Here is a 57,054-nt window from a genome sequence, read left to right as displayed (position 1 = left end):
AGTCATCATATTCAGCTAAAAAGGATTTAGTAAAATTTATAAAAGAAAATGGGCCAGCCTCGTTAGCATTATTAGTTATCTTAAACGATACATTAACGACATCATCGTGGGAGGATTTTGCTTGTTTAAGCCTAGAGCATGCAAAAGTTATTTTCAATTCAGAAAACATAACAAATCAATTCCTCAAAAATCCAGATTCTTTGATTTCGCTTGCCCGAGCAGGAAAAGGGTTTCCAGCTCTCATACTAGAGAAAGTGGGAGATAGGCTTGAAGAACGTGATAAGAATGCATATGCAATGATTACTTATCTTCAAGAAACTCAACAACCTGAAGCAAGACGCCCTCGCTAAGAATCTTACAGAATTTTTATAGCATAAGGTAAAACTTACAATAGTAGTATTTATAAAATTAATACTTAGTACTTAGGTTTAAGCTTGGGCCTTGCTGGACTAAAGTTTAATTAAGGTTTATTTAACCTGTTCTTGCCTTACTAATAATTAAATGATTTTAAATGAAAGCCTTGATTAAATTGTATATCAAGGCCACGATTATTTATTAAGAAATACAAAACTTACGCTCGTCTTGTTTAATTAAAGAAAATAGATTGAACTCTATCACTTCAGCTCGTTTAACAAAGGTTTTCATATAATGCGCAATTAATTGCTGCGGATCTTGTTTAGAATAAGCAGGGTAGTTATTTTCTTTAAGGAGCTTATCTAAGCTATCGCGAATGGCTTCATACTCACCTGTTAAATGTATCATACTCAATTGATCGCGAATGAAATAAATAGCACCCGCCAATTCTGGCGCAGAAAGCGGCTGCTTGCTTAATTCGTTAAACCACTCAATTAAATCTTTATACTGTTGAGTTGGCTTTTTCTTAAATAAACCAAAACAACAAGCTCTTCCTTTATGACGCTCAATATATAACTCAGCTTCTGCAAGAAGATACTTTAACCTCATGCAAAAGCGTGCACGCTGTAGTTCTTCTAATCGTCTATCCGCTTGCAGCACATTGTTATAGGCAGTTGCAATAAGGGTTTGTTGATCCTGCAAAAGATTTTTTTGCTCTTTTCCTAAAATGAGCTCTAGAAGGTGAGCATATTTATCAATAACGGTTGCTGCTAATTGGATATTAATCGTTAATACTTTACGGCTGTTAGGGTCATCTTCATCCTTTGGATGAACTCTTAAGTAGAGTTCAGCATTTTTTAGTACTTCTTGGAGATAATCATTTCCTTTCCCTTGAAAAAGATCACCTAACAAATTGATAAGTTCGCCTATTTCACTTATAGACGGTATAGGCGACATAGACTTTGCTTGTTTATGTTGCAGAGTAGGTTCTAAATTGATTTTATTTTGGTTTAAGCCGCTTATTTTAAATTGACTTTTAACTTTATCACACGTTTCTATAAAACCATGAAAGCCATTAACCTCTTCAAGGGATTTTAAATTGAAATCTTTTAATAACGGATTTAACTTCCTTCGTATTATATTTAAATCATCTAACATAGATTGATTTTGTTCTACTTTAAGCTGCATAGTTAATTCCTTTTATTGTCTAGATATCAGTGTAAAGTACATTAGTAAATCCTAGCAATCTTACTCTTTGATAAGTTAAACCAAGTCACTTAAAAAGAAGCAAGTTAAGCAATTTGTTAATATTCTCATTCTAACTCAGCTCAGGCTTGTTAAAGATAAGTCTATTTCAAACCTAGCGTATTATGTAATTAACTCTTAAAAATTTAATTATGCAATTTTACTTGAAATGATAAGAATTCCCCCCTATATTTTTGATAAATTCATAAATTTAGAGGGAGCTAGTTTTATGAATAAAAAAGCAAAATCTTGGTTAGGCGCGATAACATTCAGCGCTTTGGCATCCTTGTCAATGAATGCAATGGCTGCGGAAGATCAAGTAGTTCGATATAAAATGGTTTTTGTTCCTACCTGGAACCTAGCGAGCCATCCTACAGAATATCCTGCTGCCCTGGAAAAATGGGACATTTTTCAGGATTGATTGGAGCAACTCATACAGCAGGATTTAAGCTATTTGCTAAAGGCCAAAAGCCAACACCAGGGCTAGAAAATCTGTCTGAGCATGGTGAGCATAGCCCTCTGGATAAAGAAATTGATGCGGCTATCAAAGCGGGAAAAGCTGGAACACTGATCGAAACTAAAGAAGGTATTAAAGGTCCGATTCATGAGCCGGTTACAACAATATTTACCACCACTCAGAAATTTCCAATGGTAACCATGGTAGCAATGATTGCACCAAGCCCAGATTGGTTTGCCGGGGCTGCCGATGTAAAATTATATTCCAATGGCAAATGGGTCCCCACCATTACAGTTGATGCTTATGCTTGGGACTCTGGGGGTGATGACGAGGAAACTTTTTTGGCGGATGATAAAGATACTAATCCTAAGAAAGCAACCAAAATGGCTGATACGAAACATTTTATGGAAAATGGCAAAAGAGTTCCTGTCGGTGTCTTTGTATTCACAAAACTACCTTCTGAAGAACAAGTGAATGAGTTAAAAAAATTGGAAACCCCTAGTTAATGGAACCTGTTTCTGCCAATGGTACACCCGCAAAAGGGCGTGCCATTATTTTTTTAGTTCTTGGCGCTATACTTTTTTCTCTGGGTCCTGTACTGATAAAATTAATGATGGAGCGGAACCAGTATTATAGTATCTTTAACCCGGGGTCAATTTCATTTTGTAATGTTCTTTTTGTGGGAAATCTTTGTGCGGGAATAATTATATTGGTTTTTCACAGTTTTACGGATATTCTCAAAGAAATCATCAGTCTGCCTCGTAAAACAAAATTTTACTTATTTGCCATTACCCTGACTAGCACGATATACCCAGCATTAATTTTTATTGCATTGGAATATACTACGGTCATTAATTTAATTCTTATCAGCCGTTTTAATGGCATCGTATACATGACACTGGCCTATTTCGTTCTGGGGCTTCGATTAAGAAAATTAGAGGTATTGGGTTATCTTATCATTGGAATTACCGTCATAACCCTATTGGTGTACACCAATAAAGGATTTCATTTCTCTTTAGGTGATTGGTTAATTTTAAGTGCAGCCATTTTCTTTGCTTTTAACGAATTATTAAGCAAAAAATTATTACCGGCTTGCTCTATCCCAACTTATGTATTTAGCCGAAATTTTATTTCCGCAATCATTTTTTTCTGCACAGCTATCATCCTTTTGGGACCTGGTCACTTTATGGATGCTTTTGGCCGTAATTTCTGGATTCTAATGCTGCTGTATGCCGGGGTTGCCATTGTATTGGCGCAAATTTTTTGGGTGAAAGCGATAAGTGTTCTTCCGCTTACTTATGTCGCTAATATTAATTTGTTAAATCCAATTTTTTCTATTGCTTTTGCTTTTTTACTACTGCAAGAATTTCCTCATCCTAGTGAATGGGTAGCCATTACCATTATTGCTTTTAGTATCATTTTACCGAAGCTAAGCCAAAAAACCCAAGCCCAAAGCGCGAGACCATTGTTCACGCTCTCTATTGATACTTCATTAGTAGGAAAATAATTTCGTATTTTTAATAGTAATCAATATTAACAATATTTCCCGTTTTGCATTTTGTTCATAGATTATTGAAATAATAAGAATGACTTTGTTAAATAAAAATAGTTATTGGGTTATGGCCCATTTTAAGTTTCATGTCCTTAGAGGCCAATTAAGTTATAAAATATAAATAATGCCAAGAATTTAAATAGCCTCTTCCAAGCATGGGATTACTTCATTGCGCCATTTTTTTAATAACTTAATATTATGCAAACTTTCTTGCAGCGTTACTTGTTCTTTTAATGAAGTATGTGGATGTCGAATGAGTGTATTTACCGTGTTGATTTGATAAGTATAAGCAGATAAATCGCTTGTTAATTTTATCTCCCTTGGATTTTCTTCATTATCTAGATAGACACGGAAAACCTGCTTACCCATTGTAGGAAACCAAGGATTGGTGAGTATTTCCAGGCGGCCTTTACTACCCCAAACCATAAATTGCCAACTCATTTCTAAATCATCTGAAACAGTAATTGTTGCTAAAGATTGATCATTAAATTCCAAAATAACAGAGGCGTGGGTATCATTGTGAGAGTGGTCTAAGCTTTTTATACCAAATGCTTTTAAATTAACAGGTTCAGCATTTGACAAGTATTGAATTAAAGATAAGGGATAACAACCAAGATTATAGATAGCACCTCCTGCAACTGGATTAGCCAGATGGGCTATTTTTGCTGTATAGACTGCTTGGAAGAGCGTGATTTTACCGATCAATTTTTGCTGTAAAAGTGTTTTAATTTCTTGGATAAGTGGATGGCAGCGATACATAATAGCTTCCATACATATTAACCCTCGCTTTTGGGCCGTGGTCATCATGGCAAAAACTTCCCTTTCATCGAGAGCTAAAGGTTTCTCACATAAAACATGTTTACCAGCTTCTAAGCTTTTTATCGTCCATTCCTTATGTAAATGGTTAGGCAAACCTATATAAATAACATCCAAAGTTGGATCATCGATTAAAGCGTTGTAATTACTATATATGCATGGAATGTAAAATTTTCTAGCAAAATCGTTTGCTTTAGAGGCATCCCTACTAGCAATCGCTGTAAGCTGTCCTCCTGTAGATTCTGCAATGGCAATTGCCATTTGTTGAGAAATAAAGCTTGTACCTAAAATTCCCCATTTAATGTTGTTTCGATCCATGCAGATTTTCTCTCACTTAGAATTAGAAAAAGATTTCTCTATTTCTCTAATGATAATTATTTTAAGGTCTATTTCCAATCACTACTTAAATTCCATTTTCGCGACTAATTATATTAGATAAACCCTAGCCTAATCACATAGTGAGTAATAGCACAGTGAGACTAATTTTAAAACTCATAAGGTCCTTTCACAGCTCGTATTATGAAAGGTGATTTAGGCCCTTATTTTCAAATTAACACTTACTACCTTTAATACAATTATAGAGGTGTCCATAAGTGCATAAATGATGTTGACGGTTGCAATAACGATATGATCCACCTGATTTCATACAAGGTTTGAATACATTTCGGCTACAATACTCATAGCTACGTATTCTCCCGCTTTTTATATAATCAGTGGCTATATTGATAGGCTTTTGCGCGCTCGTTATATTGGGCCTAGAAGCCTGTGATATATCATATATATTCGTTGCAGCGCTGGTGGCGCCAATTAATGAAAATGTCAGTACGCCAATTAGGCCTAATGGTTTCAATTTGTCCATTTGAATTCTCCATGAAATGATTTCTATCATTGAAACGAATTTGCCTTGTATATTATAGCATAAACTTGTTTATAAATTAACCATAAGATAAGGAAGAACTCAGCTATTCTTGCTAATTTTTTAACACGAGTAAAATTAAGAATTTAACGGTTGATCTGCTGCATGATTAGTAGATTAAGTTATTATAAAAAATTATTTTTCTCAAAAACTTAGAGTTAACAGGAAGGGCAGTAAAGTATTGAAATTCTGTTTTGCTATTATATTTGGGTATAACTATAATTCACTATGTATAAATATAATTCTTTTTTCAATAGGTGTATTAGTAATTAAAGAAATAGTTTCCTTGCTAAGGAGAGCAATTATGTTCAGGAAGAAGCTAGTAAAAACCTTATTTTCACCTATTATATTTGGATTCGTTATTTTTTCTACTTCAATAGAAGTTACAAGTGCTGATGAGCTTTGTAAGGGCGCATGTCAGACAAAATATTCTAAATGTCAACGAGTTTGTAAAGGTGATGACGAATGCTTGTCAGATTGCCAAAATGCTCATGCTCAATGCTTAGAAAAGTGCGGAGAAGGCGGTTATTCAGGTGAGGGATATCATGGCGATGGACATCACGGTGGATACCATGGTGAATAGGTTCCCTTTTGGATTATCTATATAATGTAAACTGGGCTTTGGCCCAGCAATTTTATTCTTGTGCCATAGCTCAGGCCCACGCTTTATTTCTCAATGATGATTAAAAAGCTTAGTTTAGGATAAAGATCCTACATCAAAGCCCGCCCTTAAACGTAATAATCGTATTGAATTGAGGACAAATTTTTATCTGCTCTCTTTCAAGGAAAGCCAAACCTAAGGCATAGGTACCCGAAATTTTTGTTACATCCGCAGAAGAGGTGTATCCAGAATTATCTAGAACTAAGTTTTTATAGTAATTACCTACATCTAATCGCAGCATTTTATGTGTTTTGATAAAAATAGTTTTCCCTGCCTTATCTTTTAATACTAAAAGGGTACGCTGAGGTAGTAGACTTTGCGCAGTTGATTGCGTTAACCATCCTGTTACCGTAAGTAGGTTTCTCACTACTGCAGGCTTATAGGTAATGTTCATTCCATTGATCAAATCAATGCTACCTTCACATTTGCTTGTCGTTGAAATATTATGGATTTCAGATGCATCTAATATCTTGTCAAATTTGAACAGGTTTGACATATTCCTCGGTGCGGCAAGAGTTACTTTTTTAAACTTAATATCGTAAACATCTTGCCAATGCTCTTTATGGTTGATAGGCGAAATAGAAAATGATGTCACTTTTTTATGTGATAGAGAGTAAATTCCTGTATAGAGTAAAGCAAATTCTTGTGTATTCTCAATAAGAGGAGATATAACAAAACCAGATTTTGCCATTTCAGAATTTATTCTGTAATTTACAATGTTGCCATTTTCAAGGCGTAATAATATCTGAAGTTGACTAGGTTTGAATAAGAATTTCATCAATTGTCCGAAAATACTTTTTTTGATTTCTATTTCAACAAAAATCAGACTTTCATCAACTGGAACAGCTACCTCATTGCCAAAAATATGTGATCCTCCACCTAAATTGATTAAAGATTTTTGCGATTGTTTAGCGGCCGATTTCTTATGAAGGTACAAAAAGTCATCTCTCATTTGCAATGGCTTATAATTATTAAGTAATATTGGCCAGCTTGCTCCATCTTCCAACGAAGGAAGCCTATTATCTATTGGCTCTATTTTGAAAATGATGTTATCAGGAGCACTTTTATTTAATAAGTGATCCATGTTGATTTGAATTAAGGATGGAGTAACCGTATTGTAACTTTGAAAACTAGGACGAGGATTCCAATGATTTCCAGAGGCAATTAAGCTGGATTGGTTGAATGAATAAATATCAGTGGTGCCTTCAAGTAATGAAAAATTATACCTTTCATGGATTTGGGCAAGCGTAGTTTTGAACTTTTTCTCTAGCCATTGATGATTCTCTAACCGATTGCTAATTCCTTCCCAGGCAGAAACATAAGTTGATTGTAATTGGTTAAATATGTTTTTTGACAGCATCTTCCAATCAGAATTATTAATATTCTGCCATACAAGAATAGATGACAGTAAAATAATTATTAACTGATTAGTTGGCTGAACGATCATAGTTAACAGTAAGGCAGACATAAGTATAGATATGTTCGCAGGGAAGGTATGAGCATAGTCATGTCGAACAAATCCCTCTTTAAAGTTTAAATACAAGAAAAGAAAAAATAGACAAAATAAAAAGATACGTTGTTTTATAGAAAAATCTTTGCCACGGTAAATATCTACTAATAAAATAATTGCTGCAAATACATAATAAGATATTTCTGAAACAGGGCCAGGCAGAGACATGGCTTCTGAATAACCAGATACAACTAGAAATAATGAGGAGAAGTATCCTGGCAGATTACTTAAGGATTGCCCTGATATTTTCCAGAAAAAGATAAGTGCCAAAAATGGTAAAATAAGAATTAAAATTGCAGGTATCCATTTTTGATGCACGCTAAATAAGAAAAAGATGAGTATCGCAGTAAGTCCACATGAAATTAGATAAGAGCATTTTATTAACGGCAATAAACCAAAAGGCAAGAACAAAATTGCTATTAAAAACAGTGCTAGAGGTCTATTAATATCAAGCTGTTTAACATTTATCAGGTTAAAACAGGCAATGCCTACAAGAACTGGGTATAAAAAAAATAATATATTTATGATGGAGGAACCGCAGCAGGCCAATATTAGCCCAAGGGCCGTAAGGCGCTTCCACTCAGCGTTTCGTATGGCAAAAAAAAGGGCAAGGCAAGATGAAAAAGCAAAATAAATCGCGACCACCATCATACGATGCTCTATAAGAGGGTGGTATATTTTTGTATAAATAAACGCGTAGGGTCCGTAAGCGGCAATAATATCTTTACCGAAAATCATGCCATGGACAATCGCTTGGCTCATCCCAAATTCTCTTGATGGATCAAGTCCATCTTTAGGCATCTCTGGTGAAAAAGGTACTAATACACAAAATACAGTGATAAAGAGTAATCCTTGTAATCCCCAACTGAAGTATTTTTTTGCAAGAATTGGAAGTCCATTTACTTTATTCATTCAATTTTTACCCGTACTTTTACATAGTCACCCGCTTCCAGAATTGGGATAAAAGCTTGGGATCACGTAATGATTCTACTACGGACCATTTTGGGTAAGCCTGCTTAAAATGCTCTGCATTCATGTGCGCATCTTTAGCAGGATATAACCTACCTCCTGCCATATGCACAATATTATCTAATTTTCTAAAAAGAGCTTGGTTGATTTCAGCTCGTTGTGGAAAATCCAATGATAAAGAAAATCCCGGGCGTGGAAATGACATGAGCCCGGGAGAAACGAGATCGCCACAGAGTTTTAAGATGGCAAAAAATGATGTGGTACTGCTTCTTGAAATTTCTTGTAGGATAGTTTTTATAATCTCCGGTGCCTGTTCTTTATCTATCACAAATTGAAATTGCTGAAAACCTCTTCTGCCACACAAATGATTCCATAGTTGTAAAGAGTCAAGTGGGTATAATATTGAATGATAAGGCGTCAAGCGACTGACAGTTTTTTTAAGTTGTCGATAATAGTAACTGTTATTGAAAGCTCTTAAACTAAAAGGATTTATTAATGAAAATGGCAAATTTTTAGGTAAGCTAAACTTAGTAGGTGGAGAGACTTCAAGAGGGCCGATTTTAGCATGATTTCCTAATACACAAATACCGCGCCCAGTTTTTTTTCCAGAGGCCAAACAATCAATCCACGCTACCATATATTCATATGCGCTATGATATTGCTCAGAAATAGTGAAAAACTCCTTTAGCGAACTAAATCGGATGCGGCGTTGCTCAAGAAGACTTGAAGTAATGGGACGCAATTGAAAAACGACACTGATAATAATTCCTGTGAGACCTAGACCTCCAATGGTGGCAAAAAAAAGTTCGGCTCTTTTTGTAGGAGAACACTCAATCATTCCCTCATCACTGCGATAGATAACTAAACTGCTGATATGTCGCCCAAAAGTACCCGTAACATGATGATTTTTGCCATGCACATCATTAGCAACTGCTCCGCCTAAAGTAAGAAATTGAGTGCCAGGTGTAACAGGAAAAAACCAACCGCGCGGGAGAATTAAAGCAATAAGTTCAGCGAAAGTTATGCCTGCTTGAGCACAAATAACCCCTGTTTCCCAATTTACATCTAATACCTTATTCATTTTTTTCATAGAGAGTACATGATTAGAGTCTGCTAAGCAGACATCACCATAACTTCGCCCTGAGCCATGCGCTAGAGTGGAATGACGTCCAAGTTCAGTAATAGTGGATATAGCATTGGGTATATTAGCTGGAGAATCAATTTGGTGTGCAGTCTGGGCATTATACGGATAAAGTGCCCAAGGAAGTATTCTGTCCATGATTTGTCTCTTTTTGTATATCTTAAAATATAATCAACAGCAAACATGAAATTACAATCGTATTGTCTGCCAATGAATAAGAGCTTTGCCTCTTTCCCTAGGAGAATGTTCATTTAAATATGGTGTTACCTAGCTATCATTTAAGTCTTAAATTTAATAGACCATCTAAATAAATTTGAAACTTAAAAATGATGCGAGCGCAATTATGCATTGGCTAATACCATTTTTCCAGTGTTTTTTGATAAGCGCAGTTGCTGCATTTGCTGACAGCTTAACGAATTAAAATTATTTCAGGTAGTTAGAGGCGGGGCCATTTTATTAGGCAGTTCTTTATTTTTTGTTATTGGCGCTTCTTTAGCGAAAAACCAGTTGAGGCTTAGCTCATTTAGGTAAAATCTATATCAAGAAGCTCAAGATTTGTTAGCGCTGCTAGGCGGGGAACTAAGGGATAACGCCTGCCTTTCGCACACAAAATTTCAAGATAAAAAAAGATATTAATAATAATTTCCTCTAAAAAATAGACTTAAATTTAATTAATAGCTATGAATTTTTAATAGCTTTATCTAAGTAATTTGATTAGAGAATAGTCACTTGTCATATTGACGAGATTATTTCGGTGACTGGGATGCCTCGAAATCTCTCTATGTAAAGGGGAATCAAGATGGCAACAGTCACCGGCACTTTAAAAAATGATATCCTTTTTGGTAAGGCAGGAAATGATATTCTTTTAGGTGGTGCAGGAGATGATACTTTAATAGGTGAGGATGGAAGTGATTATACTTAATTAAATTTTAAGTGATTGATTTAAAAGCATAATCAATGGCTTCCTGTAAAGAATGGAATTGAGAGATAGTTTTACTGATAATATTTTTTAACCGCGCCCATAGTTTTTCAATTGGATTAAGATCAGGTGAGTAAGGTGGAAGAAATAGAATTTTGCATTGAACTTTCTCCACGATTAAGCGTGTTTTTTCAGTTTTATGAAAAGCAGCATTATCCATAACAAGCGTATAACCTGGCTCTAAAGCAGGAAGAAGAAAGTGTTCTAGCCAAAAATTAACGAGCGTTTGGTCGCAAGTTCCTTTATAACAAAGAGGTGCAATGATTTTATTTTCAAGCAACCCTGCAATAAAATTTTCACGAGCATAGCGCTTGCCAGAGAGTGGAGCAAAAATTCTTTCTCCTCTTAAAGCTCTTGCGTAAGGACGAGTTATAAACTTTTCAATACCCGACTCATCAATGTAAACGATTTTCTTGGGATCTTGTTGCTGTATAAGCTTTAAATAAGTTTGTCTTTTTTCTTCGTCTCTTTCTGTAAAATACGACGTCTTTTTTTTCGCGTAATTTTAAAACGCTTTAGAGCGTATAGTATACCAGGAGATGACATACCAAAATGTGCGGCTATTTCATCAAGATAGGCACTAGGATGTGATAAAACATATTCCCGAAGCGCCGTTTCATCAATTTTATAACCCGAAACGATTCGCCTATTAGGTAGAACGTGGCCTTGTTCTAGTTGCCTAGTTCGCCAGCGTTGGATTGATGAACGACTAACTTTAAATAATTCACATGCGGTTTTAATAACTCCACCCTCTGAAAGGTAGGCTAACTCTCTTATTCTTAAATCTGGTGAATGTCCCATAAGTAAAATTTCTAATATAACTTATAAGTCATTTGAAATTTAATTAACTATATTACTCTGCATTTTTGCTTTGATAGAAATAAAATACCCAGAGAAGAGGTTGCTAAAATGTCGAAAAAGCTAGAATTTGTAAAACTAGCAGAGCAAGGAAAAATCCAATCGATTGCATCTTTCTTTTAACAAATGGAGATATTTTTCTTGCATTTCTTGAGACAAGAAACTAATAGTGATTAATTCTTGCCATTTAGGTATTGCTTGCAGAAATTCTTGGATAATTGCATCAATAATTTTTTGGTTTAATCCTAAGCGCTCAATGGCAAGGTAATCAAAAAAATCATGTTTTGTTAAATTGTTTTTCTTGCCTCTTATAAGTAAAGCTATTTCTTCTTTAGCATTTCTTTGCGCAATAGTTGAGTTAAGTAAATCATAAGCGGGCGACAGAGAAATTTTGTTATCTTTTGTAATAAGGGAAAAATTTTTTAAATGCATATCCTCATTACCAACCAGAAAGTTAAATAGTGTCAATTTAAAAAATTTAACGAATTCAATTTTTGGAAATGTACAAAACCTTTCTATGACTGTAATTACTCTTTCCATTGAGCTATTATATTTTGTATGACGATCTTCACCTGATAACTGTGCAAAGTCTTCTAAAGCTAATTTTTTATTACGTCCAATTCGATCAAATCGTTTAATGAAATACGTCATACTTTTATCTTTAGAATAAATTAATCCATGGATAGGTACCTCAAGGTTAATCGTTTTTGCTAATGACATAGTAATCGCTTCATTTTCTGGCAATTCAGGATAAAGGTCACTTTGAGGTTTTAAAATATAATGACCATTTTGATCCACTAGTTCAAAACATTCAGCTTTAACTCTTAACTGTGCACTTAATTTCTTTTGCACGCCTTGAATAGACATTTTACCTACGCGATCTAGCGCCTCTTTACGCTGTTCATCAGCACTTAATGCTAATGGACTAAGATTTTTTAATTTAGGGGAAAGGTGTCTTAATCCTCGTTCTGAATAGTTCTCTTGATCAGGTATAATTTCATATGTAATAGGGCAGCGTTTCATTCTAGTTCCTCGATAGTCACGGCGCCCACGACATCCTGGCCAACTTTTATCAATTGTCTAAAATAATCATTTTTATCTATCTTATATTTACGTAATAAGGCTTCAAGCATAATTCCTTCTGGTAATAGCCCCTCAAAGAAAGGAGGAAATATGTCAAACTCATAAATCTTCTTTGTTAAAGGTATTGTAAGAGAAACAGGCGCGCCTTGATATTCTGTATAGTAGGTAAATTTGTATTTTCCGCCTTTTAATTTTTCCAATTCTCCTGCTTCAATACCATTAACTAATACGCGTGCTTTGCTCATAAATTATTATCCGTTGGTGGTGCAAAAGGTGTTTCGAATTTCATTCGTATATTCAAAACATCTAATATTTTTAACAAGGTATTTAATTGCACTGTTTCTTTACCTTTTTCAATATCAAATACAACGGTTTTGCCAACCCCGGCTAATCTAGCTAGCTCTTGTTGTGATAGTCCGCTTTGCTTACGGTAGTAATGAACTATTTTTGCAATATCATCAGTGGCCATGTGAAACCATAAATTAGAGATTTATTACTGTTATAGCAGTAAAAAAGGTACTTTAAAAGGCCTATAGCATTATTTTTTATATAAAATAGTATTTTTTTACCGCTATAAAGGTAAATTTTAATGAATTAGATGGTAATTTATTGATGAATTCTATAAAAAAACTAAAAATTACTGCTATAGCAGCATAAAGTTATATTGGTTGACCTAATAAAAAGGTCATAATTCATACTTGTACAATTAAATTAAGCTATGCTTTTAACATGTAATCAAATTGCAACATTTTATCTGCCTAGGAGATATTTTCTAATGGCACATAAACATAAAATACTCGTTATCATTCTCATTCTATTAATCAGTATTGGTTTAATTATTTTGAATTAAATCTAAATATATTTTTTTTACTGTTATTAAAGTGCGCAATTTCACGCGTATATTCGATAAATTGATCCTTACTATAATTTTTAATAGTTGATCGCCAGAAACGATAAGCACCTTCGTTCCTTGGTATAATCATAACTTCCCAAACGCCAGGAAATTTTTTAAAGCATTGTTCGGCAATATATCGACCAATGCCTTTATGTTTAAATTTTCGCGCAACAAAAAATTGCGCCATATTAAAATCAATGCTGGGATCGCTTCCTTTTTTATCAACTATAGCAAAACCAATTAATTCATTTGCATAACGGATTATAAATGGAAAAGAGCTTTCATCTTTCCAATATTTTTCAAAATCAATACACTCATATAAGCCATCTTCAGGAATTTCCCAACCTTCTTCATTCCCAAGATATTCACTCATGTCATAAACATAAAATCTAGCTAAGTTTTGTATAGTAGGATGATCTGTTAAAGTAGCAGGAATAAGTTTTATTTTGTTGTAATCTATTAGATTTTTTTGAATTTCGTATAAGGCTACTTCGCTATTCCAGTGATGTGCACGCCCTACATAATTCATATTTACTTTTTCTAATACGCGACGTGAATGTTTATTATCAGGATTAATAACCGCAACTAATTTGCTAACAGTTAAATGTTGAAATCCCCAATTAATAAGCGCTTGTGCAAGTTCAACACCATAGCCTTTACCCCAGACAGCTTTAATGAGCGCATACCCTACTTCAATTTCAGGCTGAGTATCGTCATAAGCTAGATAAATTAATCCAGCTCGTCCAACAAAAAGGCCACTTTCTTTTTCAAATACACACCCAAGGCTAAACATATGCTTCTCTTGATGAGCTAGTGCTTTTTCTAAGCCACTCATGACTTCAGAATGAGTACGCACACCCTGGCCAATGTACCTCATGACCTCAGCATCTGTTTGTAACGCATATAAATTATCAAAATCCTCTAATTGTGGGGTCTTGATGATTAAATTTTTTGTTTCTAAGAATACGTTCATATTGTCAACTTATTATTCATAATACAAAGCCATGCTAATTTGATTTTAATACTGGGCTCCAATACATCTAGTATTTTAATAAAGATATTCTATCAAAAAACTATAAAGCAATTGCCTGTTTATTATTTTATCTCAATCAGCTCAATTTAAGTTAACACTGAATTTTTAATTTATTTCTTGCTATTTCACAAGTGGTTTATTACTTTACGCAAGTTTATAATAAATGGAATTTTTTTATGATAGAAACGCCTATATTAGAAGTCATTCAATCAAATATCTTTGCTAAACACCACTTACCACTCATAAAACAAAAACCGCTAAATAAAGATAAATATTGGGATTTTTTAACCCCACAACAATCTTATGGCGTATTATCTGCCTGTAGGCGAGCTGCATTGATTAATATTTTGTTTAATATTCTCAAAGAGACTCAGCCTGACGCTGCAAATCTAATTACTCCAGAAGATTTATTTTATTTGCAAATTGTGGCTTTATTTGCTCACTCCATTTGGGAAAATAAATTAAATGATGAAGGAATTTTAGCAATTAAAGTTAATTGTCAAAATTTTTTAAAAAGTATTGGTGTCACTCATGCGCTTGCTCATCAATTTGCTCAGTTGCTTGATCCCACCGAAGTAACCTCTCAAAACACAAAGCAAAATTGGCTAAAAATCATTCTTAACAGTGCTGATTCGCTGAATAATATGCGCAAAGCAAATTCAATGTATAGTATTCATAAAATACCTTTAGTCGTAGAACTAAAAAAAATTGATAAACAAAACTTAATAGAAGAACTGGCTAAAGAAGTATTAGATATGCTGGTTTTGCAGCATGATATTGGGGTTAATGGTGTCCAGGTTATGGACGAAAAATACGACCTAATTTATGAAAGACGCGGTATTCATCCCAAGTCAAAGTTCAAGCTTCATTACGAGTACTCTAACAATTGTTATGGGGACGTTATAAAAGATATAAAAAAATTTCCCATGTTATCTCAATACTATAAAAACGATACGTTACCTTTACGCAAGGTAAATTTATTAGAAGATATAAGGGTTAAGCAACGAGACGAAATAAGACATTCTGCTCCCACGATAAGGATTAACAATGATTTTCTCTTTAAATCATTACGCGGTGACAATGCAAATTATTTTTTACAATTTATAGATGGTGTCATATCGCCTTTCATTCATCATCCTTTGCGCTTTAAAAGTAAAAAGATATACACAGTGGATGGCAAAGGGGTGCATTTGCGCAGCGAAAAAACACCTATCTATAGTAAAGAACAGAAAAAATTATATTCGAAAAAACAGTCTACAACCTACGGCATGCCTGATTTACAACCTAATCCATTTAATTTTTCTGAAGAAAAAGTTAAAACAGTGGGGGTTATCTTTTTTGATATTATGAAGAACGCACTACTAGCTGATCATTTATTAACACGTGATGTCGGCTCTTCTATTCGTCCTAATGATTTTAATTTTTTGCCAGAAGCTGAGCAATATTTTAAACAGCGAGTTAATAAAGTTTTATTTGCAAAAGATAATATAGAAGCATTTAAGACTGCTTTGCGTAATGAAAAAAAATATAAATACCATAATGAAGTTTTTGCTCATTTGCGCTTTACTGCAGATGATAGCTGCCAAGTATTTATTAATGTCGATACTTTAGAAGCACGATTATTAGCGCAAATTTATGCCAGAATGATTTATGCGCGTTTAAGAAATGTCAATGAGTGCCCGCCCGATTATGAAGTTAAGATTTGCTATTATATGCCTACATCATCCTTGCACTTAAAACAGTATACCAAGCAAGAGCAAATGTTAGATATTGTTGAGGCGGAAGAAATCCTACAAAACAATGATTATTTGCTCGAAAAGATACTAGAAAATAATTTTGAAATGTTATTCTTTTTACCTTCTGGATTTCTTATTAATTATTTAAACAAGAATATAGATGGGCATGCTTTAATTATTAAGATACTAAGCCAGGGTTATTTCCATATTTTAGATTTTTTTGTGGAATTAAAATTACTGGACGCGCAAATTCTAGAAAAATTAATTGTTACGCATATTCAAGAATTACATGACACAAAAACACTAATCCAAATTGCCTATTTTGCAATTAAAAAAGATAGGCCATTTATTTTTCAGCAAGTTTTGGAAACACTGTCTAAGCAACCTGACTATGAAAATTACATTAATGAAGCGGTTAATGTGTCAGGTGCCAAAGTGAACTTATTACAATTGGCATTTAGTATACAGAAAGAGAATTATATTCATGCTTTATTAAACTTAAAATCGATTAATATTAATCAGGTAGATAGTGACGGTAATACTATTTTACATGATGCGGTTTTAACTGGTGATGAATATTATGTACGATTGACCCTTGATTTAGGCGTTGATAGTAACGCAGCAAATAGTAAGGGTTTTACTGGGCTACATTATGCAGTTGCATTTGGTCATTGTAATATTGTTCGCCTTTTATTATCGCAATCAACTTTTACACAATTTAATGCAGAAGTTGAAGTTTCAAATGGAATTTATAATCAAAAATTATCATTGCTTGAATTAGCTGCAGTACAAGATCAAGTTGAGGTGTTAAAAATACTGCATCAAGATGGCCGTTTTGATTTTAGTAAAGAATATGGTTTTAAAAGAACGCTGCTATCCGTGGCAGAGGATAACCCTTTAACCTTAGCTTATTTATTAACTTTGCCTGAAATCGATTTCAAAAAGAAAGATGTTAAGAACTACAATGGCGGAAAAAACGCGCTACACAAAGCTGCAGCGAACGGTTTCATTGATGTAGTAAAGATGCTGTTAGATAAAGGCATGCCCGTTAATGATACGAGTTGCGACAGTAAAGAAACAGCACTGCATTTGGCCATTGGTCCTGAAAAGAATGATGATGTCAGTATAGAAGATCGGATTGAAATTATTAGGTTGCTGCTTACTGCTGGTATCGATAAAAATGCGGTTAACTCATCAGGGGAAAGTGCACTAGGTTTAGCAATTATTAAAGATTGTGCACCCCTGATGAAATACTTAATAGAAAATGGCTGTAAAGTAAGAGGAATAGCAGTGCCTCTATTAGAAGCTACTTTAGAACGAAGCAATCATGCAATTCCAAAATTAATAAAATATGAAATCCAAGCGAAAGCTAAAATGTTTGGCCGTTTTTTTAAGCATGAACACCAAGAGAAGCAAGAAATAACCACTGCTCCAAGTGAATCTTTAGACAGTAAAACAACCCTAAACAATTAGCTGATTTTAACAAAAGTAGGTTGGGCTAAACGAAGTGCAGCCCAACAAATTATGAATTGGTTAGCCACTACTCTATGATTGAAGCTGTTGGGCTGCGCTATGGTTAGCCCAACCTACGCTTATTTACTTTCTTTAAGAGAAATTAAACCTTTTAGCAACACTGTCAATGATTTTATCTTTAGCTTTCTTAAAAAGGCCTAACCTTAAGTTTAGATGACTGGGAGAATCAGGATTAACTGTTCTTGCTTCGTTAACACGTTGCTGAACTTCTAACGGGTTTTGTTTAGCTTTTTCAATTTTTTTAGTTTTGATAGAAGGCAGAAATTGATTCATTAGCTTTGATAAATCTGCAAATGTTTCACCAACTTGTGTTACCGTCTTTTTCCTAAGTAACATGGGTGGTAGAAATTTATTATGAGTTCCATCGTGCTTATAATATGGCTGACCTGTCATGGCATTACTGGCTCGGGCAAAATCAAGTAAAATATCATTAAATTCTTTTACGTAATTACCCTGTAATAATCCTGACAAATTTTCAAGGTTATTTCTATTGATTCTATCAATATTACCCCAGCATCTAACCAAGTCACTATGATGACTTAAGTCAAGCACTCCTTTGACTAATCTTGATTTATTTATCTTTGTCGATTTATCCCCTTCATAACCTTGATGAGGGACTGATTTGCTAAATTCTTCATCTATGATGGGTACGTAATGACACATACTAAAGGCAATATTGTCAACAAGGGCTACATTAAATTCAACTGCCTTAGCAATTTCAGTAAAAATTAAAGCTGATCGCTCTGCATTACTGGGATCACTAATCCCACCTCGTTCATTAGTTCTGCCGGCTCTAAATAGAAAAGCTGCCAACATAACAGCTTCTCTTTCTTCATTGGTAAGATGCTGTAGTGCATTTTTGATTTCTGGTAAACCAACGATAGCAATAGTCTCTAATAAAAATTGAGTATTGGCTGCCTGTCTTATACTGTGTCCCACATCATGATTGGGGCGATAAATAATGACACCATCGATTTCCATAAAATTATGTTTCATATCTACATAAGGGATGTTAATGATGTTATCCGCAAGCACTTGATAAAACGGCGTACAGAAGTCTTTTTTTAACCAATATTTTTTCCAGTTTGTATCAATAGTAATGATTGCCTGATAAGGATTATGGTGCGATGAAGTAGACGTAATGACCAATGTATCCATAATGATTCTGAGCCTAACTGCTTAGTATGGGTTTAAAGGAGCGATATATTGCTAGTGCAGGTATTTTTTGTCAATTCATTTGTATAATGCAAGGCTTAAAAGTTAATTTCAGTAAAGTAGCCTTGATGCAGCGCAGCGTAATCAAGGTTTAAGAAATAGTGGATGTTCTAAATTGTTGGGCTAAGGCCCAATCTATGTTTGCAAGTTATTTAAATTAAATAAATGGCGAATAAAGACCTTGATTACGCTGCGCTGCATCACGGTTACGCTTACTAAAATTTTACATACCTTCGACTTCCAATTCAAAATCGATGTTACCACGTGTAGCATGACTGTAGGGACAGATTTTTTCGTGTGTTTCCTGTACTAATTCTTTTGCTTCATTAGTAGAAAGAGATGGAACTTTAACATTCATTTTAACTGCAATACCAAACCCGCCGCCTTCACGAGGGCCAACAGAGACATGACATGTTACTGTTGCACCATTGACTTTTTTCTTGTGTTGACTCGCCACAAATTCTAATGCGCCACCAAAGCAAGCTGCATAACCAGCAGCAAAAAGATGTTCCGGTGTGGTGGTATTGGGTAAGCCAGGACCCCCCATCTCTTTAGGAACGGAAAAATTTGCACTAACCGAATGATCAGTGGTTTCAGAATGGCCGTTGCGTCCTCCTGTATTAGTTGCTGTTGCTGTTACTAGCGGTTTTATGGTGTTTACTGACATGCTACTCTCCTTGTTCTTTAGGTGGTTTGGGTCTACTTACTCTGATTGTAAGGTTTCGTAGTTATATAAATATTGTTCTAGTTTCGAGAAAAAATTTCTAACTTAGTATAATTGAAACTGAGCATTAATTCTTCATAAATTGAATTCATAAAATCTCTAGATTATGCTGTCCTACAACTAAGATGTGCTACGTTATCTATGCTCATTTGAATCGCAGGAAAGCCAAAGTAGATTGGGCTAAACGAAGTGCAGCCCAACAAATCATGAATTGGTTATCTACTCTAAGATTGAAACTGTTGGGCCAAAGCTCAACATACATTTGCTCAGTGAGGTAGCTTTGATACAGCGAGGTAGCCTTGATGGAGCAACCGTAATCAAGGTTTAAGGCGTTATAATTATTACCCAAATGATTGGGCCAAGATCCGAATTACATTAATAAGATATGCACATTGAGGTTAGCCTTGATGCAGCGCAGCGTAATCAAGGTTTAAGGAATAATAATTATCTTAAATTATTGGGCCAAGGCCTGATCTACGTTTGCAAGACATGCACAGTAAATAAATTGCAAAAGTGATTTATTGAATGGAAACCTTGATTATGCTGCGCTGCATCAAGGCTACCCTGGCTTTTGCCCATGCTCAGGCAGTGTATTGATACTTAGTATCCTTATCTAGGTAAGGATTCAGATTTTCCCCAGATGCTGTAAGTAATATACTTAAATTAAATTCAAAAAGATTATTTCTTTCTATAATTTGAACATACTTTTTAACCTAAAGAATAAAATAAATGAAAAAAATTATTGAGGTACCAGAACTTCTTTCATATGAAAAATATGGGTTTACGCAATGTGTTCAATACGGTGACTTAATATTCGTTACAGGCCAATCCGGGCAAGATAAAGAGGGTCGGATTGTTGCCCCCGATATGGAATCTCAAACTAGACAAACATTTAAAAATATTGAGTATGCTTTAAAAGCAGCTCATTCAAGTTTGAACAACATCGTTTCCATGAATTCTTACATAGTAGACATTCATACAAACGGACAAAGTTATTTTCAAGCACGTAAAGCATGCATGCCTAATTCAGCATATACAAGTACATCTATTGGTATTGTGGCACTAGCTATACCTGGCTTACTCATTGAAGTAAATTGTATTGCTACAATTAATAAATAATGAATAGTATGATTTAAAACGGTACTTCACAATCCAAATGGTATAAAGCACAAGTAGAGAGGTAGCCTTGATGCAGCGCAGCGTAATCAAGGTTTAAAAAATAATAATTATCTCAAATTATTGAACCAAGGCCTGATCTACGTTTGCAAGATATGCCCAGTAAATAAATTGCAAAAGTAATTTAACGAATAAAAACCTTGATTACGCGTTGCATCAAGGCTACGCTGGCTGTTTAGTTTTCTGTAAGATGAAAAAGGACAAAAGTTAGCTTGGTTAGCCATATGGGTTACGATTTTGCTTTTTCAATCATCGCTGATAGAACGAATGACTCGAGCAGGATTTCCTCCAACAAGGGTGTTGGGGGGAACATGCTTGGTGACTACTGAGCCAGCAGCGACAACCGAGTTTTCACCTACAGTCACACCACCAACAATAATTGCACCAGCGGCTATCCAGACGTTTCTCTCAATCATGATAGGCTTTCCGATTGTGGTTGTACGGCGTTTAGATGGTTCAAGGGCATGGCTAGTAGTGATGATGCTAACATTTGGCCCAATCATCACATCGTCTGCGATATGGAGTCCACCAAGATCATAGAAGGTACAGTTCTGATTTATGAAAACATTACGTCCGATACGAATTTCATCTCCTCCTGCAGTATAAAAGGGGGGAATTAGTAAAAAGCTTTCGTCTACTTGTTTACCGATAAGTTCACTAAACAATGCACGGATTTCATGGGAATCATTATATGTTAAGCAATTAAGCTTGGCAGTGATTGTCATCGCTTTCTTGGTGTTGGCCGCCATGGCAGCTGATTCTGGGGTCTTACTGTGGATTACCTTAGTATTTTTCTCATTTGACATTTAGGATTTCCTTATAACCTTCATAAAGCCTATTAATCTGCCTACAGGAGAATTTCGAGTTTTTTGAAAATACCGTAACTACTTGATTTTGGTGGGCCCACTAGGACTTGAACCTAGGACCAACGGATTATGAGTCTGAAATATACCCTTTTTAGCTAGTTTTATCTCTTTTTAAATTTCATGAAAAACCTTTTAAAATCAATGGTTATAAGCCATAATCAGCTTTATTTGATTTTCTATCATTTTAAATAATCTGTCTACATTGCGTCTACATGAGAATTTTTTCTACATGAAATTTGAAGGAAAAACATGAGTGCTAATCCAACCAGTTTGCGGCTAACAAAATCCATTATTGATAAGCTCGAACCGATTCCAGGAAAAGACCAATCTTTTTATCGCGATGAAAACCTAAAAGGCTTTGCATTAAGAATTACGAGTAGCGGCATGAAAAGCTTCATTGTCGAAACACGTATCAATGGCAAAGTAAAACGAGTTACGATTGGTAAATACGGTAACATTACTGCTGAAGAAGCGAGAAAGCAGGCTAAGAGTCTTTTGGGTAGTGTGGCTAGAGGTGTTGATCCTATTGCTGAGAAGAAAACGAAAAAAGTACAGGCAATGACTTTGCAGCAGGTACTTAAGGATTATCTAAAAGCCCGTAAAGATTTAAAACCAAGAACGTTAACTGACTATCATTGTGTGCTGCATGAAGTTGTACCTGATTGGCTTGATAAACCCATTACTAAAATTACTCGCGAAATGATTGCTAAACGTCATGCAGAACATGGGAAAACCAATAGCAAAGCACGCGCTAATAACGCTATGCGAGTTTTAAGAGCACTATTTAACTTTGCCATGTATGAATATCAAACTGGCGATGGCCAGCCCATTATTGTAGTGAATCCAGTAAAATATCTCTCGCATACTCGTGGATGGTTTCGTGTCCATCGAAAGCAAACAGTCATTAAACCGCATCAGCTAGCTAATTGGTATAAAGGCTTAAAACAGTTAGTAGAAGGAGAGGATTATCGCAATGCGCTACTATGGCATGATTACTTTCTCTTACTACTATTTACCGGCATGCGTAAAACGGAAGCGGGTTCCTTGCGTTGGTGTGACATCGATCTAAAAGCCAAAACTATTACATTACAAGATACTAAAAATAGAGAAGTACATACGTTGCCGATGTCTGATTTTATTTATGAGTTGCTTGAGCGCAGAAGTCGTCAGAAAAGCAGTGAATTTATTTTTCCAGCTGACAGCAAAACAGGTTATATCTATGAACCTAAAAAAGCCGTGTTAAAAGTAGTTGAACTATCAGGTGTATCATTTACTTTACATGATTTACGCCGAACTTTCGCAACAATTGCTGAGAGTCTTGATTTGCCAGCTTATGCTCTGAAGCGTTTGTTAAATCATAAAATGAATAATGACGTAACCGCAGGTTACATTATGAAAGATGTTGAGCGGTTGAGAAAGCCTATGCAGCAGGTTACCAAATTTTTGCTTGAACATATGATGGAGACGGCTGAGTTATGAATATCAACGAACTAATAGAACACTGGAAACATATCGCCCCAGTAATTCGTGAGCCTCAAAATGGAGAGGAATACGAACAGCTAGCTAATGTCCTCGATCAGTTATTAGATATAGTTAAGAATGATGAATCTCATGAATTAATGGGATTGGTAGATGTTATTAGTCACCTGATTTCTACGTATGATGAAACACATGATGATCAATAACTTGGTTGAATTAAGACTATAGGCTTCTTATGCGTAGAATTCTATTAATCAGCGATACTCATGGTAATTTGGATATCATTAATGAAAAAGTGAACCAGACAAAAGCAGATATAGTTATCCATGCTGGAGACTTTGGGTTTTATGATGAACAGAGTATCTATCGACTCAGCCCAAGGGAGTTACGTTTGTTAATTGCCCATTCACCAGTTTGGCGTCAATATAACGTTGATAAGCAGACTGATCGCGACAAACTAATAGAAATTGTCAAAGAAAATCGATTATTAGGTGATTTCCCTGATTATATCTCAGGTGAAAAAAAGTTCTCAGTTCCTGTTTATGCTGTTTGGGGAAATCATGAAGATGTAAAAGTTTTGAGGCAATTAAATAGCAATCTCAGCGTTGAAAACCTGCATGTACTTGACGAGCACCACTTTTATCAATTCCAAAATAGTGATGATGAATTGGAATTTTCTCTTTATAGTTTGGGAGGTAATTTTTTAGTCAGCAAGAAGTTATTCGATAAACCCATTGCGGGCAATGGAGGTAAAGTGTGGACTGTATTACATCAATTTGGAGCTTTATATCAGCAGGTTAGAAATAAAAATAAACCATCAATATTTGTATCTCATGTCAGCCCGGGTAAAGAACCACTTTTATCTCGTTTAATCATGCATTTTATGCCTACTTTTTGGATTAGTGGTCATATGGGTGCACCGTTTACCTGTACCTGGAATCAATTTACTATCCGAGAGATGAATGAGTCCTTAGATTGGTTAGAGACAAATATTGAATTAATAGAAAAACAATACCAGCAAGGTCTTCTTACGGATGAGGCAGTATTGGCCTACGAGTTAATTAAAAGGCCTATCTCTGAGGATGATTCTTGGTATAAAAAATTATGGAATATTAATCTTCCTGATGTAATTGACGGACATGCCCTACTAATTTTGAGCGAGAATAAATTTTCATTAGAGACCTATTCAAATGGAATTAAGTTCAGTAATTGAATACTGTCATGTGCAGACATGTAAAAAATACTTGGGGCAAAGGGGACAAGTGGGCATCCACGTCTTTACTGGGTTAGACTCGTCCCCACCTCTTTTTGTAAAGCTGGGACGTGAGGGACATGGATAGTTCTTATACTTAGATAATATCTAAAACGTATCAATTCGTGATTCGCGATTCGCAAATCGCGAATCTATGCTATACTTTGATTATAGTGACGCTCTGCTAATGACAAAATGCTAAAGCCACAAGATATTGTGATACTTTTAAAAATCCTGGCAAATAAACATCCTGATCAATTACTTCAAAAAGATTTAGCAACCTATCTTTGCATGAGTGCTTCTGAAGTACATGAAGGAATGAAGCGATTAGAGTTATCCGGATTGCTAGGGCCTGTTTATCGCAAATCAGAAGATTCTAATCCAACTAAAATCGTTCGGATGCCCATAAAAGCCGCGTGTGAAGAATGCTTAATTTACAGCATAAAATACTTCTTTCCTGTGCAACTAGGATCTTATACAAGAGGAATTCCTACGAGTTATGCAGCCCCCTTATTTGAAAAGTATATTGTGTTGGGTGATGATCCCATACCGGTATGGCCATATGCAGAAGGAGGGCATCGAGGATTAGCTTTAGAGCCTTTATATCGATCAGTACCTCAAGCGATAGCTAAACATCCGGATCAACCGTTTTACGAATTATTGGCTCTGATTGACGCAATACGTATAGGAAAAGCAAGAGAGCGGAATATTGCAATTAAATTATTAAGAGAGAAGTTATGTTTCAAAGAAACCAGCGTGCAACCTCAAATTTAAAGATGTTGGAATTTGTCGCGCGAAGACTTGGCGAATTGAACGATGAAGTGGTCTATCTAGGTGGCTGCACCACTGCACTTTTTATCAATGATCCGCTTTCTCTGGATGTTCGGCCAACACTGGACGTGGATTGTATTATTGATGTCTTATCTTTAGGACAGTATTACAAGTTTGAGGAAAAGCTAAAAGAAAAAGGCTTTCACCGTTCGATACAAGATGATGTTACCTGTCGTTGGCATTATGATGACATTATACTGGATGTTATGCCGACTGACGAAAAAATCTTAGGTTGGGGAAATGAATGGTATAAAAAAGCTATTCAACATGCTGTTGCTCATCAGATTACAGATGATATCAAGATTAAATCGGTGACAGCCCCGTATTTTTTAGCCACTAAAATTGAGGCATTTAAATCAAGAGGAAATAATGACTTTCTTGGCAGTCATGATCTTGAAGACATTATAACGGTAATATCCGGCTGTGTTGATATTGGCGAACAAGTACAAGCTTCTAAAGATGATTTAAAATCTCATTTGAAATTAATATTCAATGAATTTTTAAAGAACGATCAATTCATGTTGTCACTACCTGGCCATGTCAGTGACGGGCCAGTGACAATGCAACGTGTTCAAACTGTCATAGAACGAATAGAAAGACTTGCACAATAATAAATAAGGCATCCAAAATGAAATTGGCGTGGTTAACAGATATTTATCTCAATTTTCTAGAAGTTGAAGTTCATCAAAAATACTATGAGAACATTCTAGCTACCGGTTGTAGGCACACGCATAGTGGTGCTGAATATCAGCCAAGGACTAACTTAATTATGAAGGCTGGTAAAGCTGAGTATTACAAGCCCGGGATACAAGAAATAATAACTATATAGAGTTGGAAAGACTCGCACATGGTTGGAAGGATAAATAGACTGCCAACGTTAAATTTATCTATTTTGTAGATAAATGTCTCTTATTAGGCGACATTCATTATTTTATAAGTAGTGTCTTTCTTCAATCAAACTTTCATAGGGAATATGTAATTCCTTATGTAGTTTAACGATTTGAGGTAGGGTTAAACTGCGCTTCCTATTTAGAACATCACTGACGCGGCTTCTAGGGCCAAGAAACGGTTCTAAATCTTTCCTGGTTAAATTCATTTGGTCCATTAAAAAGAAAATTGCATCTACGGGATCTGAGGGCGGCATAGGATAGTGTTTATTTTCATATGCTTCTACTAAAACAAGCAGGATATCAAGCTCATCTCCTTCTGGGGAATCTTCTTTTGCACCCCATAGTGATTCAATGCGCTTAAGAGCTTGCTGATAATCAGTCTCATTATGTATAGGTTTAATCATTTAGTTCTACCTCCGCGGCATTAACTCGATCATATTCTTTATGAGTGCCGACAAATTTAATAAACATAGCCATTCTAGGGTAGTCCACAGCACAAATAATACGATACGCATTTCCTTTAACATTAAAGACAACCCTTTCATTAGCAATAAATGAAGCATTTCTGAGCGTGTCTTTAATATCTTGAGGTGTCCTCCAACTTTGTTTTAAACAAAAATGGTACCATTCATTTAAGTAAGGCTTAGACTTCTCATTCCCCGGCTGTTCCCAATATTTCTTTAATTGGCTTTTTGCTATTATTCTCATAAATATAAATTATATGTTACCAAAATGGTAACGTCAAGAGTGATATAAAAATGTACATCCAAATAGATGAAACTTTCGTCTAATATGGAATCTAGTCTCGGCTAAAATGGAATTAAGCTTCGGCTGTTATGGAATATAAAGTAATTATTAATGTTTTTTACACTAAAATAAATCGAATAATTTGAAGTTATATTCACTTATATAAAAAAATGCAGGGACAAAGGGGACTTGTGGGAAACCCGCATCAGTATTGAGTTTAAACGTCCCTGCTTTCATTTGCAAAAATGGGGCTAGGGGACATTTAAACTTCAATATCATTTGAATAATACCCTATCATATCTTTTAATCAGATCTACATCTCTTGACAACCTTTTAAATTTTCTGCATATTTGCCTCGAGCTAATTTATTAGTGCTCATGGCCTTAAAGGCTAGTAGTTAATGGAAAAGAATTATCATCGTTTTATCTGAAATTGAACCCGGTAAACAAGTGATATTCATTACGCAGGATGCGACTGGTCGGCATTACGCTGAAATGAAATCAATTGACGAGGTTCCTTTTTATGTCTTTACAAAAACTATCACGCCTAGATCTTTTAAACGAATTTGAATCTGCACCCCTTTCTGCCTTATTTAATCAACAAATTATTGCTGCTGTATTGAGCTGCTCTACGCAATTACTTGAGCGTAATCGCTGGGCAGGTAGTGGCGTTCCTTACCTAAAAATTGGTGGCAGAGTCTTATATCGCAAAAGTGATGTACTTGATTTTCTCCAGCAACAAAGAGTTTATTGTTCAACCACTCATCAAGGGCAGTTATCAGCCTAAGTTAACAAATCAATTTTATTGTTGTTTTCGCATTAATGGAAAATTATCCGGTGTCGAGCTTGGTTTTCCATTAATGCTGATTGGAGAATGCTTTATGTCAAAGAATAATATTACATTAATCAATGCTGCAAAATATCGTTCTGTCGTTTGTGGCTATGCCGGAGGTTATTTTAAGTTAACTGATAAAGGCGTATTTTTTACCGCTAGCGATAAGGATGGCAATCAACTTCCGCCACGCTGGCTTTGTTCACCTTTGTATATCATAGCTAAAACCCGTGATGCTAAAAGTGGAGAATGGGGCCGATTACTCCAATGGCAAGATGAAGATGGCATTATTCATCAGTGGGCTATGCCGTTAGCGATGTTGCAAGGCGATGTTTCAGAGGTCAGACGTGAGTTGGCTAGGTTAGGTGTGGCTATATCACCTAGTAAATCAGCAAGAGAGTTGCTGACGTCTTATTTACAAATCTGTCCCGTTGAAGCACGCGCACGCTGCGTTGATAAGTTAGGTTGGTATGAAGATGTTTTTGTAACGGCTAATGAAACAATTGGCAATACTGCTGAAAAGGTCGTTTTTCAGAATACACATGCAATTGAGCCTGCTTTGTCAGTGTCAGGAACAGTAGAGGATTGGCGTAACTCTATTGGCAAGCTAGCATCTGGTAATTCACGCCTAGTTTTTGCTATAGCTACTGCATTTGCTCCTGCTCTGGCAAAGCTTGTAGGTGAAGATTCTGGTGGCTTTCATTTGCGTGGTGCGTCATCATCTGGTAAGAGTACCGCGCTAAAAGTAGCCGCTTCTGTTTGGGGAAATCCTAAATCTTACTGCCGTTTATGGCGCAGTACGTCAAATGGACTAGAAGGCCTAGCTGCTTTGCATAATGATGGCTTACTTATTCTTGATGAGTTAAGCCAAGTTGACCCAAGAGAAGCAGGGGAGGCAGCTTATCTTCTTGCTAATGGTCAAGGAAAAACGCGTGCTTCTCGAGCTGGAACGGTTAAGCAATCTTCCTCATGGTCTGTATTTGTTCTCTCAGCTGGTGAAGAATCATTAACGGCTCTTATGGCTAAAGCAGGGATTCGGGCTAATGCTGGACAAGAAATAAGGCTTGCTGATATTGAAGCTGACGCAGGTGCAGGTATGGGATTGTTTGAAACACTCCATAATCAACTAACGCCTGCAACCATGGCTTTAAATCTCAAAGAATTTGCTAGCCAATATTATGGTGCTGTAGGTATGGCTTGGCTACAGAGTGTTGTAGCCAACCGATTAACTATTATCCCAGCAATAACTAATATGACTAAGCAATTCGTAGAAAAAGTGATTACACCAGAGGCCACTGGCCAAATGATACGTGTAGCAAGAAGGTTTGCACTAGTCGCTGCAGCAGGTGAGCTAGCCAGCCAATTTGGTTTAACTGGCTGGCAAACTGGTGAGTCATGTCGTGCAGCTCAAAAATGCTTTCAATCCTGGCTAGAGGATTTTGGCATAAACGGAAACCGTGAAGACCGAGCCATATTAGCACAAGTACGTGCTTTTTTTGAATCCTATGGACCAAGTCGATTTGATAATGTTCGTGCGCCAAATAATGAGCGCATATTAAATCGCGCTGGGTTTTACCGTACAGATGATGAAGGGTATCGCATTTTTATGGTTCTGCCAGAAGTCTATAGGAATGAGTTATGCAAAGGATTTGAACCAAGAATGGTGACTCGAGTGCTAATCAATGCTGGTTGGTTGAAGCCTGCGCCGGATGGTAAGGCGTCGCATAAACCACGGATTAGGGGAGTGGGTACGCCAAGGTTGTATGTGTTTACGGACAAAATTTGGAGTGAAGCATGATATCTATTGCTTAGTCATAGTAATTGATAAAGCCAGAGTATTTGAGAACTTAAGAGGGCGTAGTATGCTCTGGCTTAACAAAATTTGTGCATACTGGTTTCTGGCCTTATATTAAACTTAAGATAAGTCGTTTAGCTAAGGAGCCTATTTACATGGATAGTAAAGAAAGCAATAGATATTATATAAGAGAAGTAATTAAAGAAAAACGTACAGATTATTTTGTAGAATATTATCCAGCGAATGACAACAATTTTCTTGCTATAGTTAATCTTATATATTTAGAAGAAAAAATTAATTTTAATACTGCAAGGAATGATATTGAAAAAGAATTTTATATTTGGCTAGAAAAATATCCTATTCCGCAGATGGTGTCTGCCTTCAATCATTCAGGAGATTTAATCTATCTTGATGATACACTTTGCTCTTCACTATCTGGCTTCATAAACCTAGAATCACGTGAAATTACTGCTAAATGGGATTTGTTGAAAGATGACGAATTTCCAGATGTTCAGAAAACCCCACAATATCAAAAGAATGTATATAAAGACTTACCAGTTACAGAATTTGATCCTGATAAGGCTAAAAGTATGTTTATTAGAGAGGCCAAATTACAGAAAAGACTTATTTTAATATACGGTATAAGTGTAATTTTATTTCCTTTAATAATAGAAATAATAGCGTTAGGTATAAATTGGCTAAATTGGCTCATAATTATTTCTGGATGGTTGATTGCGCTTTTTAAGATTGGAAAATTTACAGGATGTATAAAGCCTACTGAAGCTGAATTAAATGAGCTAAAGAAGAAGCATTACTATTATCATTGTGAACGTAACCAAAAAGGTTTTCTATTATTACGTAATGAAAATTATAAGCAAGAGCAGATTAAGACTATTCATCAAGAGTACAAATCTATAGATAACTAAAATTAATTCAGAAAAGCTAATTTATTCTTGCGATGCTTTACTATCTTTTTATTAAAAGCCTTTTAGTTAAGCCTCTCAACATCCCGAAGAATTCTAAGGGCGCAATATACATTCATTCGAATGTTTGCTAATCTTGGCCCGAGTCTTACAAAAAAATTCCGCATGGATAGGAATTTTTTTCTTCTAAAAGCAATGATGGAGCACTTTTATTTTGGTGGTTTCATGGCGATTGCTTTTGCCCGTGTTTCAATTCATACCCGAGCTAAAGGTCATAGTGCGTTAGCTGCTAGTAGTTATCGCTCTGGTACTCGCTTACATGATTCTCTCAAAGATTATGATTATTCTAATCGTCATGATGTTGCGTTTTCATAAATAATATTGCTAGAAGCAAGCGTAGCCTGCTGAGGCCACGCTTTTTAAGTCGTCATTTTGTTCTATTGCGATTTGCGCTATAGGACCGAGGTTGGTTTCAGGCTTGATTTTTCTGGGTTGTAGCGTTTGGGGAATTCCTGCGTCACTGCAGGGAAATTGCAGTGACGCAGATAATTGTTTATGAATTAAAACGTTTAATGTAGTTAAGTATTTCTTCGATGTAGTTTTTTATATCAATGAGGTGATTGTGTCCATTATCTTCACCAACTTTTCTGACGGAAATTATAATTTTCCATTCCTTTTTTGAATTCGTATCATTGATTTTTAATTTATATTCCTGTGGCATTTGATTTTCAATAAGAAGTCTTGATTCGTGTCTATTAAAATAAAAATATAGCGCCAATGTTGGTAAAAATATACACTCTTGGGCTTTTCCTTGTTTGATCATATTTAAGGATCTAGTTGTCTCTTGTTTATTGCAATCAATTTTAATCTCAACTAAGAATTTAAAGTTAAAATTGGTGAAAGAGTGAATTATTGTATGACGAATGAAAAATAATTTATTTGAATTTTTCCCCCAATCCACTGCTCAATCATATAATTCATTTTCCTTGTAAAAAGTTTGCTGGTGAGGATTTGAAAACCTCGATAAAGATGTGATTAACTTATGAAGACCTGTATCAAAATCCGTCCTAAAATCAGCATATAATTTTTCTTGAAGAAAAAGAGGTACTTCGCATTCTTCAAGCAATAAAGGTAAAATAAGTATCTTATTGTTTGCTTGAAGTTCTCTCATAAGAGCGGAGTTTAACTCTTTTTGACACCATGCAGATTTTACAGATGATTGAGATAGGGCAACAATTAGTGCGCTAGCTTCATTGATTGCTGATTGAATTTTATCTATTAAAGAGTCGCCAATGTTAAGTTCATATTCATCGATCCAAATGTGCACTTTATTTATGACTAATTGTTGAGCAATTTTATGGACTATTTCCCTATCATTACTGCTGTAACTTATAAAAATACTCATGCTGATTCCCTTCAATAAAGTAACTCTTATTATAGATTACTTATTTAGCAAGCATAGCCCGGATGAAGTGCAACGAAATTCGGGATGTTCGAAGCCCAATATCATGGATTACGGCTGCGCCTGTATCGGGGGTATGCTAGCTAGAACATAAAAAAATTAACTGAAAGAAAAGGAAAGAAATCTTGATTACGCTACGCTGTATTAAGGCTACGTTGGCTGCCGCAATTGTTAGTAAAAATAGAGGAAATTGGCAATAAGCAACAGGAAAGATTCCTTGATCGAGGTCGTTAATATATTTAAATGTCCCTTGCGCCCCACAGTATAAAATAGGTTGAGGGTCGCTATAACTCAATGCTAACGCGGGTTTCCCACAAGTCCCTTTTGTCCCTATGGTTTTTGATAAGATATCAATAAAATTGGAATCTTTTACAGGTAATTACAAGATAAACTGAGTCTAAATTTACTTTATATGCCTAACTGGAAAGGCAAGAAATAAACTTCCTTACTCTGCGCTTCATTAAGGCTAACCATGCTAATTAAGTAAAGGAAGTTTGATATTGTTGTCTTCCAGAACAAAGTCTATATCTACTTGTATCTGAGATGGAAATTTTTTAAATCTGCAACAGTTATAAAGAAAATATTTAAATTTACTATTTCTGCATATTTTAATATGAAATAATCTCCATCAATCGAATGGAAAGAATCTAAAGAAATAATTTCATTAGTTAATTTTGGCGAATTTGAGTGTTCTGTAGATAATTGACCTGTAAGAGTGCGTGCTGCGGAGGATAGGATTAAGGTTTCAATCTCACCTTTACTATTTAGTGAGTAATCTTCAAGTAATCCTTTATATATATATAGCATCCTTCGCCAGTCTCAATCATAGCAAAAATTTCGATTAAGTCGGGCTCTTCTTCAAAGAAATCATAGGCTTTAAAGAAATAAACCCATTTATTATTAAGTCTTAACCACTTTATTTTTTTGTCTAATTTATAATAAGTTATAATTTTACGAGTCAAAACTCCTAAAAAGAAGCCAACAGTACACAATATAATAATATATATGATTGTATAAATAAGCTCATTGGAATTAATGTTTATAGTATTAGAGTCTTGATTTGCGATTAGTTTGATAAATTTAGTTGAATCAATATGTAGGAGAATAATTTTTTCTAATAATAATATTGATAAAGCATGTAGAACTAATGCTACAAGAAGCGCTAATGCGGTTTTCTGCCCTAAAGGCACAAAATTTATATCTTGGTAATCAAATTTGTAATAAGAGTTAATAAAGAACAATCCAGGCATTATTAATAAAAATATTAGGAGGGCTGGAAATGCAAGGTTCATGTTTTATCCCTATTTATTTTTTCTTCGATCGCCCCAAGCATTTACAAATTTTAATTTAAAATTATTTTCGCCTATTAGTATATCAATACTACCCTTATTAGATTTATGTAAATTGTTTAGCCCCTCTAAAAAATCTTTTCTTTTATCCGGATCGCTTAGTATTTCTTTAGCTCGCTTACTCATTATAGCTTTCATTATTATTACCTAAAGATATTTATATTTGAATTATAGCAAAAGATTGATTTGGGGAGGCGAAATGTCTACATTGCGTCTACATGGCTTTTTTGAATTTTTCTGAAACTTACGTAACTACTTGATTTTATTGGTGGGCCCACTAGGACTTGAACCTAGGACCAACGGATTATGAGTTATATGAGATTAACAAATGGCCATCAATCATAACAAATACAAATAATTTAATCAATAAGTTAGCTTAAGACTATTGTTCCTATCTATTGTAGATTACTGCTGTTTTTTATTTCTAAGTGCCCCACCAGTGTCCCATGCAAAGTGCTGTAGTAACTTATTTAGTTACATAGTGATTGTACATTTTTAAGGTAATAATATTACAGAAGATACTAATATGAATTACTCAATATTAAGATCTCTAATAGCAGGAAAAAGTTCACCGACTTCTACTTTTAGGGTTTTGGCTATTCGAATAAGGTTTAATGCAGCAATGTTTCTTTCACCACGCTCCACGCTACCCATATAAGTTCTATCTATTCCAACCTCAGCAGCAAAACCCTCTTGAGAGAACCCTTGAATCTTACGAAGTTCCCTTATTCTAGAGCCTAGTCTGATAAGAAATGGATGTTTTTTATTCATCCAATAAGCATATAAGTGGTATACTTATAGAACCACGGACTATGAGTATCAAAGCGTTTTGTTATTATAAGATTGTAGAGGCATTCATGAATACCCTTTATACAAATAATGGCTTGTACCAATTAGATCCATTTGCAAACGAAGCAGAGCTTGAGCAAGCAATTCAAATAGTTAAATTTGATCTTTTTGGAGATAATAGAATCTATCTAGATATAAAGAAAAAAATTGGTAAAAAAGGAATTTATCAGAATATTCCTGATGGGTATTTATTAGACTTAAATAACAAGATTCCACGATTATATTTTGTTGAAAATGAATTAAGTAGGCATGATGCAATTAAGCATATTGCTGCACAAATTATTGGATTTTTTACTTCATTTGATGCAGATCCAAGAAAAGTTAGGAATATTCTATTTAATGAACTAAATAATAATTATGAATTAAAAAATATATGTGACATTTACATCTCTTTACATAAATATAGAAATTTTGACCATTTCCTTGATTGCTTGATAGAAAATCTTCTTTCTATTCTTGTAATCATTGATGAGGAGCATATTGCCTTAGAAAATTTTGTTATTCCTAGACTTAAAGTAACTGTTGATGTTCTGTACTTAGCTCGTTATAAGAGCGCTAATAGCAATTATATTTTTCATTTCACCCCATTTCTACAAGATGTTATTGAAGATAATAATGGTGTAGCTCGAATTAAAAATATTAATCTATTCGAAATTGATACTATTGTTGTTCCCATTAGAGAAAAATGGTTTCAGAATTTTTTAAATGAAAACCGGTATTATGGTCTCCGGTTGGAAAGCTCCATGAGAGAAAGGATAAAGTACATTGCTTGCTATCGTGTGTCACCTATTTCAGCTATTACTCATTTAGCAAAGATAAAATCCATTGAGCCTTGGGGGAATACCGGAAAATGGTTTATCAATTTTGAAAAAATAGAAGAAATTAAGGCCGTTACTCTAAATAAAAATGGTAAAGTAAAAGCGCCTCAAAACCATAGATATACTCTCAGAAATAAATTATTAAATGCAACAACTTTAGATGACATTTAGGAATGTCATAATATTGAATCAAAATAGTTCAGTTCTTAATCGTTGTTCTTCAATTAGGCTAATAATTTTTTTTCCGTCATCTGGGTTGATGTTACCTGCCAAGATTTCATTTAAAATCAAATTGAAAATATTTTTTTGAGAAGCTATCTCTTGTTCGCTGAGCACGGCAGGATCAATTTCAATATTCTTTTGTCTTGCTTTTGGTAAAAGCCTCTCAATGCACAATCGTAGGGCAGCTGGATCTCCATCTAAAGCCTCTGCGACCATTTTATTTATTAATTTCTCAGCATGAAGCTCAAGTAATTTTATTAACTTGGTTTGTGTGTTGCGGGAGCCCTTTGGGCGCCCATATGGATTGCCACTTGTTCCTGGTTTAAATTTCACTATTTTCTCTGTTAATTTCCTGTTTTCTACAGGTAATAGCCTTATCAATTATAATACACCATCACTACTTTTAGTTTTTAATGCACTTGTTCATTTCTTAAAAATCTGGATTTGCATTGGTTATTGTTACTTCACCAACAGGGGGCAATACATTAAAATTTATAGATATAGGCTGACCTTTTTCAGATTCTGTAGCAGAAAGAATCTCTTTTGTCTCTTGGTAGCCGAAGCGTGTTTTCAGAATAAAGGAATAAAGAGTATTATCTAATTTAATTTTTCCATTTGAAAATAATGCAATACGACCTAGCTTTAAAAGCGCAGCTTCTGAAGCTTCCTCTGCAAAATCAGCAGCCTCACGAAAATCTAAGTGATCTGCTTTCCATTGGTAATAGGTATTTTTAGTTATCCCAAGCGCCTGACATACCTCTATAATAGCACGGCCCTCTTGAAATAAAGGAAGTAATTTAGTGCAGAGTTCTTGCGAATATTCTGGTTGTTTGTTCATGGTATTAATTCCTAAATAATAGTTAAAAAATAGCTATTTCGGTTTAAAGTAAATCCAAATAATTAGTTACGTTAAATTTAATGTAGGGAATTAACTTCCTTACCTGAATTACACAATGTTCCAATTAACAGCTCAATTATTACAGACTGAATATTCAACAACTCTAGTAGGCTTACTAGTAAGTTTAGGTAAGTATTGTAATGAAGCCGGGTGAAACCAGAACCCGAAACTTCCCTCCCAATCGCCATTACGTTGTTTGGTGCAAATTAATTTACAATCTGAGGCTTGAACAATCTCTAATTCAGCCTTATCTAATTTTGCACCGGTTGATTGGGCCTGGATTAATTCCTCTTTTTTCTTATTTCTCCAAATACTAAAGCAGTTATCAGCTAAATCACTAATTGCTCCGGTCCCCTTAATATCTAGCTTCCCTGGAGGCTGTGATTCATCATTTGTTTTTCTTGGATGTATAACAAGGTGAATTTGACAATTGTGTTGATTTTTAAAATCACAGAGTTGCTCCATAAGAGCTTTTTGTGTTTTATAGTCATCTTCACAAATATCTAATTTCATTAGGGAATCAATAACAAAAACATCTACGCCATAACGTTGGTGAGCATATAGAAAAACGTCTAGTAAACGCGTTAATTTTGCTGTGCCAACGAGATCAAATAGCCACAATTTATTTTCAAACCATTCATGAATGGCATGTATATATTCAATTGAAGGAGTAGCTAGTGCACTGGCTTGACGGGTTAGGCGCATTAATAAACGTTTTGGCTTAATTTCTAAGCTAGCTATACAAACTCGTGCGCCTTGTTTCATTAAATGAAGAATTACTTGCCCTAGAATCTGGCTTTTCCCATGTCCATTTATTCCTGTCCAAACTGAAAGCTCATCCGGGCGGAACAGAATTCTCCCATTAGCTTTTTCCCACGGGGTATGATATCCAATATGGACGCCCGGTGAGGGGTAAAACTCATCAATGACTTGATTAACAAATTCACGGGCAGACTTTAATTCCTCTGGCTCAAGCGTTCTAGCTTCCTCAAAGCAACGATGAATAACTTCTCTAGAAACATCAGCTTGTAAGCATTCATTAGCATCTTTATAAGGTAACTTAACAATATGGCAGCGATGTTGTCCTAATCTATTAACTATTTCCAAGATAGCCTTATGGCCTTCTTTATCTTCATCGAAGCAAAGATAGAGCTGATCAAAAATAGCTAAGCGCTCAAACTCAAATTCAATCCAACGTTGTTTATCACCGCCGCCTCCTCCAAATGGAACAGATAGAGCAGGTATGCCGTATTGATAAAGAGTCATCGCATCGATTTCTCCTTCGCATATCGTTACAGTGCGCGCATTAGTTGATATTTGATCCCAGCCAAACAAGCAGGGTTCGCAATTTGGTTCAACCGTAATCCGCTTCTTGTTATTAACACGAGCTAATTTCAAGTATTTTATAAGTATTAACTCATTATTACGCCAATAAGGAAAAAGAACTTCTTTATTGCGCTCACCAATTTTATAGAGTCTAACAATTTCAGGTTTCAGTTTCCTTTCATTAACTAAATAATTCATAACTGACGATGTTAAAGCCAGCTCAGTAGTATTTTTTAATTTAGGTCTGCTATAACTAGAAGGCTTATGCCCGTTAAATTTTGGTGTAGATATACCAAGATAGCGGGTAGCTTCTTTAATAGCTTCAGCAAGGGTTAATTGACGCGCTGCAGCCCAAAGATCGAGTAGATCACCACTAATACCATCTGCAAAATCTGACCATATACCAGCTTTCTCGCCCGTGAGATGTACACCAAGTGATTCTCCAGGTTCACCGTAAATATTACCAATGCACCATTCAGAACCGGATTTCTTTCCATTTGGGAGTAAGTATCTAGCAATATCTTCTGCGCGTTGTGCAAGCTGCTGTGAGATTTCTTTAGCAGTTATCATGTTAGATTACCCCCGCCATTAAACTGCTTGCTCTACTAAGCTCACGCTGTGCAGTACTTTTATTAGCATTATTTATAAACCGCTCGATATGATCTGCATCACGGAAAATCAGGTTAATATCATCATAAATATGATTACGGTCATTTTTTCCCATGTTATAAGGAGTGCTCGCGCAGCCATCAATAGCTTTTTTTAGTTCGTCAGGTGTGTAACCTAATTTCAAAGCCTGTTTAATTGAATTTTTGCGTTTTCTATCTAGTTTCGCTCTTGGGTGATCCATGGTTGTTTGCCAATACTGAAAAATCTCTTTCACAAAAATAGGAATGTCAGTTTGAGCAACATCAACAGGTGAAGTTTCAACTTCACCTATATTATTTATTTCTTTTTCTTTCTTTTCTTTTTCTTTCGTCGCTACCTCTTGATGAGTATTAGTTGCGTCATCGCCTAAAACTCTTATATTACTAGTCGAGTACTCGCTGATAGGTTTTTGACTAATTCCAATTTTACTTGGAGGAGGGAGGGGAAAACGATACGTTGGTTTGTCTATTTTTTGATGTTTTTTCCATCCAGTAACTAACCAATATTTCCCCTCATCAACTTCATATTCGATTAGTAAACTACTGTTAATTAACTCATCAACAAGAGATTTTATCTCTGTAATTGAAAAATTATCACCCGGAAAAATCTCAGCTTTTAACCTTATGTAAGATGCTGGATGAATACCTTTATCATCAGAAAAATTCCACATCCCTATAAATAATAACCTTGCAAGAGGTGAGCAAGATAAAACTTGCTCACTTGTCCAATACTCACATTTAATCATTCGATTTCTAGGCATGTTCGTCTTCCTTTTGAATTTCGTTAGCTAATTGTTCAATGATTTTTTGTTGTAAACTTAAACAGTTCCTATTTAAAATCGCATTGATTTTTAGCTGTTCTATGGATTGGTTAGAGTTATTAGTCATCCATAAGATGGAACTTAATTCTCGTAATTTATCGATTGAGCCTATTAAATTTGGATTTTTCATATCTATTAATTCCTTTCGTTATAGATATAAAGGTATAGGTGATGAGTTATACCCGTAAAATCAGTTTCATATATCCAATTAGTTTGGATGTCATAGCCTTCTTTTCTTCGCTTCCTGATTCGACCCCCTGGATGAAGAGTTCCATACTTGTTGCGAGCTTCGATGATGGCTAAGCGCGGGCAAACCTTGAAATGAGCAAAAATTCTTGCATGCTGAGACTTGATTGAATTATTATATGAGCGCGTATAATTATGGCTGCTCAGTTTATTTGGGCTTATCTTTATGTTCATCTGATATCTCCTTGGCATCGCTCATCAATCCATGATTCAAACTGGTCTAAATCTAATAAAATTTTTTTACCAATTCGCCTAATGCAGCGTGAAAAGCCATTTTGATGCTCATTGAAAATAAGCCATCTAATTGAAGATTCAGTAAAGGCTGGGTAAATTTCGGGAATTTTTTTTACTCGCGCAAGTCGCTTTGGTTCTGTTGTTAGCATTATTTATCTCCTTAAATTAATACCAATTGGTACACATGACGTTTTGTTATGTGTTGCAGGAGATAAGGCGCTAAAAATTTATTAGCAAATTGCTAAAATTAATTTAGCAATTTACATAATGAGGAATAGCGTGAATAATTTAATAGAAATTGCATTTAAAATCGGCAATTAACTTCACCTTAAGTTGGGTAGCTAAAAATCCAGTTTGTATCTTTATCTGGCTTATAAACGCAAAATTCTCCAGTCTTGATTGATTTAATTAAGTGCATGTGTAATGGGTTGTTAATGTTGATGGTTTTAATTGCGTTTCTTATGTTCAAAAATACTCTTTTTCTGACCTTTTCTGTAGGTTTATTAAAATTTTTAGGCATTGATTTTATGCTTGAGTTACTCAGATAATCTAAATAAAACTGTCTGATTTCTTCTAAGCGTTCGATTTCCTCTCTATTAAGAATTTCCTTTTCTAATTCTATTTTATCATTGAGCTCAGCGATTTTATTTTTAATTGCTAGTATTGCTTTTTTATCAATCATTTTTTGTGAAGAGTGAACCTCAACATGTGTATTGGATTCATTTAGATCAATTAAATTAGCAACCTCACTATGAGGAGGTTTGTTAATAAGTTTTTCTAAGTCATTGACATGGAAATCTCTACCAGGATTTTTAACTAGATTCTCAATATAAATTAATCCCTTAGATGCTTTTATTATAGTTTTGTGGTTGATATAGTGGATTTCATAATAGCTATCCGATTTGATGAATAAATTCTGATATTCTTTAACAGCGCTTGGATTATCGGACGAGGTGAGTATCGAATCCTTGACATCATTATTAATTACAAATGATAGAGCTTGATTAGGGTGTTCATTTGAATTTTTGTAACTAGATTTGCTATAAGTTTTTTTATAAACCTCGGTTAACTCAAAATGCTCTATCTGATCGAGCAATACATACACATCCTTCTCTGTAAAATGGCTTTTATAATCTTGAGGAAGTTGGTGAGTTGCACTTGTTTGTTGAGCTAAAAGATAAGAATTGGCGTGTGGATCAGACAAGGGACCTTGAAAACCAAAGGTATTGTTGAAATCTAGATAATTAATTCTATTAAACTCAATCAAATCCTTAACAGAACTGGTTTGAGTAAGAGGAAACAATTCAGTTTCTGTTTTAGTTGCAAGTCGATCGAACCCCTTTAGGGAGTTGAGTAAGTAACTCCTCTCACTAAAGTAAGAAATGATTTCTTTTTTTTGATTGATATAACCTTGTAATTCATCATATCTTTTCTTTGCAGCACCAATTAATTTGTCAAGATAAGGATTAATATGATAAGTGACTTTCTTTTTTGCGAGTGACTTAACATATAGTCCAAAGTAACCTTGATTTGCTAAATCATAAATATTATCTAAGGAATAGTGAGGCCAGCGCTCTAATAACTGTTTTAAATGTAGCATCTTAACCTGAGGTACTGTTACATCCATTTCATTTCCAAGTTAATTGTTAAATATTTGTTCATTCATTCGGGCTACAACTTTACTAGTATGGGCATCGGATAGATGAGCATATCGTTTAACCATTTGAAGAGTCTTATGCCCCAGAATTTCAGCAATTTCTGCTAAGCTTGCATTATTCATTGCGAGATAAGAAGCACAGCTATGCCTTAAGTCATGCCATCGGAAATCAGTAATCTCAGCACGTTTTAATGCGTTTTCAAAAGGTGTACGAAGATCAATTGGCTTGGTAAATTGATGGTTGGGAAATATAAAATCACAATCTAGGCGTTGGACTTTAGCTAGCTCTTTAATTAATTCTAAAGCGTGCCCCGTTAACGGCAATACGCGTCTCTCACCATTTTTGGTTTCATGTAGAGTAATAACTTGTCGGTTGAAATCAATATCTTTCCAACGTAATCCCATAAGTTCCATTTTTCTAGCACCAGTTGAAAGAGCAAGAACAACTGCAATGTAGAGATACTGGCTCTCACTTTTTCTACATTCATCTAATAAGCGCCTGCGCTCATCATCCGATAAAAAGCGAACACGACCACGTGGTTCTTTAGGTTTTGTAACTCGACGTATAGGAGAATCTTCAATCCATCCCCATTCTTTCACTGCTATAGTTAAGGCATGAGATAGTGCAGCCAAATAGCGCACTACTGTAGAGGGGGAGCGTAATTTATTGCGTGTGGTCTTCTCAGATGAAAGTTTGTCTCTTCTTTCAGCTATAAGAGCAGGAGAAACATCAGCTAAGCTGTACTGTCCTAATTCACGTTGCCACCATTTAAGATGGAGAACAGTATTCTTGCTATTCTTGGGTTTAAGAGGAATTACTTCTTTAATATATCGTTCAATCAGTTCACTAAGAGTTCTACGTTTAGCTTCAGTGGTTTTAAAATGTCGACCTTCACGGATTGCTGCTTCGGTTTGTTGAGCCCATCGGCGGGCGTCAGTTTTTCTATCAAAAGTTGCTTGTTGAATGGGGGAACCTTTAAGTCTTACTTTAACTCTATAACTAATTTTGCCTTCTTTACTAACCCTTTCTTCAATACTAGCCATACAGAAACAACATAAGTCATTATGCCAGCATCCTATAACAAATAGTCAAAAATGACAACATAAGAATATTAATCCTATGGGTTAATTGTAAATCTATATATAGAACCTCAATATTTATTTTATACTATAGCCCGAGGGGCATTTATGGGGCACTGTAATTTTATTAGGCACCGATCACTGTTGGCCATTGCAGTTCAAAGTTCAAATATGGTATAACTTTTCGCAAATGTGTCCTTATTTCTGCTTTACAAATTTTACTGCAAATTAAGGCTTAAGTCTGGTTTTGATAATTTTTAATCTTTAAAATAATACGCTTCTTGTATAGCTTGTGCTTTTGTTAATGACAAAATTATAAAATCAGGCAAGAAGTTCGATAACCTACATGATGTTAAAGAGAAATATATGCAAACAAATTTAATGGATGGAAGTGTCATTGAAACAGAAGTTGGATCAAAAGAGAAATATATGCAGATAAATTTAATGGATGGAAGCGCCATTGAGATAGAGGTTGGAGCAAAGGGCTTTGATTTGGCGCGCCAAGTAAAAAAATCTCTTAATGGTCATCAGGCTGTAGCGCTTAAGGTAAATGATATATTTAAAGATCTTAATACTGAGCTTCAAGACGGTGATACGATTCAAGTACTGACTTTTGATGATCCAGAAGGTAAGGAAATATTCTGGCATTCTTCAGCGCATTTACTTGCTCAAGCGATAGCGCGTTTATATCCTGAAGCAAAGCCTACTATAGGGCCCGCCATTGAATCAGGTTTTTATTACGATTTTGCTGATTTGTCGATTTCTGCTGATGACTTTCCACAAATTGAGGCTGAAGTTCAAAAAATTATTCAAGAACGATTTGAGCCTAAACGTATTGAATATTCTGATAAAGAAGAAGCAAAAAGGGTGTTTAACCATAACCCTTTTAAAATTGAAATGATTGAAAAACTAGATGAGGGTTTAAGCGCTTATTCTCAAGGTGAATTTATTGACTTATGTAGGGGCCCGCATATTCCTCATCTCGGGATAGTACAAGCATTCAAGCTCATGAAAACTTCTGGCGCTTATTGGCGTGGTGATAAGAATAATCCGCAATTGACTCGGATCTACGGAATTTCTTTTCCAGATAAAAAATTATTAAAGTCCCATTTGAATTTCTTAGAAGAAGCAGCAAAGCGTGATCATCGTGTCATTGGCAAACAACTTGGTTTGTTTTCTTTTCATAAAGAAGGGCCCGGTATGCCTTTTATCCATCCTAAAGGGATGATTGTTTGGAATGAATTGATGCGATATTGGCAGGAACAGCATGATAGAGAAGGCTATAAGCAGATTAAAACGCCAATACTTATGTCTCACGAATTATGGGAAACATCAGGTCATTGGGATTTTTATCGAGAAAATATGTACCTTAGTGTAGTTGATGAAAAAACCAGTGTTTTAAAGCCTATGAATTGCCCTGGCGGCATGTTGTTTTATAAAGAAGATATGTATTCTTATCGTCAGCTTCCTCTACGTATTGCTGAAGTAGGCGTAGTGCATCGACATGAGTTTAGCGGTGCACTATCTGGTTTATTCCGAGTGCGTTGCTTTCACCAAGATGATGCTCATATTTTTATGAAACCTACAGATATTGCTGATGAAATTCACAAGGTTTTATCATTAGCAACATCGATGTATAAATTGTTTGGATTAGATTATCACTTAGAGTTATCGACAAGGCCTGAGCAATCCATTGGAACTGATGAACAATGGCAATTGGCAACAGATGGTTTAATCGAATCTTTAAATCGCTGCGGCTATACTTATAGGCTCAATGAAGGTGATGGTGCATTTTATGGGCCTAAAATTGATATTCATATCCGAGATGCAATCGGTAGAACTTGGCAATGTGGAACCATTCAGCTGGACTTAAATTTACCAGAGCGATTTGATTTAAATTACATTGACGCGAATGGTGAAAAACAACGTCCTGTTATGATTCATCGTGTGATTTATGGATCAGTAGAACGGTTTTTTGGCATTCTTATTGAACATTATGCTGGTAAGTTTCCGCTCTGGCTAGCACCTATTCAAGTAACAATATTGCCTGTCGCCGAGAGCCATCATAATTATGCTGAGAGCGTATTAGAGCAATTTTTAGAAGCTGGATTACGAGCAGAAGTTGATTTTGATAATGAATCAATTAATAAGAAAGTGCGTAAAGCCCAGCTTAAACAAATTAATTACATTATTGTAGTTGGGGATAAGGAGCTGACAGAGGGTACTTTAAGCGTAAGAGCAGCTAATAATCTTGTCGGTACTAAGCCTATTGCTGAGGTAATTAATAGTTTAAAAGATGAGTATCAAAGTCGCTCGCCTCGACGCAATACAGTTTAATCAGTTTTATAGGAAGTTGTATGAAAGATAAAACGCAGGTAATTGAAGAAAAGAAAGAAAGAGTATGGTATGTAGGGCAATGCCATTGTGGTAATGTTAAATTTGAAGCTTCGGCTACTCGTAATTTAACAATCACACTCTGTAACTGTGGTATTTGTTTTAAATCGGGTCACCAAGAGTTAATGGTTAAGGAAGAACACTTCAAATTGCATTGCGGTCAAGAATTTTTAAAGCCCTATAGATTTGGGAACTGCATTGCTGATCACACTTTTTGTGTAGTATGTGGAATAATGCCTTTTTATAGGCCGCGTTCTCATCCGACAGGGTACTTTAGTGTAAATGCTCGGTGCCTTGAGTTAGATCAAGCAGAGCACATTGAATATGTAGAGTTTGATGGGCAAAACTGGGAAGAAAGCATAGCTGCTGGTAAACACAAGCTTACAGAATAGATCGATAAAGTAAGTTAATTTAATTTTTACTTAAGTTGTAGTGCAGTTTAATGAGTGATGATGAAGTAGAATATCACCAACCTAATCTAAGCAATATAGTACAAAGCAGTTGGCAATTTGCTAGTCCTCCTATCTATCGAGGATCGACCGTTTTTTTCGATAGCTATGAAGCAATGAGCGATGAAAACGTGCCTTATGTTTATGGAAGATGGGGGACGCCGACTGCTGATGCTTTTTGTAAAGCAATGACCGAACTTGAAGGTGGCGCGGGTACTATTGTTACTTGCTCTGGGCTGGCTGCGATTTCTACTATACTTCTTGCACTTACTTATCCAGGCTCTCATGTACTGATTGGTGAATCTTCTTTTCCTGCAGCACTGCGGTTCTGTGATGAAGTACTTAAGAAATTTGGCGTTATAGTCGAGAAATTTTCAGGTACAGATATAACGAAAATCAATGAGAAAATTTTACCAAGCACCGTCTTAGTATATATCGATCTTCCAGGAAGCTATGGGGCAAATTTTTTTAATTTATTATCCATTAAAAAAAAATCAGATAAGACTTATATTTTAGTAGATAACACTTGGGCGACGCCTTTATTTTTTAATCCCTTAAAATATGGAGCAGATATCGTTGTTCATAGTACTTCTAAATACATAGCTGGCCATTCAGATTCTATTATGGGTTGTATTACTGTAGCTAATTTGAATTTATTTCAAGAAATTCAAAATACAAGTAGAGCATTGGGACAATATGCGGGCGCTGATGACTTAAGCCTTGCTATTAGAGGATTAAAGACACTTGAGCTAAGAATGAGACAACATTTTGATAGTGCTTTAAAAATTGCAACCTGGCTAACAAATCATACTGCAGTTGAAAAAGTTTTTTATGCGGCTTTATTATCAGATGAAAATTACCAGGTTTGGAGTAAACATTTTAAAGGTGCAGGTGGAGTATTAACCTTTTTCTTTAAAAGGGCAATCGAAAAAAATTATCCGAACTTCTTAAATAAATTAAAAATAATAAAATTAGGTTGGGGATGGGGCGGATATGAAACTTTAGCATCAGCTTCTACTATCAATTTTGGTGAATATTTAGGTAGAATTGCAATACGATTAAGTGTTGGTTTAGAATCAACGGATAATATTCTTAAAGATCTAGAATTAAGTTTAAAAACTTTATAATAAAAGATCAGCTCCGTTTATATCGATAGTAGCTCCATTTATATATGAGGATTGATCTGATGCGAGAAAAGAAATTAAATTGTAAATATCATCAGTAGTACCTAATCGCCGCATTGGAATTTTTTCTGATTCCATATTAATTTTTTCTAACGTTGCCGAGTCACGTAATAATTCGGTATCAATTGTGCCAGGAGCAATTGCATTGATATTAATATTATATGGAGCGTATTCAAAAGCAGCGTGACGAGTAAGGCCTAAAATACCCGCTTTAGCTGCAGTATAGTGTGCGCCTGCAAAGGTACTGATAGAGCGCCCGGCAGATGATGAAACATTTATAATCTTTCCATATTTATTTAATTTCATATGAGGCAGCACCGCGCGCATACAATAAAAAACACTATTTAAATCTATGCAAATAGTATCATTCCACTCAGCATCATCAATGAGCTCTAAAGGCCGAGTCAAGGGTGCTATAGCAGCGTTATTAATTAAAATATCTATTCTATTAAACTTTTCTAGGGCTAAATTAATTATTTTATTACAATCAGCCGAATTAGCTACATTTCCTGGTGCCTCCACAAACGAAGGATCAAAAGGACTAATGACTTCTACTGTTTGTTTCAATCGAGAACTATCGATGTCATTAAGTACTAGATTTGCACCATTTTGGGCAAAATTAATTGCAGCTTGGCAGCCTATCCCTCTACCAGCACCCGTAATAATTACAACTTTATCAGCAAATAATTTCATTTTCTCTTCTTATGTTTGTTGAGGCTGGGTTATGACCTATTAAATTTTTGGAGCAAGCGGTAATGAGAACAACATCTCTATAACCATAATTCGCGTTTATGCTAGGGACTATTGGGGTAGAATAATGAAGAACTTCAGTATCACTAAGAATTAATAAATTTCCTTCTGGGATAATTTTATCAAATATAATTTGGCCTAAACTATCTTTAACTTGGGTTTTTGCACCCGTTATATTCGTTCTTGAAACCACAAAAATTCCTAACCAATCTATTCCGTCCCTATGAAATCCTTCTAGAGCAGTTAAACCTTGTTGATTAGAATGGCAATCTATTCGTTGCAATTGTACTAAAATAACTTCCTCGCTTTTTAGTCGACATATAGTTGAGAATTTATAAAGGAGATTATAAAAGTCCTCTCTTTGATGTAGCTCATTGTCAATTGGCGAGTAATCTCTAACAATATTTCCATGAATCTGATTGTATTTTTTTTCTTGGAAAAGAGGATAGTGAGGTAAAAGCTTAAAGTTTTTGTCTTCTCCACAATGCCATGAAATACTTTTATATCTAAATCCTTCCTGTACATAGGGATCTTTAGGGGAATTAGAAAAAAATTTACCCCATTCTTTTATTTTTACAATGTCGTTTAGATCAAAAATACAGTACTTCATTTTTACAGCCAATTATAAATTATACTTCAACTAAAGACTGAGCTTTTTCGCCAATCTCTAGCATCAACGCGTCTCTTTCTTGTAATGAAAGGGGAAAAGCCCAGCCAACTTTGGCCCCGTGTGTTACATTGACAATACTATCTTCAATTGAACCTCTTACCACCAGGCCCGCAAATTGATCTAATAGTTGAAATAAACCTAAGACTATTTTATTTTCTATTCGTTCGAATTTTTCATTATCTGGCAAGTCAATCACTTCACATTGAATATATTCCTGAGCTGTTCCGCCTTTCATATTCTTTAAAGTGGTTGCTACATAATTGTCGTTGTGTTCTGAACCTACGCATACAGCTTCTCCACCATAAGAGCGATTAGCTTTAAACACAAAGTTATTCTTATTCTCTATAAGATAGCTAATATTATCTTGACGAATGGATATTGTGTAAGGGACGTATTTTAATATGGCTTGACGCTCTGCTTCGGTTAATATTGACTGATATTGTTTATCATAAAATAAAGCAAACCATTTTTTATTACTTCGAATCTCTGTTTCAAAAGTATTAATAATAGTAGCGCCGCTAGCAAACATTTTTAAAAATAATGAATGACAATTTAAATCATCATATAGGGCAAGTCGATAAATAAGGGTTTTCTTTCCAGCATTTAAGTTGAGGAACTCTTCAGGATAGTCTTCTTCTGTGGCGATAGAGATAGGGACCTCAGAAATAGTTTCTTTTACACTGTCTAAAAGACTTTTTACTGTGCCGCTTCCTTCTAATAAATATTTCTTTAAAGAAAAAATAATTACTCTCTCAAATTTGTTCTCTAAAACTAATTTATGTAAATATTTAGCTATAATTTTCCTTGGCGAGGAATAGGTGCTGATATCACCTCCTATTGCGCTAAAATAACTACTAAAACAATCAAAAAACTTAATACCTCCAAGTGATGATTCAATATTTAGTTCACAAAATTTGTAGCCTTGATTTGAAGGAATAATATCAGGTCTAGCAATAATTTTATTGCCTACTTTTAACTCATCCCAATCAATAAAAACCTTTGCCTCTTTAGGTAAGTCAAACATTTCTAGAATGTGATCTTGAGGGTATGTAGACAATAAAAAACTAAGAATTCTAGTTTGTGCTTGAATTAATAATTTACTAGCCTCACAAAGCTCTTCGTAGACATATTTTTCCATAATTAGAGGTATCGGAAAAGTTGGATATTTCGCGCCATAATTTTTTAAAAAATTACTAACCTTTTGAATAGAACTATGGCTCTCGATATTCGCTGCGTGAGAGAGAAAATTATCTACCCAAGGTTTATTGAATGTAGCAAATGACATAGTTCATTTCCCATAAAAAATTTTAGTCACATAAAAAATCTTAATTTAACAGTAAATTTAAGAACTCTTGTTCAAGCGTAACAGCATAAGACTCCGATTTTGCATACACCATATAATCAATAATCCCCCAGTTATCGATATCCTCATTCATAATAACTATTCCTGAGTGATTAGTTGTTGAGAGTTTTTCAGCCAAGTTAATAGCATGCGATAAATCACAAGTAGCGACATGATTACGAGTTAAAATGCAATGTGTATTTAAATAATTTGAGCCTAACAATTTTTCTGCGATAGGTTGTATGTGTGAGCATCCGCCTAAACGACCATTAATCTCGGTAAATAAGACTTTGTTATCTTCAGTAACTATTGCATCGAAATTAATAAGCCCAACATACCCAAAGTTTAACAAAAGTTGCTTTAAAATTTCGCAACCATCTAAAAATTGCTGGGTTACATTGGAAGGTAAATTACCTGGGATCTGAAATCCGATCCAATTTACTATGTCTTTTCCTTTGGCATCTTCAGTTTCGTCCATTCGAACAATGCCATAGTTTTTAAGCTGGCAATCTTCTATTTTTTTTCCAATATAATATTCTGCATACAGGGTGTGCTTAGAGGGAAGGTATGATTCCACTACAATTAGATTGTTTCCTAATGAATCAACTAAGCTGTACCATAGCTTTTCTGATAATTCATAAGTAATATCTTTTATGCTACCTAACTTTAGAACTTCTCTGACTCCAGCATAACTTAAACGGTCAGATAAAGTGATCGCGATATTTCCTTCACCATTAGCTGCAAAATCCTTTTTGATGATAATCGCACCCACATTATTTATTTGTTGACGCATGACGTAATACAGCTCTTTCACAGAACGACATATATTTCCAGGGGCGATGGTAATATAGGGCGCAGCCAAAGCTCTAAAAGTAGCTTTACTATTAAGCAAATTAATGCCAGATTGGTTCATAAAACTAGGCGTTTGAAACTTATCGTATGACAAACCTAATTCATTAGAAAAGCAAACAATAGAAGAACTAAATATATAAGGAATTAGTTCCCACGTTTTATCAGAAATATGAGCTTTAAGCTCACAAATTAGTTTATCGTTAAGGAGGACTTCACTAGTTAAGATGCTAGAGTTATTCGAAGAAGCCATTAAAGGAAAAAAGTTTTTTGATGTAATGTTTTTATTCTTAATATGAGAAATATAGTCAATCATATATTTAGAGGGCATGGATGGAAGTATTAAGAGGTCATCTTCTTCTAACAGCCAAGCTAATCTTTTTGCGTAAACAGCTGCTGCTTGACGAGTAAAAATTGGCAGCTTAGAAACATCGCCAACCACAGCTTCACTATATACATTTCCTATCAACAATTTTGGCATGAGTTCATTTTTCCTGTATTGCTAATATTAATTAATTTTTTTATCAGCCTAATATGCCAATGGAGGTATGACTTTTCTTGATAAAGAACAGAATCGGAATTTTTTTTAAATATTTGCTGTAAGCTTGAGCCAGCAAGGCCAGGATGCAGATGATGCTCTGCATGAAAGTTTCCGTTCCATAGAAAAAGGCGTACTAAATGATTAGATAAAATACTTCTTGACTCTGAATAGAAATTTGCGACTGGATTACAGTCTAAATGCTCTGGTAAGCCAAAAAATAAGATCCACATATATGAGAAGGACAGCGGAAGCCAATAGTAGTTAAGCATGGTAAGTGGGAATAAGCTGGTAAAAATAGAAAATAAAATCAAGAGGAAGCAGATAAATAGGGTATCTAACATCGCCCTCCTTTTCTTACTTGGGCTATTAAGATAATAAGGGTAAACTTGCCATAAGACTTTTAAAGTTTTTGAGATTTTTGCAAAGGCTACGGGAAGCCCTGTCATAAAATAAAGATATTGTGTTAATGATTTGAATTGAATTTTTGTTTCTGTATCTTTCTCAGTTCCAACATACTTATGATGTTGTAAGTGATGTTCTTTATAGATGGTAAAATTTATTAACAATAGGCTTGTAAAGAATCTCCCAACATACATATTAATAAGCCTATTTTTTAGATATGTCTGATGCAGGCATTCATGAGCTAAATTCAAACCTCCAGCTAAAATAAATCCTAACGCTAAAGCAATGAATAGACTAATTAGTAGGCTATGGGAGCGTACTAGAATAAGTGAAATATATGTAAAAAGAATAAGAGTTAATTTAAGAAGAGGGTATGAGGTTCTTACTCTTTTTCTACAATAACTCATTTGCATATTACTCTATCCTTAAAGCTTATTTATAAATAATTAATGTTCTAGGTTACGCCAACCAGATACTTTTGAAATTGAAGCACTCCAATTTAAGCTTTCATATAGCGCTGTCATGGCATGGTGTTGAAATTTATCTTCTTCTTCTTTACCAACTACTAGTTCTAACATTTTATGTACCATTTCAATATGGTAGGCTTCAGCTGGATCATCCTCACCTACGTGAGTTTTAAAATAAATTAATTCGTTAGAATTGTGATTAAAATTTCTTCTAATTCCAGCCCATAAAGATTCAATAATTGTATGGGCATGCATTTCAAATGCAACCATATAAGCACATCTAATCACAGCATCTCTATTACTTAAGCCGTCAATAAGCGATAGTAAATAACTACGAGTTGGCTCTGAAAAATCAGGAGTAACAGCTTTGCCAGTTAGAGTCTCAATATCATGCCTTAACAAGTTAGAATGGAACCATTTTTTTGTATCTAATATATTCTGAAGTCCAGCTTTACCGAATCTCTCAATTATGTACTGGCCTCCTGTTTCATCCCAACAGAGAAAGTTACCCACAACACTTGTCATTTCTACATGAGAAGGGATATCGTGATTAGATTTTATAGAATCAAGAATAAGTGATAATTGAGAACCTGCCTGTATATAGGGGAAAGCTAGAGAAATTCCTAGAAAATGGGGAAATAAAGTAATTATTTGATCACGGGAATGTAGCTGATTAAAGGGATGCTTATTAAGCATTTTCATCGACTTATGCTTAAATAATTCATATAACATGTTTCACCACCGATACTGATTAGATTATCACTGTTTTTATTATTCATCTTCCTTAATGTTGTACAGCACCAGTTTGGAATTCTACTTATATCTGACTTATTGTCAATAAAATTTCCCAGAAGGATTATATTTAAACAAATCTATTAAAAATCAGTGGCTTAGTTAAAAAGCTCTTTTGTAAAAAGAGTTATCTAATTTTCAGGTAAAGGATGAATTCTCGATAAGTTGATTATTTTATTAGTCTTTTAAGAGCGTTATATAAACAAAGAAACATATTGATATTTGTTTTTATCTTGATACGCTAACTAAATTAGTGGACCTAGTTAAAAGAAGTGGCCCAGTTAATATAAAGAAACATCAATATAGACTTATCTGGATGATAAAATGACTCAGAAGAATCCCAGCACTTACCTTGACCTTTGCACAGAAGTCTATGAGCTAAGCAAGCCCAATATAACACTAGATGCTTATCAGTTTTATCGAAGCTATGCTATAGAGGCAGGAGGCCCTATTTTAGAACCAATGTGTGGTACAGGTCGTTTTTTATTGCCTTTATTTGAAGAGGGATTCGATATTTATGGTTTTGATGCAAGCGAGTCTATGTTAAAAAAATTACATGAGAAAGCAGCATCTAAAAATCTTAAACCTACTGTTTGGAAAGGGTTTATAGAAGAGCTAGAAAGAAAAGAAAAATATAAATTAATTTTTATTCCTACTGGTTCATTTGGCTTAATAACTGAGCCTCAAATTATTCAAGACACAGTAAAATTAATTTACGATCATTTAGAGCCAAACGGTCTTTTTGTATTTGAAGTGGAAACTTCAACTGCTATTGGCAAGGAGCTAGGTATTTGGCATGGCTCTAGATGGCCCTTAGTAGATGGTAAAATTATTTTAATGAGCCAACTTATTGCACTGGAGGATGAAATCTGCTGCGCAATTGCTAAATATGAACTGGTTGAGGGTAATCAAGTTATCCAGACAGAAATTGAAGATTATAAGATTCGCCTTTATAATGAGCCCGCATTTTTAGTTAATTTGTTAGATTCAATTGGATTTAGTAATTTGCGTCTGGTTAAAGCCTTCGATCGGTCTGCTTCTCCGAAAAAGGATGATATGAGCATTGTGTTTGAATGTAGAAAATAATTAGAGTTAGGTATTAAAATTGAATTTTATTATCATCCTTACCTAAGAGCATCGACCTTACTTGATCGCAAAGCTAATCTTACCATCTTTCCCGCTACTTTGTTCAATACTTACCATTTTAATAGCTATAAATCAATACAAGCCACACTGTACAAGACTAAACATAATAGTTAATCCCCTAATAATTTATGATAAGATTATGATAAATAGTAATATATTTGTATACAAGAAGCCCTGGGGCACTAGTGGACAGTGATTTAAAAGACTCAATATTTCTTAATTTCAATTTGTGTATTAAATTAACAAATTAGAGCAATTGGGTTTTATTTTATCTCGGACTAAAAATCTTTTAATAATCGGGGTTGATATGCCATTATTAGGGAATTGTCTAATTTTCTTAGATACTGGTTTTTTCACAAATTACAAACCTAACGATAACCTTTATGATGAAGTATGGAAACGTGCCAAAAATGATGGTTTGAAATTATGCACTTCTTGGATATGTATTGAAGAATGGAAAAGCCAAAAAATCAAGCACCTCACTAAATTCTTAAAAGATATGAGAGACCAGCAGATTTATCATTGTAGGCAAAATTTCTTTTCTCAAAAGTTAATTTTAGAACCATTATATGCTGAGTTCGAGAACGAGGCCTATGTGCGTGATAAAGTAGAATATTTACTTCAAGATTTCTTAAAATCAAACAAAATTAAAATATATCCTGCAAAAGACGAACATATTCCTTCAACTTGGAATGGATATTTCACGGGGGCTCCTCCTTTTCAGAAAATAAAAAATAAAGAAGATTTACCTGATGCTTGGGTATTTGAAGGTGCGAAAAACGCACTGAATGATCCTGAACACAATGCATTTGAATTAAAATACTGTATTTCTACTGATGGTGCATTGTCCAAATATCTCAGTGAATTAGGTTATACCTCTATTAAATTGAATGAATTAATTGAAATCTTGCGGAAAGAAGAACTCGAAGTTGTCGACGAGCCAGTAGTTCAGCCTCAACAGCAAGTGATATTAGTGAATGATGAAATTGAAATGGGACCTCTTGATAAGCTCTTAACAAAAACGGTTCTTATACAAGATAGTGAAATTTATTTGCGACTATTAGGCTATTTAGTAGCATTAGATGCCCCAACCCATGAGACTCTCTTAACCATGGTAAGTTCAAGAGGGTACGACTCTAAACGTGTAGAAGCTTGTGCAGTAATGCTTTCAGGAGAGCCTAATCCTTATATTAAAGATCTTGGAACACATTATATTGTTGGGAATAAAGAAGTTTGTCATGCTGCTAGTAAAAGAGTGATGGATGAAATCATTGGAATGTTGGAGTAAGAGTAATCATGGATCTTAAACAAAAAAAGAAAATTATTGGTTTTCTTATTACTAAGGCAAATAAAGACCCGCGTGCTCTTAATGCAATTAAAAGTGAGCTTAAAAAAGCTGATGGAGAGTTAAAATCGAGTATTGAATTCGATGCTATATCAGAACAAATTGCAATCCTAAAGATTATAGCCCGGCTCTTTCCTAAAGAGGTTGTGTCAATATATCTTGAACTCCTTCCTCGCTTAAATTCCATTGAGTTAAGTTATACAGAAATTTCTAATATTTCATTAGATGGTTTTAAAAGCATATACACTAAGGAAAAATTAATCATTCAAATATTTAATGCCTTAGAAACTGTACGTTATCATGACATTGAAAAAATTCTAAATATTCTTTTTGAATATACTATTCATGAAGATGAAGAGGTTAGGAAGCAAGCAACTAGAGGGCTTGAAGCCATTGCTCAATATAATTTAGAAGTCTTTTCTGGTGATGGAAAAGAGTTTCATGGTTTAGGATGGTGGCCACAAGAAAAAACTGTTGAAAAAATTCAATCTTTTTCTAAAAAGGAATGGAAAATATATTTAAATACTATTTTTTCGTGTATTCAAAAAATTCTATCTCCTTCAATTAAAGGAGCTTCGTGGGGATACGATACTGTCACACTTAAAACAGCGTCGGTACCCCCAGAAGAAGGTCTAATCAAATTACGGCAAAATGCTTTAAAACTTTTAAAAGAAATTTACTTCGAACTGGCTAATCCTGAGACCAAAAAAAAATTATTGGATGTGATGCTAACAGCCACAAGGTTTTCTAGTGCCTCCCAACGAACCAAACAAATAGAACAAATGATAATATGTAATACAACGTTTGTTCTGCAATTTATGAGTGACTGTATTGTTGAATCAGAAGACCTCCAAGTACTACAGACTATAGAGCATGATGCCTACTGGCTTTACTATCATTTAGGGAGCTTGAGTCCCGATATAAAAAAAGCGGGATTAGTAGTGAAAAAGAAACTGGATGATAATGAGGAATTTCAAATATTTCGTGTACTCATTGGGTTTGAAAGTATTTTTCATGACTGGGAAGGAGAACGAAAAAAAGAGCATTTTGAACAGGAAAGAAAAATAAGGGAAGAAAAGATTATTGAGCTTGTTCGAGATATTAATGACCAAAATTATGAAGCCTGGAAAGGCCGTATTTTTCAATATGCTGCTATTCGCTCAAATGATATGGCGACTTTTCCTTATTTTGGGAAGTTCTTAGAGTGTTTGGGAAAAGAATCGTCTGAAATCGCGATACAACTGCTATCAGAGTTTCCCGAAGAACTTGAATGGTTTATTGTTCCAATTCTACGAGGAGTTGAGCAAAGCCCTAAAAAAAATGTGCTTTCTAGTCTTATTTCCTCTTGGATTAGAGATGGTATTTTTTTTCTTGCTGTTGCAAGGTTCTTACAATTTACCACCAGCTTTAAAATATCTACTCTAAAAAAATTATTTGATAAAGCTAAGCCATCAGAAAATACTCATTTTTTAAGTCAAATAATTGTTACTTCAGCTGCACAACATACAAACAGTGATAATAAACTTATTAATGAAGTTATGATACCTGCTATTGAGAAATGCACAGAACTACGATATCCAAACTGGATATTTGATTTGTGGTTCAGTAAAGAGTATGTCAGTGTATTCCATAAAATGAATGAAGGTAACTATGATGTTATTTTAACAAATCTACTTTGGCTAAAAAATATTGGTCATGAAGCTGAAGAGATCTTATTACCCATTGCTGAACATGTCCCTCAAAGGATAGTGCGATTCTTCTGTGAACGAATCATTCTGCCTCAGGAGAAGTCTGATGATAGATTTGAGGCTCTTCCATTTCAATTTAGCTCGCTTTCTGAGCCTCTTTCTAAGGTTCCAGAGCAGATAATTAAATTGATTCTATCCTATAAGAAATTTGACGATAGATTGTTTACTTATAATGCTGCGAGGTTATTAAATTTAATTTTTCCAAAACTTGAAGAGCAACCTGCTTTTGAAAAATCACTGATTCAGCTTGTGAATAAGGGTGGTGACCTTACTCTCTTTTTTATTGCCGATATATTACGTGGTTATGACGGTAATAAGTCCATATATCCAATATGCAAAGAGTTGATCAAGGTTGCGAATAGCAACGAGGATTTACTTAATGCTGTAGCCATTGCTATGCAATCAACGGGAGTTGTTGAGGGTGCAGAAGGTTTTATATTTATCTATGAAGAGAGAAGGAAAGAAATCGAAATGTGGTTAGACGATCAAAATCGTGAAGTCGTTCTTTTCGCTAAAAATTACATAGTAATGCTTAAGAGGCAAATTGAGGCAGAAAAACAACGTATATCAGAAGATGAAGCACTGAGAAGGCATCAATATGGTTTAGATGATGAGCAAAGGTAATACTGAATAGTTGTGAGTGATTGGTATTTGTTATTTCCAATTGCCCCGTGAGTGTCCCATGGAGGTCATAATTTTCTTGAGATTACTCGTAACTAATTGATTTTATTGGTGGGCCCACTAGGACTTGAACCTAGGACCAACGGATTATGAGTCCGCTGCTCTGACCAACTGAGCTATGGGCCCCGAAAGAAGGTGTATTGTAATCTTAAATTTAGAAGAAAACCATAATAATTTTACATTAAATTATTAAAAAAGGTGCTCTGGTTAGCCTTTTT

General features: G+C 34.8%; 60 protein-coding genes, 1 tRNA gene and 1 pseudogene (1 of these 62 cut by a window edge). 25 read left to right on the top strand and 37 right to left on the bottom strand.

Features of this window, described 5'->3' with window-relative positions; genetic code table 11:
- Positions 1-350, top strand: the 3' portion of a protein-coding gene (locus E1P04_RS01815; protein WP_131781216.1) for a hypothetical protein. The gene continues 94 nt to the left of window position 1, outside the view; 350 of the gene's 444 nt are visible here — the last part of the coding sequence; its start codon lies beyond the left edge, outside the window; it ends in the stop codon at positions 348-350.
- Positions 351-555: 205 nt separating this feature from the next.
- On the opposite strand, the gene E1P04_RS01810 is transcribed toward E1P04_RS01815, so the two are convergent.
- Entirely contained in the window at positions 556-1,542 is a 987-nt protein-coding gene (locus E1P04_RS01810; protein ID WP_131781215.1) for a hypothetical protein, read from the bottom strand.
- Positions 1,543-1,828: 286 nt separating this feature from the next.
- Here E1P04_RS01810 and E1P04_RS01805 point away from each other — a divergent pair, with 286 nt between their 5' ends.
- Genes E1P04_RS01805 through E1P04_RS01795 form a run of 3 tightly spaced genes read left to right on the top strand, consistent with a single transcriptional unit; the run spans position 1,829 to position 3,563 of the window.
- The gene (locus tag E1P04_RS01805) at positions 1,829-2,020 is read left to right on the top strand and encodes a hypothetical protein (RefSeq protein WP_131781214.1); all 192 of its coding nucleotides are present in this window, start codon (positions 1,829-1,831) and stop codon (positions 2,018-2,020) included.
- On the top strand, positions 1,999-2,562 hold the full coding sequence (locus tag E1P04_RS01800; protein WP_131781213.1) for a spondin domain-containing protein: 564 nt from the start codon (positions 1,999-2,001) through the stop codon (positions 2,560-2,562). Before E1P04_RS01805 ends, E1P04_RS01800 begins: the two co-directional genes overlap by 22 nt.
- Positions 2,562-3,563 carry a DMT family transporter gene (locus tag E1P04_RS01795; RefSeq protein ID WP_131781212.1) on the top strand — a complete coding sequence of 334 codons (1,002 nt, stop codon included), beginning with the start codon at positions 2,562-2,564 and terminating at the stop codon, positions 3,561-3,563. The genes E1P04_RS01800 and E1P04_RS01795 overlap by 1 nt, the downstream gene beginning before the upstream one ends.
- Positions 3,564-3,743: 180 nt before the next feature.
- Here the strand turns inward: E1P04_RS01795 and E1P04_RS01790 are convergent, their stop codons facing one another.
- Both E1P04_RS01790 and E1P04_RS01785 read right to left on the bottom strand, forming a co-directional pair.
- Complete coding sequence (locus E1P04_RS01790; protein ID WP_131781211.1) at positions 3,744-4,742, bottom strand: Gfo/Idh/MocA family protein; 999 nt, start codon at positions 4,740-4,742, stop codon at positions 3,744-3,746.
- Positions 4,743-4,974: 232 nt separating this feature from the next.
- Positions 4,975-5,283 (bottom strand): hypothetical protein, encoded by a 309-nt coding sequence (locus E1P04_RS01785; RefSeq protein WP_131781210.1) that lies wholly within the window; start codon positions 5,281-5,283, stop codon positions 4,975-4,977.
- Positions 5,284-5,644: 361 nt separating this feature from the next.
- On the opposite strand from E1P04_RS01785, the gene E1P04_RS01780 reads away from it, so the two are divergent.
- Entirely contained in the window at positions 5,645-5,923 is a 279-nt protein-coding gene (locus E1P04_RS01780; RefSeq protein WP_131781209.1) for a hypothetical protein, read from the top strand.
- Between the two features lie 133 nt (positions 5,924-6,056).
- Here the strand turns inward: E1P04_RS01780 and E1P04_RS01775 are convergent, their stop codons facing one another.
- Complete coding sequence (locus tag E1P04_RS01775) at positions 6,057-8,423, bottom strand: hypothetical protein (RefSeq protein WP_131781208.1); 2,367 nt, start codon at positions 8,421-8,423, stop codon at positions 6,057-6,059.
- A 19-nt stretch (positions 8,424-8,442) separates the two neighbouring features.
- Positions 8,443-9,759, bottom strand: a complete 1,317-nt coding sequence (locus tag E1P04_RS01770; protein WP_131781207.1) for an FAD-binding oxidoreductase — start codon at positions 9,757-9,759, stop codon at positions 8,443-8,445.
- Between the two features lie 661 nt (positions 9,760-10,420).
- Between E1P04_RS01770 and E1P04_RS18200 the strand changes: the two genes are divergently transcribed.
- Positions 10,421-10,543 (top strand): hypothetical protein, encoded by a 123-nt coding sequence (locus E1P04_RS18200; RefSeq protein WP_131781206.1) that lies wholly within the window; start codon positions 10,421-10,423, stop codon positions 10,541-10,543.
- Positions 10,544-10,550: 7 nt separating this feature from the next.
- On the opposite strand, the pseudogene E1P04_RS17540 reads toward E1P04_RS18200, so the two are convergent.
- From E1P04_RS17540 to E1P04_RS01735, 6 genes and pseudogenes are all read right to left on the bottom strand, one after another.
- Positions 10,551-11,036, bottom strand: a pseudogene (locus E1P04_RS17540) (IS630 family transposase); the annotation flags it as partial.
- A gap of 2 nt (positions 11,037-11,038) precedes the next feature.
- On the bottom strand, positions 11,039-11,401 hold the full coding sequence (locus E1P04_RS01755) for an IS630 transposase-related protein (protein ID WP_131781204.1): 363 nt from the start codon (positions 11,399-11,401) through the stop codon (positions 11,039-11,041).
- A gap of 135 nt (positions 11,402-11,536) precedes the next feature.
- On the bottom strand, positions 11,537-12,481 hold the full coding sequence (locus E1P04_RS01750) for a HipA domain-containing protein (RefSeq protein WP_131781203.1): 945 nt from the start codon (positions 12,479-12,481) through the stop codon (positions 11,537-11,539).
- Positions 12,478-12,786: a HipA N-terminal domain-containing protein gene (locus E1P04_RS01745; RefSeq protein ID WP_131781202.1), complete on the bottom strand. Its 309-nt coding sequence runs from the start codon at positions 12,784-12,786 to the stop codon at positions 12,478-12,480. The genes E1P04_RS01750 and E1P04_RS01745 overlap by 4 nt, the downstream gene beginning before the upstream one ends.
- A complete protein-coding gene (locus E1P04_RS01740; RefSeq protein ID WP_131781201.1) occupies positions 12,783-13,010 on the bottom strand; it encodes a helix-turn-helix transcriptional regulator in 228 nt (75 codons plus the stop codon). The genes E1P04_RS01745 and E1P04_RS01740 overlap by 4 nt, the downstream gene beginning before the upstream one ends.
- Before the next feature lie 367 nt (positions 13,011-13,377).
- Positions 13,378-14,409: a GNAT family N-acetyltransferase gene (locus tag E1P04_RS01735; RefSeq protein WP_131781200.1), complete on the bottom strand. Its 1,032-nt coding sequence runs from the start codon at positions 14,407-14,409 to the stop codon at positions 13,378-13,380.
- A 236-nt stretch (positions 14,410-14,645) separates the two neighbouring features.
- On the opposite strand from E1P04_RS01735, the gene E1P04_RS01730 reads away from it, so the two are divergent.
- Positions 14,646-17,678: an ankyrin repeat domain-containing protein gene (locus tag E1P04_RS01730; protein ID WP_131781199.1), complete on the top strand. Its 3,033-nt coding sequence runs from the start codon at positions 14,646-14,648 to the stop codon at positions 17,676-17,678.
- Between the two features lie 132 nt (positions 17,679-17,810).
- Here E1P04_RS01730 and E1P04_RS01725 read toward each other — a convergent pair whose 3' ends face one another.
- Positions 17,811-18,896 carry a SidE phosphodiesterase domain-containing protein gene (locus tag E1P04_RS01725; protein ID WP_131781198.1) on the bottom strand — a complete coding sequence of 362 codons (1,086 nt, stop codon included), beginning with the start codon at positions 18,894-18,896 and terminating at the stop codon, positions 17,811-17,813.
- Between the two features lie 280 nt (positions 18,897-19,176).
- Positions 19,177-19,620 (bottom strand): organic hydroperoxide resistance protein, encoded by a 444-nt coding sequence (locus tag E1P04_RS01720; RefSeq protein WP_131781197.1) that lies wholly within the window; start codon positions 19,618-19,620, stop codon positions 19,177-19,179.
- A 786-nt stretch (positions 19,621-20,406) separates the two neighbouring features.
- Between E1P04_RS01720 and E1P04_RS01715 the strand changes: the two genes are divergently transcribed.
- A complete protein-coding gene (locus E1P04_RS01715; RefSeq protein WP_131781196.1) occupies positions 20,407-20,796 on the top strand; it encodes a RidA family protein in 390 nt (129 codons plus the stop codon).
- A gap of 302 nt (positions 20,797-21,098) precedes the next feature.
- Here the strand turns inward: E1P04_RS01715 and E1P04_RS01710 are convergent, their stop codons facing one another.
- Positions 21,099-21,659 (bottom strand): sugar O-acetyltransferase, encoded by a 561-nt coding sequence (locus E1P04_RS01710; RefSeq protein WP_131781195.1) that lies wholly within the window; start codon positions 21,657-21,659, stop codon positions 21,099-21,101.
- A 309-nt stretch (positions 21,660-21,968) separates the two neighbouring features.
- Between E1P04_RS01710 and E1P04_RS01705 the strand changes: the two genes are divergently transcribed.
- From E1P04_RS01705 to E1P04_RS17955, 6 genes are all read left to right on the top strand, one after another.
- Positions 21,969-23,198, top strand: coding sequence for a tyrosine-type recombinase/integrase (locus tag E1P04_RS01705; protein WP_131781194.1), 1,230 nt, complete (start codon positions 21,969-21,971; stop codon positions 23,196-23,198).
- Complete coding sequence (locus E1P04_RS01700; RefSeq protein ID WP_131781193.1) at positions 23,195-23,404, top strand: hypothetical protein; 210 nt, start codon at positions 23,195-23,197, stop codon at positions 23,402-23,404. Before E1P04_RS01705 ends, E1P04_RS01700 begins: the two co-directional genes overlap by 4 nt.
- Positions 23,405-23,433: 29 nt before the next feature.
- A complete protein-coding gene (locus E1P04_RS01695) occupies positions 23,434-24,411 on the top strand; it encodes a metallophosphoesterase family protein (RefSeq protein ID WP_131781192.1) in 978 nt (325 codons plus the stop codon).
- Between the two features lie 234 nt (positions 24,412-24,645).
- Positions 24,646-25,224 carry a hypothetical protein gene (locus E1P04_RS01690; protein WP_131781191.1) on the top strand — a complete coding sequence of 193 codons (579 nt, stop codon included), beginning with the start codon at positions 24,646-24,648 and terminating at the stop codon, positions 25,222-25,224.
- A 47-nt stretch (positions 25,225-25,271) separates the two neighbouring features.
- The gene (locus tag E1P04_RS01685) at positions 25,272-25,892 is read left to right on the top strand and encodes a hypothetical protein (RefSeq protein WP_242604363.1); all 621 of its coding nucleotides are present in this window, start codon (positions 25,272-25,274) and stop codon (positions 25,890-25,892) included.
- 17 nt (positions 25,893-25,909) lie between these two features.
- Positions 25,910-26,110 (top strand): hypothetical protein, encoded by a 201-nt coding sequence (locus E1P04_RS17955; RefSeq protein ID WP_131781190.1) that lies wholly within the window; start codon positions 25,910-25,912, stop codon positions 26,108-26,110.
- Positions 26,111-26,212: 102 nt separating this feature from the next.
- On the opposite strand, the gene E1P04_RS01675 is transcribed toward E1P04_RS17955, so the two are convergent.
- Entirely contained in the window at positions 26,213-26,575 is a 363-nt protein-coding gene (locus E1P04_RS01675) for a helix-turn-helix domain-containing protein (protein ID WP_131781189.1), read from the bottom strand.
- Positions 26,568-26,879 (bottom strand): type II toxin-antitoxin system HigB family toxin, encoded by a 312-nt coding sequence (locus E1P04_RS01670; protein ID WP_131781188.1) that lies wholly within the window; start codon positions 26,877-26,879, stop codon positions 26,568-26,570. Before E1P04_RS01670 ends, E1P04_RS01675 begins: the two co-directional genes overlap by 8 nt.
- A 561-nt stretch (positions 26,880-27,440) precedes the next feature.
- On the opposite strand from E1P04_RS01670, the gene E1P04_RS01665 reads away from it, so the two are divergent.
- From E1P04_RS01665 to E1P04_RS01650, 4 genes are all read left to right on the top strand, one after another.
- Complete coding sequence (locus tag E1P04_RS01665; protein WP_131781187.1) at positions 27,441-27,704, top strand: MerR family transcriptional regulator; 264 nt, start codon at positions 27,441-27,443, stop codon at positions 27,702-27,704.
- 94 nt (positions 27,705-27,798) lie between these two features.
- Positions 27,799-29,547, top strand: a complete 1,749-nt coding sequence (locus tag E1P04_RS01660) for a DUF927 domain-containing protein (protein ID WP_131781186.1) — start codon at positions 27,799-27,801, stop codon at positions 29,545-29,547.
- Between the two features lie 152 nt (positions 29,548-29,699).
- On the top strand, positions 29,700-30,470 hold the full coding sequence (locus tag E1P04_RS01655) for a hypothetical protein (RefSeq protein ID WP_131781185.1): 771 nt from the start codon (positions 29,700-29,702) through the stop codon (positions 30,468-30,470).
- 162 nt (positions 30,471-30,632) lie between these two features.
- Positions 30,633-30,842: a hypothetical protein gene (locus E1P04_RS01650; RefSeq protein ID WP_131781184.1), complete on the top strand. Its 210-nt coding sequence runs from the start codon at positions 30,633-30,635 to the stop codon at positions 30,840-30,842.
- Positions 30,843-31,020: 178 nt separating this feature from the next.
- Here E1P04_RS01650 and E1P04_RS01645 read toward each other — a convergent pair whose 3' ends face one another.
- The 5 genes from E1P04_RS01645 to E1P04_RS01625 all read right to left on the bottom strand — a co-directional run bounded on the left by E1P04_RS01645 (position 31,021) and on the right by E1P04_RS01625 (position 34,049).
- The gene (locus E1P04_RS01645) at positions 31,021-31,428 is read right to left on the bottom strand and encodes a hypothetical protein (RefSeq protein ID WP_165482647.1); all 408 of its coding nucleotides are present in this window, start codon (positions 31,426-31,428) and stop codon (positions 31,021-31,023) included.
- Positions 31,429-31,431: 3 nt separating this feature from the next.
- Complete coding sequence (locus tag E1P04_RS01640) at positions 31,432-31,872, bottom strand: toll/interleukin-1 receptor domain-containing protein (protein WP_131781182.1); 441 nt, start codon at positions 31,870-31,872, stop codon at positions 31,432-31,434.
- Between the two features lie 821 nt (positions 31,873-32,693).
- Positions 32,694-33,221, bottom strand: coding sequence for a hypothetical protein (locus E1P04_RS01635; RefSeq protein WP_131781181.1), 528 nt, complete (start codon positions 33,219-33,221; stop codon positions 32,694-32,696).
- A 9-nt stretch (positions 33,222-33,230) separates the two neighbouring features.
- Complete coding sequence (locus E1P04_RS01630; RefSeq protein WP_131781180.1) at positions 33,231-33,416, bottom strand: hypothetical protein; 186 nt, start codon at positions 33,414-33,416, stop codon at positions 33,231-33,233.
- Positions 33,417-33,809: 393 nt separating this feature from the next.
- Positions 33,810-34,049, bottom strand: a complete 240-nt coding sequence (locus E1P04_RS01625; RefSeq protein WP_131781179.1) for a helix-turn-helix domain-containing protein — start codon at positions 34,047-34,049, stop codon at positions 33,810-33,812.
- Positions 34,050-34,135: 86 nt separating this feature from the next.
- On the opposite strand from E1P04_RS01625, the gene E1P04_RS01620 reads away from it, so the two are divergent.
- On the top strand, positions 34,136-35,116 hold the full coding sequence (locus E1P04_RS01620; protein ID WP_131781178.1) for a hypothetical protein: 981 nt from the start codon (positions 34,136-34,138) through the stop codon (positions 35,114-35,116).
- Between the two features lie 18 nt (positions 35,117-35,134).
- Here E1P04_RS01620 and E1P04_RS01615 read toward each other — a convergent pair whose 3' ends face one another.
- The 9 genes from E1P04_RS01615 to E1P04_RS01575 all read right to left on the bottom strand — a co-directional run bounded on the left by E1P04_RS01615 (position 35,135) and on the right by E1P04_RS01575 (position 42,040).
- Positions 35,135-35,500, bottom strand: coding sequence for a DUF5681 domain-containing protein (locus tag E1P04_RS01615; RefSeq protein WP_131781177.1), 366 nt, complete (start codon positions 35,498-35,500; stop codon positions 35,135-35,137).
- A gap of 97 nt (positions 35,501-35,597) precedes the next feature.
- Positions 35,598-36,005 (bottom strand): transposase, encoded by a 408-nt coding sequence (locus tag E1P04_RS01610; RefSeq protein ID WP_131781176.1) that lies wholly within the window; start codon positions 36,003-36,005, stop codon positions 35,598-35,600.
- A gap of 132 nt (positions 36,006-36,137) precedes the next feature.
- Entirely contained in the window at positions 36,138-37,961 is a 1,824-nt protein-coding gene (locus tag E1P04_RS01605; protein ID WP_131781175.1) for a toprim domain-containing protein, read from the bottom strand.
- Between the two features lies 1 nt (position 37,962).
- A complete protein-coding gene (locus E1P04_RS01600; RefSeq protein ID WP_131781174.1) occupies positions 37,963-38,799 on the bottom strand; it encodes a hypothetical protein in 837 nt (278 codons plus the stop codon).
- Positions 38,792-38,989, bottom strand: a complete 198-nt coding sequence (locus E1P04_RS01595) for a hypothetical protein (RefSeq protein WP_131781173.1) — start codon at positions 38,987-38,989, stop codon at positions 38,792-38,794. Before E1P04_RS01595 ends, E1P04_RS01600 begins: the two co-directional genes overlap by 8 nt.
- Positions 38,990-38,994: 5 nt before the next feature.
- Entirely contained in the window at positions 38,995-39,279 is a 285-nt protein-coding gene (locus E1P04_RS18330; RefSeq protein ID WP_427853028.1) for a helix-turn-helix domain-containing protein, read from the bottom strand.
- On the bottom strand, positions 39,276-39,488 hold the full coding sequence (locus E1P04_RS01585; RefSeq protein WP_131781171.1) for a hypothetical protein: 213 nt from the start codon (positions 39,486-39,488) through the stop codon (positions 39,276-39,278). Before E1P04_RS01585 ends, E1P04_RS18330 begins: the two co-directional genes overlap by 4 nt.
- Positions 39,489-39,667: 179 nt before the next feature.
- Positions 39,668-40,966 (bottom strand): hypothetical protein, encoded by a 1,299-nt coding sequence (locus E1P04_RS01580; protein ID WP_131781170.1) that lies wholly within the window; start codon positions 40,964-40,966, stop codon positions 39,668-39,670.
- A gap of 12 nt (positions 40,967-40,978) precedes the next feature.
- Entirely contained in the window at positions 40,979-42,040 is a 1,062-nt protein-coding gene (locus E1P04_RS01575) for a tyrosine-type recombinase/integrase (protein WP_131781169.1), read from the bottom strand.
- 402 nt (positions 42,041-42,442) lie between these two features.
- Between E1P04_RS01575 and thrS the strand changes: the two genes are divergently transcribed.
- Genes thrS through E1P04_RS01560 form a run of 3 tightly spaced genes read left to right on the top strand, consistent with a single transcriptional unit; the run spans position 42,443 to position 46,046 of the window.
- The gene (thrS, locus tag E1P04_RS01570) at positions 42,443-44,413 is read left to right on the top strand and encodes a threonine--tRNA ligase (protein WP_207385968.1); all 1,971 of its coding nucleotides are present in this window, start codon (positions 42,443-42,445) and stop codon (positions 44,411-44,413) included.
- A gap of 20 nt (positions 44,414-44,433) precedes the next feature.
- On the top strand, positions 44,434-44,862 hold the full coding sequence (locus E1P04_RS01565; RefSeq protein WP_115330192.1) for a GFA family protein: 429 nt from the start codon (positions 44,434-44,436) through the stop codon (positions 44,860-44,862).
- 50 nt (positions 44,863-44,912) lie between these two features.
- Positions 44,913-46,046, top strand: a complete 1,134-nt coding sequence (locus tag E1P04_RS01560) for a trans-sulfuration enzyme family protein (RefSeq protein WP_131781168.1) — start codon at positions 44,913-44,915, stop codon at positions 46,044-46,046.
- Here the strand turns inward: E1P04_RS01560 and E1P04_RS01555 are convergent.
- From E1P04_RS01555 to E1P04_RS01530, 6 genes are read right to left on the bottom strand one after another with little or no spacing between them, the layout of a single operon-like run.
- On the bottom strand, positions 46,041-46,796 hold the full coding sequence (locus tag E1P04_RS01555) for an SDR family NAD(P)-dependent oxidoreductase (protein WP_115330194.1): 756 nt from the start codon (positions 46,794-46,796) through the stop codon (positions 46,041-46,043). The two genes, E1P04_RS01560 and E1P04_RS01555, sit on opposite strands and share 6 nt — an antisense overlap.
- Complete coding sequence (locus E1P04_RS01550) at positions 46,780-47,463, bottom strand: 2OG-Fe dioxygenase family protein (RefSeq protein WP_115330195.1); 684 nt, start codon at positions 47,461-47,463, stop codon at positions 46,780-46,782. The genes E1P04_RS01555 and E1P04_RS01550 overlap by 17 nt, the downstream gene beginning before the upstream one ends.
- A gap of 19 nt (positions 47,464-47,482) precedes the next feature.
- A complete protein-coding gene (locus E1P04_RS01545) occupies positions 47,483-48,808 on the bottom strand; it encodes a hypothetical protein (protein WP_131781167.1) in 1,326 nt (441 codons plus the stop codon).
- Positions 48,809-48,848: 40 nt separating this feature from the next.
- Positions 48,849-50,195: a preATP grasp domain-containing protein gene (locus E1P04_RS01540; RefSeq protein ID WP_131781166.1), complete on the bottom strand. Its 1,347-nt coding sequence runs from the start codon at positions 50,193-50,195 to the stop codon at positions 48,849-48,851.
- The gene (locus E1P04_RS01535) at positions 50,180-51,070 is read right to left on the bottom strand and encodes a fatty acid desaturase family protein (RefSeq protein WP_115330198.1); all 891 of its coding nucleotides are present in this window, start codon (positions 51,068-51,070) and stop codon (positions 50,180-50,182) included. The genes E1P04_RS01540 and E1P04_RS01535 overlap by 16 nt, the downstream gene beginning before the upstream one ends.
- A 33-nt stretch (positions 51,071-51,103) precedes the next feature.
- A complete protein-coding gene (locus tag E1P04_RS01530; RefSeq protein WP_115330199.1) occupies positions 51,104-51,826 on the bottom strand; it encodes a hypothetical protein in 723 nt (240 codons plus the stop codon).
- Between the two features lie 414 nt (positions 51,827-52,240).
- Here E1P04_RS01530 and E1P04_RS01525 point away from each other — a divergent pair, with 414 nt between their 5' ends.
- The 3 genes from E1P04_RS01525 to E1P04_RS01515 all read left to right on the top strand — a co-directional run bounded on the left by E1P04_RS01525 (position 52,241) and on the right by E1P04_RS01515 (position 56,779).
- Positions 52,241-53,002, top strand: coding sequence for a class I SAM-dependent DNA methyltransferase (locus E1P04_RS01525; RefSeq protein WP_115330200.1), 762 nt, complete (start codon positions 52,241-52,243; stop codon positions 53,000-53,002).
- A gap of 367 nt (positions 53,003-53,369) precedes the next feature.
- Complete coding sequence (locus E1P04_RS01520; protein ID WP_131781165.1) at positions 53,370-54,350, top strand: PIN domain-containing protein; 981 nt, start codon at positions 53,370-53,372, stop codon at positions 54,348-54,350.
- Between the two features lie 8 nt (positions 54,351-54,358).
- Positions 54,359-56,779, top strand: a complete 2,421-nt coding sequence (locus E1P04_RS01515; RefSeq protein WP_115330202.1) for a hypothetical protein — start codon at positions 54,359-54,361, stop codon at positions 56,777-56,779.
- Positions 56,780-56,885: 106 nt separating this feature from the next.
- On the opposite strand, the gene E1P04_RS01510 is transcribed toward E1P04_RS01515, so the two are convergent.
- Positions 56,886-56,962: transfer RNA gene (locus E1P04_RS01510), tRNA-Ile, on the bottom strand.
- Positions 56,963-57,054 lie beyond the last annotated feature (92 nt).

The organism is Legionella gresilensis (genome assembly GCF_900639865.1).
GTDB classification, from domain to species: domain Bacteria; phylum Pseudomonadota; class Gammaproteobacteria; order Legionellales; family Legionellaceae; genus Legionella_C; species Legionella_C gresilensis.
This window is presented reverse-complemented; position numbering and strand designations above follow the sequence as displayed.

Bases quoted from the DNA above. Each gene is read 5' to 3' on its own strand.
- E1P04_RS01810 (WP_131781215.1), bottom strand. From the start codon at position 1,542: ATGCAGCTTAAAGTAGAACAAAATCAATCTATGTTAGATGATTTAAAT.
- E1P04_RS01805 (WP_131781214.1), top strand. From the start codon at position 1,829: ATGAATAAAAAAGCAAAATCTTGGTTAGGCGCGATAACATTCAGCGCT.
- E1P04_RS01800 (WP_131781213.1), top strand. From the start codon at position 1,999: ATGGGACATTTTTCAGGATTGATTGGAGCAACTCATACAGCAGGATTT.
- E1P04_RS01795 (WP_131781212.1), top strand. From the start codon at position 2,562: ATGGAACCTGTTTCTGCCAATGGTACACCCGCAAAAGGGCGTGCCATT.
- E1P04_RS01790 (WP_131781211.1), bottom strand. From the start codon at position 4,742: ATGGATCGAAACAACATTAAATGGGGAATTTTAGGTACAAGCTTTATT.
- E1P04_RS01785 (WP_131781210.1), bottom strand. From the start codon at position 5,283: ATGGACAAATTGAAACCATTAGGCCTAATTGGCGTACTGACATTTTCA.
- E1P04_RS01780 (WP_131781209.1), top strand. From the start codon at position 5,645: ATGTTCAGGAAGAAGCTAGTAAAAACCTTATTTTCACCTATTATATTT.
- E1P04_RS01775 (WP_131781208.1), bottom strand. From the start codon at position 8,423: ATGAATAAAGTAAATGGACTTCCAATTCTTGCAAAAAAATACTTCAGT.
- E1P04_RS01770 (WP_131781207.1), bottom strand. From the start codon at position 9,759: ATGGACAGAATACTTCCTTGGGCACTTTATCCGTATAATGCCCAGACT.
- E1P04_RS18200 (WP_131781206.1), top strand. From the start codon at position 10,421: ATGGCAACAGTCACCGGCACTTTAAAAAATGATATCCTTTTTGGTAAG.
- E1P04_RS01755 (WP_131781204.1), bottom strand. From the start codon at position 11,401: ATGGGACATTCACCAGATTTAAGAATAAGAGAGTTAGCCTACCTTTCA.
- E1P04_RS01750 (WP_131781203.1), bottom strand. From the start codon at position 12,481: ATGAAACGCTGCCCTATTACATATGAAATTATACCTGATCAAGAGAAC.
- E1P04_RS01745 (WP_131781202.1), bottom strand. From the start codon at position 12,786: ATGAGCAAAGCACGCGTATTAGTTAATGGTATTGAAGCAGGAGAATTG.
- E1P04_RS01740 (WP_131781201.1), bottom strand. From the start codon at position 13,010: ATGGCCACTGATGATATTGCAAAAATAGTTCATTACTACCGTAAGCAA.
- E1P04_RS01735 (WP_131781200.1), bottom strand. From the start codon at position 14,409: ATGAACGTATTCTTAGAAACAAAAAATTTAATCATCAAGACCCCACAA.
- E1P04_RS01730 (WP_131781199.1), top strand. From the start codon at position 14,646: ATGATAGAAACGCCTATATTAGAAGTCATTCAATCAAATATCTTTGCT.
- E1P04_RS01725 (WP_131781198.1), bottom strand. From the start codon at position 18,896: ATGGATACATTGGTCATTACGTCTACTTCATCGCACCATAATCCTTAT.
- E1P04_RS01720 (WP_131781197.1), bottom strand. From the start codon at position 19,620: ATGTCAGTAAACACCATAAAACCGCTAGTAACAGCAACAGCAACTAAT.
- E1P04_RS01715 (WP_131781196.1), top strand. From the start codon at position 20,407: ATGAAAAAAATTATTGAGGTACCAGAACTTCTTTCATATGAAAAATAT.
- E1P04_RS01710 (WP_131781195.1), bottom strand. From the start codon at position 21,659: ATGTCAAATGAGAAAAATACTAAGGTAATCCACAGTAAGACCCCAGAA.
- E1P04_RS01705 (WP_131781194.1), top strand. From the start codon at position 21,969: ATGAGTGCTAATCCAACCAGTTTGCGGCTAACAAAATCCATTATTGAT.
- E1P04_RS01700 (WP_131781193.1), top strand. From the start codon at position 23,195: ATGAATATCAACGAACTAATAGAACACTGGAAACATATCGCCCCAGTA.
- E1P04_RS01695 (WP_131781192.1), top strand. From the start codon at position 23,434: ATGCGTAGAATTCTATTAATCAGCGATACTCATGGTAATTTGGATATC.
- E1P04_RS01690 (WP_131781191.1), top strand. From the start codon at position 24,646: ATGCTAAAGCCACAAGATATTGTGATACTTTTAAAAATCCTGGCAAAT.
- E1P04_RS17955 (WP_131781190.1), top strand. From the start codon at position 25,910: ATGAAATTGGCGTGGTTAACAGATATTTATCTCAATTTTCTAGAAGTT.
- E1P04_RS01675 (WP_131781189.1), bottom strand. From the start codon at position 26,575: ATGATTAAACCTATACATAATGAGACTGATTATCAGCAAGCTCTTAAG.
- E1P04_RS01670 (WP_131781188.1), bottom strand. From the start codon at position 26,879: ATGAGAATAATAGCAAAAAGCCAATTAAAGAAATATTGGGAACAGCCG.
- E1P04_RS01665 (WP_131781187.1), top strand. From the start codon at position 27,441: ATGTCTTTACAAAAACTATCACGCCTAGATCTTTTAAACGAATTTGAA.
- E1P04_RS01660 (WP_131781186.1), top strand. From the start codon at position 27,799: ATGTCAAAGAATAATATTACATTAATCAATGCTGCAAAATATCGTTCT.
- E1P04_RS01655 (WP_131781185.1), top strand. From the start codon at position 29,700: ATGGATAGTAAAGAAAGCAATAGATATTATATAAGAGAAGTAATTAAA.
- E1P04_RS01650 (WP_131781184.1), top strand. From the start codon at position 30,633: ATGGATAGGAATTTTTTTCTTCTAAAAGCAATGATGGAGCACTTTTAT.
- E1P04_RS01640 (WP_131781182.1), bottom strand. From the start codon at position 31,872: ATGAGTATTTTTATAAGTTACAGCAGTAATGATAGGGAAATAGTCCAT.
- E1P04_RS01635 (WP_131781181.1), bottom strand. From the start codon at position 33,221: ATGAACCTTGCATTTCCAGCCCTCCTAATATTTTTATTAATAATGCCT.
- E1P04_RS01630 (WP_131781180.1), bottom strand. From the start codon at position 33,416: ATGAAAGCTATAATGAGTAAGCGAGCTAAAGAAATACTAAGCGATCCG.
- E1P04_RS01625 (WP_131781179.1), bottom strand. From the start codon at position 34,049: ATGAATAAAAAACATCCATTTCTTATCAGACTAGGCTCTAGAATAAGG.
- E1P04_RS01620 (WP_131781178.1), top strand. From the start codon at position 34,136: ATGAATACCCTTTATACAAATAATGGCTTGTACCAATTAGATCCATTT.
- E1P04_RS01610 (WP_131781176.1), bottom strand. From the start codon at position 36,005: ATGAACAAACAACCAGAATATTCGCAAGAACTCTGCACTAAATTACTT.
- E1P04_RS01605 (WP_131781175.1), bottom strand. From the start codon at position 37,961: ATGATAACTGCTAAAGAAATCTCACAGCAGCTTGCACAACGCGCAGAA.
- E1P04_RS01600 (WP_131781174.1), bottom strand. From the start codon at position 38,799: ATGCCTAGAAATCGAATGATTAAATGTGAGTATTGGACAAGTGAGCAA.
- E1P04_RS01595 (WP_131781173.1), bottom strand. From the start codon at position 38,989: ATGAAAAATCCAAATTTAATAGGCTCAATCGATAAATTACGAGAATTA.
- E1P04_RS18330 (WP_427853028.1), bottom strand. From the start codon at position 39,279: ATGAACATAAAGATAAGCCCAAATAAACTGAGCAGCCATAATTATACG.
- E1P04_RS01585 (WP_131781171.1), bottom strand. From the start codon at position 39,488: ATGCTAACAACAGAACCAAAGCGACTTGCGCGAGTAAAAAAAATTCCC.
- E1P04_RS01580 (WP_131781170.1), bottom strand. From the start codon at position 40,966: ATGGATGTAACAGTACCTCAGGTTAAGATGCTACATTTAAAACAGTTA.
- E1P04_RS01575 (WP_131781169.1), bottom strand. From the start codon at position 42,040: ATGGCTAGTATTGAAGAAAGGGTTAGTAAAGAAGGCAAAATTAGTTAT.
- thrS (WP_207385968.1), top strand. From the start codon at position 42,443: ATGCAAACAAATTTAATGGATGGAAGTGTCATTGAAACAGAAGTTGGA.
- E1P04_RS01565 (WP_115330192.1), top strand. From the start codon at position 44,434: ATGAAAGATAAAACGCAGGTAATTGAAGAAAAGAAAGAAAGAGTATGG.
- E1P04_RS01560 (WP_131781168.1), top strand. From the start codon at position 44,913: ATGAGTGATGATGAAGTAGAATATCACCAACCTAATCTAAGCAATATA.
- E1P04_RS01555 (WP_115330194.1), bottom strand. From the start codon at position 46,796: ATGAAATTATTTGCTGATAAAGTTGTAATTATTACGGGTGCTGGTAGA.
- E1P04_RS01550 (WP_115330195.1), bottom strand. From the start codon at position 47,463: ATGAAGTACTGTATTTTTGATCTAAACGACATTGTAAAAATAAAAGAA.
- E1P04_RS01545 (WP_131781167.1), bottom strand. From the start codon at position 48,808: ATGTCATTTGCTACATTCAATAAACCTTGGGTAGATAATTTTCTCTCT.
- E1P04_RS01540 (WP_131781166.1), bottom strand. From the start codon at position 50,195: ATGCCAAAATTGTTGATAGGAAATGTATATAGTGAAGCTGTGGTTGGC.
- E1P04_RS01535 (WP_115330198.1), bottom strand. From the start codon at position 51,070: ATGCAAATGAGTTATTGTAGAAAAAGAGTAAGAACCTCATACCCTCTT.
- E1P04_RS01530 (WP_115330199.1), bottom strand. From the start codon at position 51,826: ATGAAAATGCTTAATAAGCATCCCTTTAATCAGCTACATTCCCGTGAT.
- E1P04_RS01525 (WP_115330200.1), top strand. From the start codon at position 52,241: ATGACTCAGAAGAATCCCAGCACTTACCTTGACCTTTGCACAGAAGTC.
- E1P04_RS01520 (WP_131781165.1), top strand. From the start codon at position 53,370: ATGCCATTATTAGGGAATTGTCTAATTTTCTTAGATACTGGTTTTTTC.
- E1P04_RS01515 (WP_115330202.1), top strand. From the start codon at position 54,359: ATGGATCTTAAACAAAAAAAGAAAATTATTGGTTTTCTTATTACTAAG.